Source organism: Brevibacterium metallidurans (assembly GCF_037101285.1).
Lineage (GTDB): Bacteria > Actinomycetota > Actinomycetes > Actinomycetales > Brevibacteriaceae > Brevibacterium > Brevibacterium metallidurans.
In genome coordinates this window covers 280,632-336,182 of sequence record NZ_BAAAAF010000004.1, presented here as the reverse complement: position 1 = coordinate 336,182, position 55,551 = coordinate 280,632, and the positions used below count along the sequence as shown (strand labels likewise).

The following is a 55,551-nucleotide window of genomic DNA, read 5'->3' as shown; positions in this document are numbered from 1 at the left end:
CCGAGCTCGTCGAGACGGCAGAACGTGGTCAGGTCAGGGCGAACGAAGGTAGCGTGATCCATGTCGAGGTCCTCAGGATGGGCAGTGTCAGAACTTCCATCCTCGGAGGGCCTCGACCCCTATCCAGCGACCGACGCGCCCAACCCGACTACACTCTCAGCTGCGAAGAGCCACAAAAGTCACGGGCTTAGGGTGGGGCGCATGAGCACTTTCCCCGGTGCCGCGGACCCCTCACGCGGCGCACGCCAGTTGGCCAGAGGCATCTCTGCCACCTGGTGGTACACGGTCATCGGAGTGATCGTCTACGAGGTCCTCGTCGTCACCGGCTGGGTGATCGTGTCGGCGAAGTCGGGCACCGCCGATTCGACGACGGCGATCCTCGGAACCGCCGGACTCGTGTGGGTGCTCTCGACGGCGTGGCTGCTGGCCTCCCACCGCCGCAGCGAAACCCCCGCCGCCGCCCCCTCCGACCCATCCCTCGCTGCCCCCACCTCGGCGCGCCCCGACCTCGCTCCCACGAGCACCGGAACCCCACCCTCGACACGCACCTGGATCGGCCTCGGGATCGCCCTGGCCTGCGGGGCCGCCCTCGGGATCGCCGCCGGCAGCTGCCTGCTCGGACTGCTGCCCGTCGTCCAGTCCTTCGTCCTCGTCAGCTGGCGGACCGCGGCGAAGCTGCGCCTCGCCGCGATCGCCGTCATCGTGCTCGTGTGCCTCGCGGTCTTCGACGCGGTCCAGGGGGTGAGCATCGCCGGCGACGACCGGTGGGTCCTCCTCCTCACGGTCCTCCTGCCCGTCGCGACCGCGAGCTCTCTGTGGTGGTGGGACGTCGTCGTCGTCCTCGACCGGGCGCGTGCCTCCGAGGCGAAGCTCGCCGCCACACAGGAGCGGCTGCGCGTGGCCGCCGACGTCCACGACCTCCACGGCCACCACCTCCAGATCATCGCCCTCCAGCTCGAACTCGCCGACCGCCTCGGCGACACCGATCCCGAGGCCGCCCGCGAACAGCTCCACGCCGCCCGCCTCAGCGTCGATGAGGCCCGGCAGGGCACCCGTGACCTCGCAGCCCGGTTCCGGTCCGTCCTGCTCAGCGACGAACTCGCCAACGTCCGCGACCTGCTCACCGCAGCCGGGATGACCGTCGATCTGCGCCACGACTCCGACGTCGACCTCGCCCCCGTCGACGAGCTCGGCCCCGTCATCCGCGAGACCGCGACGAACGCCATCCGCCACGGCGGCGGCACCCGGGCCCGGATCGCCCTGACCCGCAGGCCCGAAGGGTGGCGCTACGAGATCGTCAACGACCGCAGGCCGGGCGCCGAGGAGGGCACCGGCTCCGGGATCGAGGGCATCCGGCAGCGCATCGTCGCCGTCGGCGGCACGGTCGAGGTGCTCCGCGGTGAGGACTTCACCGTCGTCGTCACCATTCCCGCCCCGCCTCGGGGAGCTCGCCCGTGATCCGCGTGCTGCTCGCCGACGACGAGGGGATGATCCGCTCCGCGCTCGCCGCCCTGCTCAACCTCGAACCCGACATCGAGATCATCGCCCAGTGCGCCGACGGGCAGCAGGCGCTGACCGAGGCCGTCGCCCTGCGCCCGGATGTGTGCCTGCTCGACTTCGAGATGCCGGGCCTCGACGGCGTCGACGTCGCTGCTCGGCTGCGTCGGACCGTGCCCACCCGGTGCGTCATCGTCACCCGGCACGCCCGGCCCGGGGTGCTCCGGCGGGCGCTGGCGGCGGGCGTCGCCGGATTCCTGCCCAAGACCCGCGGCGCCGAGGAGGTCGCCGAGATCATCCGCCAGGTGGCAGGCGGTGCCCGCTACATCGACCCCGAGGTCGCCGCCGACGCGCTGAGCGTCGACCGGCCGCCGCTGACGAGCCGTGAGCTCGACGTCCTGCGGGCAGGCCGCCGGGGTGAGACGACGGGTCAGATAGCCCGGTCGCTGTCGTTGGCGCCGGGCACCGTGCGCAACCACATCTCCGCGATCCTCGCGAAGCTCTCCGTGTCCACGCGGCAGCAGGCCGTCATCCTCGCCGAGGAGCACGGATGGATCTGAACTTGGTCCGCATTCTCCGTCCGCCGTTGGACCGGTGCGCGTCCGCTCGTGCCCTCGACGATGGGCAGTGTCCCCGTCAACCGGAGAGAAAGGCCCGCTGACCATGCTCGTCGTCCACTCCAGTGAGATCTGGCAGACCCATCCGACTCTCGTCGCCGGCATCCTCTACGCCCACGGCATCGACGCGTCCGCCGAGGTTGGTGACCGCCTCCGACCCCACCGGGAGGCCGCATGCCGGAGGCTCGAATCCCGCTCGGTCAGCGATCTGCCCGAGATCCGCGCCTGGCGCCGCGGCTTCGCCGCGATGGGCCTCAAACCCACCCAGTACCGCTGCGCGTCGGAGGCCCTGCTGCGCCGGCTCGGCAAGGACGGGCACCTGCCGCGGATCCACCCGCTCATCGACCTGTGCAATCACGTCTCCGCCAGGTACGCGATCCCCGTCGGCGTCTTCGACCGCGACTTCGTCGCCGGTGACATGCACATCCGTGAAGCCGTCGGCGACGAGGAGCACGTGACCTTCGGCGGCAGCGTCGAGCATCCTGCTCCCGGCGAGGTGGTCTTCGCCGACGACGCCGGTCGCGTGCACTCGAGGCGGTGGACCAACCGTCAGGGCGCCCACGCGGCGGTGAGGGCGAGCACGCAGCGCGGCCTCATCGTCGTCGAGGCCCTCCACCAGGGCGCCGTCACCGACGTCGGAGCCGTGATGGAGACCCTGAGACAGGAGATCTCCGCGATCTGGGGCACCGAACCCCACTCCCACCTCGTCCTCGGACCCAACCACCCGATCCGTTGGGAGGAGATGGGATGAGACTCCGCACTCCGCGCCCCCGGCCGCCCCCGACTCGGCAGAACTGCCGCGGACGACCCGATGCCGCAGAACTGCGTCACAGGCCCCGATGTCCGGCAACCGACCCCGCAGCTCCGTCCTCGCATCCGTCCCCTCCCATCCCCGCATCCCCAACCCTGCATCCGGAGCCCCCATTCCCGGACCAGGAGCATTTCCGCAGGTCGAAGACGGGGGATAACACCCCTGTGGACCTGCCCGACCGTCTCTAGGATCGAACCATGAGCATCCCCCGTGAAGCCGCTGAATATCCCCCGCATGGGGGAGGCGAAGCACAACCTTCGGGGGACGCGCGAAGCCGTTCGGACTGAAAGACTGATCTGCGGCCGCAGCTCTCGCTGCGGTAGCCGACTACGACCACTGACCCTCGGTCGCGATCCCGTGCGCCCGAAGACCGTCGACGCCCCGTCGACGCTCAGACCCGGAGGAACCCGTGTCCCAGCTGACCAGGATGAGTCTGAAGAACCGCATCATCGTCGGACTCCTCACCCTCGTGATCGCCGTCTTCGGCGTCGTCGCCACCACCTCGCTCAACCAGGAGACGATGCCCTCGGTCGACCTGCCCGGAACCACCGTGCAGGCGACCATCCCCGGCGCCTCGCCCGACGTCGTCGAGGAGACGGTGACGAAGCCGCTCGAGACCGCGCTCGACTCCGTCGGCGACCTCGAATCGGTGCAGACGACCACCTCGGCGGGGATGATGACCGCCTCGGTGACCTGGCCGTTCGGCAAGGACTCCGAGAAGATGACGGACACCGTGCGCACCGCGGTCGACGGGGCGAAGGCGAACCTCCCCGAGGGCGCCGAGGTCGAGGTCCTGTCCCAGCAGATCGACGACTTCCCCGTCGTCATGGTCGCCGTCTCCGGCAGCGACCCCCAGACGCTGGGCGACCGGCTCGAAGCCGACCTCGTACCCAAACTCCAAGCCGTCGAAGGCGTGGCCAGCGTCGACGTCACCGGTCAGACCGAGCAGCGGGTCAACATCGCCTTCCGGGCCAAGGACGTCAACGACAAAGGCGTCGTGACGACCTCGGTGCCCGATGAGCTCAAAGCCGCAGGCACGGTCGTGCCCGCCGGCCAGAGTTCGACCGGCGACACCTCGATGGCCGTCGAGGTCGGCACCCCGGTCGATGCCGTCGAGCAGATCGAGAACACCCCGCTGCGGACCGCCGACGGCACGGTGCTGCTGAAGGACGTCGCCGATGTCTCCCTCGATGCGATCGAGAAGACCTCGATCTCCCGGGCCGGCGGCAAGGACGCTGTCACGGTGTCCGTGGTCAAGGGCCAGGACGACAACGTCGTCGAGGTCTCGAACAAGGTCGGCGAGGTGCTCGCGGCCTCGAAGTCGAGCCTCGGATCCGACGTCGAGTTCACGACGATCTTCGACCAGGCCCCGGAGATCGAGAAGTCGATCAAGGACCTCTCCGTCGAAGGTGGCCTCGGACTCCTCTTCGCCGTCCTCGTCATCCTCGCCTTCCTCGGCTCGTTCCGGTCGACGATCGTCGCCGCGATCTCGATCCCGATGTCGCTGCTCATCGCGATGATCGGGCTCATGGTCGGCGACTACACGCTCAACATCCTCACCCTCGGAGCCCTGACGATCGCCGTCGGCCGCGTCGTCGACGACTCGATCGTCGTCATCGAGAACATCCGCAGACGGCAGGGCACGAGCGAGCTCACGGTCGAGGACATCGTCGCCTCGGTGCGTCAGGTGGCCGGGGCGATCACCGCCTCGACGCTGACGACCGTGGCCGTCTTCCTCCCCATCGCCTTCGTCGACGGCATCGCCGGTCAGCTCTTCCGGCCCTTCTCCGTCACCGTCACCCTCGCCCTGCTCGCCTCACTCGTCGTCGCGCTGACCATCGTGCCCGTCTTCAGCTACTGGGTGCTGCGACGCAGCCCGAAGCCGCTCTCACCCAAACGGCAGCTCGCCGCCGATGAGCGCTACGAAGCGTGGATCGAGCGGCAGGAGGCGAAGTCGGCCAAGCGTGCCGAACGTCGTCAGGCGAAGATCGAGAAGAAGAACGCGAAGCGGGCGGAGAAGGGCAAGGAGCCCCTGCCCGATGCGCAGGTCGTGCCCGCGCCGCGGCCCATGCCCGGCGACGGCGAGGCTTCGGACCGGATCGACCGGCTCCAGCAGCGGGGACTGCCCGCTATCCTCGCGGCCCTGCGCCACCCGTGGCGGACCATCGCGTTCTCCGTGGTCGTCTTCATCGTCACGATGATGCTCGCGAGCTTCCTCAAGACCGACCTGCTCGGTTCGGCCGCACAGAACTCGCTCTACATCTCCCAGACCCTGCCCGCGGGCGCATCGCTGGAGGCCAGTGACAACGCTGCGAAGAAGGTCGAAGAGGTCCTCGGCGCCGACGGGGACGTCGACACGTACTCCTCGACGATCAACGGCCCCGAATCGGGAGCGGAGAACAGCTTCAACGTCACCCTCGCCGAGGACTCCGACGGGGCGGCCGCGATCACCCGGATCCGCAGCCAGCTCGAGGGCCTCGGTGAGGATGCCGGGGAGATCGAAGTCCAGGGCGCCGGCAGCGGCGGCAACGAGGACGTCGAGATCAAACTCTCCGGCTCCGACCTCGGCGCCCTGCGGAAGGCCGCGGATGCGGTGACGGCGAAGATGAGCGAGACGACGGGGGTGACGAACGCCCGCAACGACCTCGCCTCCGACCAGCCGATCATCCAGGTCGACGTCGATCGGAAGAAGGCCGCCGACTACGGCTACAGCCAGGCCGAGCTCGGGCAGGCGATCGGCGCGGCGCTGCGCGGCACCGAGGCGGGCAAGGTCACCCTCGAGGGCAAGGAGCGCGACATCTTCATCGCGCCCACGAACCCCGACGCCACCCCCGATGAGATCCGGGCGCTCGAACTGCCCGTCACCGAGGTGCAGACGAAGAACGCGCAGGAGGACGCGACCGACCGGATCAAGGAGGAGACCGACCGGCGCACCGCACAGGCCAAGCGCAAGGCCGACGACGAGGCCGCCGATGCGCTCAAGTCCGCCCGCGAGGCCCGCGACAATGCCGCCGACCAGCTCGAAGAGGCCAGGCAGGCGCTGCGCGACGTGCAGAACCCGCCTCCGCCGAAGACCCCCGGGCAGATGCGTCAGGATGCGATCGATCAGGCCGAAGAGGGAGTCGCCGCCGCGGAGAAGGGTCTGCGCGAGGCCAACCAGGCCATCGACGACCTCATCGACGGCCAGTCCGAGCAGCGTCGGACGCAGGCCGAGGACGAGCGCCTCGCCGATGAGCAGGAGGCGATCCCCGACCTCAAGGGCGACCCGATCACGGTCGACGAGGTCGCCGAGGTCAAGGAGACGAAGACCCCGGCGACGATCACCCGCGAGGACGGCAAACGTCAGGTCACGGTGTTCGCGACCCCGGCCGAAGGTCAGCTCAACGCCGTCACCGCCGCCGCCTCACAGCTGACGGGGTCGATGGATCTGCCTTCAGGTGTGAGCTTCGACGTCGGCGGTGCCAGTGCCGAACAGGCCGAGTCGTTCTCCCAGCTCGGCTGGGCGATGCTCGTGGCGATCGCGCTCGTCTTCCTCGTCATGATCGCGACGTTCCGCAGCTTCGTGCAGCCGCTCATCCTGCTCGTGTCGATCCCCTTCGCCGCGACCGGTGCGGTCCTGCTCCTGCTGGCCACCGGCATTCCGCTGGGCATCCCCTCGCTCATCGGTCTGCTCATGCTCATCGGCATCGTCGTGACCAACGCGATCGTGCTCATCGACCTCATCAACAAACTCCGCGACCACGGCATGGGACTCGACGACGCGATCGTCCACGGCACCCGCCTGCGCCTGCGTCCGATCCTCATGACGGCCGCGGCGACGGTGTTCGCCCTCGTGCCGATGTCGCTCGGCCTCACCGGCGGAGGAGTGTTCATCTCCCAGCCGCTGGCGGTCGTCGTCATCGGCGGTCTGACCTCCTCGACCGTGCTCACCCTCATCCTCGTGCCCACCCTCTACCTCCTCGTCGAACGGCGCAAGGAGCGGAATGCCGCCCGCCGAGCGGAGAAGAGGGCCAGGAAGCAGGAGGCCGAGGAGGCGAGGATCGAGGAGGAGACCGCCGAGGTGACCGGACGTCACGCAGCCGAGTGAACTCCCAGCCCGGTCGGTGGCTGCCCGGCCGGGCGGTGCCTGCCTGGCGGTGCCTGGCCGGATCGTGCCGGCGAGACAGTCCGCTGTCGGGGCTCCGCCTCGGCGACGGTCTCAGAGGTCGGTGAGGGCAGGCAGTGCCTCGGCGGCGGTGTGGATGTGCTCCTCGGTCAGCTGAGCTGCCCGGGCTCCGTCGCCGGCGGCGATCGCATCCCGGATCGCGTGGTGCTGCTTCTGCAGGGCGGCCATGAGCGCGGCGGGATCGTCGACGTCGCGGAAGGCTGCGAGGATCGGGCGGCGCAGGGAGTTGCGGATCGCTCCCGTGAGGTCGGAGAAGAGCTGATTGCCGGTGGCTTGGGCGATCGCGACGTGGAAGGCCGTGTCGGCGTCGTTGAAGACCTCGAGGCTGATGCCGGGGGTGTCCATGATCGCCAGCGAGGCGTTGAGCTGGGCGAGGGCGTCCTCGGTGACCCGCGCCGAGGCGAGTGCCGCACTCGAGCGCTCGAGCTGGACGCGCGTCTCGATGACCTCGCCGACGCTGAAGTTCGCGAGCGCCACGTGGAGGCGGAGGACGCGGGTGAGGGCTTCGCTGGGCAGGGAGGCGATGAACGTGCCGGCGCCGCGTCCCGATCCGCCGCTCGAGCGGATGACGCCGAGGCTCTCGAGCACCCGCAGGGCCTCCCGTACGCTCGCGCGACTGACGCCGAGCTTCGAGGCGAGCTCCCGTTCGGCCGGCAGGGGATCGCCGACGGTGAGCGTGCCGGACATGATCTGCTCCTCGATCGCGTCGATGACGAGCTCATGCGTGCTCGGGCGGCTCACCGGCGTCCACTCGGGGCGGGCTGTGGCAGCGCCTGCGGCCGTGCTCGAGCGGGCAGCGTGCGCGGCAGTTCCGGTGCTGTCTGCGTTCTCGCTCATGCCTGTCCTCTTCTCGTCCGACCGCGGCGGTGGTCCTCCCGCGGCGTCGTTCCTGCCGCCGCGCGATCATTCCCACGGCACTGCTTCTGCCGCCGCGATCTGCGGCGAAGCCTTGACGCGGTCTCGGTGCGGTCCTATGCTCAGATTAATGGTCTGACCTCATAGATGTCATACAGTACCGAACGATCGGGCTGGATTCGACAGGGGGGGACCGTCAGCCCCACAGCTGTGCACAGCCGCACCGATGAGCAAGGAGTCACATCCATGGTGAGAAGGCAGATCCCGAAGCCCGCGGAGATCTTCGAGCTGATGAAGTTCAAGAAGCTCGAACTCGATCCCAAGAAGCGCCGCCTCGAATCGGCGCTGACGATCGAGGATCTGCGTCGGATCGCGAAGCGGCGGACACCGGCTGCGGCATTCGACTACACCGACGGCGCGGCCGAGGGCGAGATCTCGATGACCCGCTCCGTCCAGGCGTTCGAGGACATCGAATTCCACCCCTCCATCCTCAACGACGTCTCCCATGTCGACACGACGACGCAGATCCTCGGCGGCAGTTCGTCGATGCCCTTCGGCATCGCCCCGACCGGCTTCACCCGGCTCATGCAGACCGAGGGCGAGATCGCCGGAGCTTCCGCGGCCGGTGCCGCGGGCATCCCCTTCACGCTCTCGACGCTGGGGACGACCGCGATCGAGGACGTCAAGGCCGCGAACCCCTACGGCCGGAACTGGTTCCAGCTCTACGTCATGCGTGAGCGGGAGGTCTCCTACGGACTCGTCGAACGTGCGGCGGAAGCCGGCTTCGACTCCCTCTTCTTCACCGTCGACACTCCCGTGGGAGGGGCGCGCCTGCGCGACAGCCGCAACGGCTTCTCGATCCCGCCGCAGCTCAGTGCCAAGACCGTGCTCAACGCGATCCCGCGCCCCTGGTGGTGGTGGGACTTCCTCACCACGGCGAAGCTCGAATTCGCCTCGCTCTCGGAGACCGGGGGCACCGTCGGCGAGCTCATCAACTCCGCGATGGATCCGACGATCGACTTCGACGACCTCGCGACGATCCGGAAGATGTGGCCGGGGAAGTTCGCGGTCAAGGGCGTCCAGACCCTCGACGATGCGAAGAGGCTCGCCGATCTCGGCGTCGACGCGATCGTCCTGTCCAACCACGGCGGGCGCCAGCTCGACCGGGCCCCCGTGCCCTTCGAACTGCTTCCATCGGTGGCCCGGGAGGTCGGCGACGACGTCGAGATCATCCTCGACACCGGCATCCGCAACGGCGCCGACATCGTCGCCTCGCTCGCCCTCGGCGCTGACTTCACGCTCATCGGCCGTGCCTACCTCTACGGCCTCATGGCCGGCGGCCGCGAAGGTGTGGACCGGACGATCGAGATCCTCCGAGATCAGATCGAGCGGACGATGAAGCTGCTCCAGGTCTCGACGATCGCCGAACTCGAACCGGGCCACGTCACCCAGCTCAGCCGCTTCACCCGCGCGGACCGCGCCTCGATCGAGGACCTCGGACGCTGAGCCGCAGCTGAGCCCGGCGCCCGCCGAACCCGGCCTCCCGGCCCACCGGGGGACTCAAACGTGGAGGATCCGCGTCGACATCACGCCGAATGTCGACGCGGATCCTCCACGCTTGGGTCGTTCTGCCCCGATCAGTTCGCCGAGGCGGTCACCCCGTCTGGTAGAGGTGCTCGGGCCGTCCCGTGCTCCCGTACTGCAGGGTGACGGTGACGGCTCGGGATTCGGCGAGCTTCGCGAGGTGCCGCTGCGCGGTCGCGCGGGAGGCACCGACCGCCTCGGCGATCTCCACCGCCGTCATGGGCTGCTTCGCCGCGGACAGGGCGTCGAGGATGCGCGCCGTCGTCGTCGACCCCGACGCCGGTGCCGATCCGGTGCCGGGGGAGGAGACGTCGTGGAGGCTGCGCAGCAGTCGGTCGAGGTCGGCCTGCGCCACCTTCTCCTTCTCCCAGTAGCGCCGGTAGCGGGCGTAGCGGCGGAGGAAGCCGTGGAGGTGCTCGGCGGTGAACGGCTTGACGATGTAGGTCAGCGCCCCCGCGCGGAGCGCCGAACGGACGATGTGCGGATCGGATACGGCGGAGAGCACCGCGGCATCGACGTTCGTCTCGCGGATGAGGTCGACGCCGGTGCCCTCGGGCAGGACGTAGTCGGCGAGCAGCAGGTCGACGTCCTCCTCGGCGAGGATCGTTCGGGCCGTGCGCAGGTCCTGGACCGGATCGAGCGCCCGGAAGCCGGGCACGTCGTTGACGTACTTGCAGTGGATCTGGCCGACGTAGAAATCGTCGTCGAGCACGAGCACATTGACCATCAGTGCTCTCCTTCCTCTCGGGTGGTGCGATCCGGTGCGTTCATCGGGGTCGTGTCGTCGATGACGTCGGGGAGGAGGACGCCGAAGCTCGCTCCGCCGAGCTCGGGGTCGTGACCGCTGTTCAGCCACACCCGGCCCCCGTGTCGGTGGGCGACCCGCCGGCACAGGGCGAGACCGAGGCCGTGACCATGGACGGGGTCCGCGCCGGGACTTGCGCCTGAGTCCGAGTCCGATTCTGTGCCATCGCCTCCGCCCGTGCTCGCTTCGTCGGCGCCTTCACCGTTGGCGGCCGAATTCGCCTGCTCACCGCTGAAGCCCTCGTCGAAGATCCGCTCGGCATCGGCGGCGGCGATGCCGGCGCCGGTGTCGGTGACGAGCGCGTGGAGTTCGGGCCCCGAGCTGAGCAGGGAGACCTCGACGACCTCGGCGGCGTCGACTCCCTCGTGGCCTTCGGGCCCTCCGCGGGTGTCGAGGCGACGACGGACGACGGCGCGCACGGCGTTGTCGATGAGGTTGCCGAGGACGAGGGTGACGTCCTCGGGGTCGCGCACGCTGCCGACGACGAGGGAGTCGGGGGCGATCCTCAGGGTCACTCCCGCCTCGGCGGCGGTCGTTCCCTTCGCCTCGAGCAGGGCCCGCAGGTACGGGTCGGTGATCGCCTCGATGCCTTCGACGGGTGCGGCGAGGGGACCGGTGCCGAGGATCGACTCGAGGTAGGTGCTCGCCTCCTCGGTCGCTCCGGTGCCGACGAGGCCGAGCACGGTGTGGAGGCGGTTGGCGAACTCGTGGCGTTGGGCGCGCAGGGCCTCGGCCATCGTCGTCACCGATTCGAGCTGGCGGGCCATCGTGAGCATCGTCGTCTCGTCGCGCAGTGTGACGACACCGCCGACAGACACCCCGTCGCGGCGCACCCGCACGGCCGTGGCGAGCAGGATCCGGTCACCGACGCTCACCCGGCGGCGCAGGGCCCCACGCTCGGGCGCTTCGGCCATCATCGTGCGGATCGATTCGGGGATGTCGTCGATCGCCGTCTGCCGCCGTGCGGCCGTGGGGTCGGTCGAGTCGGTGCGGGCCGCCTCGGCGAGGAGATCCTTCGCGGCGGCATTGCTCAGGGTCAGCTGCCCGTCGGAGTCGAAGCCGAGGACCCCGTCGTCGAGTCCGCGGAGGACCGCACCCTGATCGCGGGCCATCTCCGCGAGCTCCTCGGGGCCGATGCCCAGGGTCTCGCGGCGCAGCCTGCGGCCGAGCGCGATCGAGGCGAGGATCCCGATGCCGAGGGCGAGGACGGCGACGGACCCGAGGGCGATGAACTCGCGGCGGAGGTCGGCGTTGAGCACGGAGGTGTGGATGCCCACGGACACCTCGCCGACGACGGAGCCGTCGCCGGTGGACGAGTAGACGGGCACCTTCGCCCGCACCGTGCTGCCGAGGGTTCCCACCTCCTGGCTGACCTCCTCACGACCGGAGAGCGCCACATCGGGGGAGGTGGAGACCTTCTTGCCGATGAGCGCGGGATTGGGGTGAGTGAGCCGGATCCCCTGGTCGTCGGTGATGACGACGAACTCGATGCCCGACCGGCGCCTGAGTTCGTCGGCGACGACGCGCAGGGGGTCGGTCACCTCGGCGGGCGGCATCGGTTCGGGGGACTCCGAGGCGATCGTCGAGCCGCGGCGGACCTCCGGTGAGGAGGCGAGGGCACGGGCGGTGGCCAGCGCTTCGGTCTCGCTGACATCGGTCACGGTGCGCGCCGCCATCCACGCGAACACCCCGGTGACCAGGGCCAAGGTCACGATGATGACCGCGAGCTGGCTGAGCAGGACACGGCGGGAGAAGGCTCGAGACGAGCGGAACACGTCTCCACAGTAGCCAGTGATGAGCAGAATGAGCAAAAGTGGCAGAACGGGCAGAACGCGATCAGTGCACACAAACGCGCGCCGACGGCAGTGCGGGGCCTAGCGTGTATCCCGCCTCACATGTGTGTATCGCGCATCACAAACGTCTTCGAAGGAGAAGTCCGTGCTCGTCATCCTCGGCTTCGCGATGATCGTCGTCTTCATGACGCTGATCATGACCAAGCGACTCTCGCCGATCCTCGCGCTCATCATCGTTCCGACCATCTTCGGTCTCTTCGCCGGGGCCGGTCTCGGCATCGGCGACATGGTCATGGAGGCGATCGCCTCGATGTCCTCGACGGCGGCGCTGCTGCTGTTCGCGATCATCTACTTCGGCATCATGATCGACGTCGGACTCTTCGACAAGCTCGTCGAATTCATCCTCCGGGTCGCCGGCAACGACCCGGTCAAGGTCGTCCTCGGCACCGCGCTGCTCACCGGTGCCGTCTCCCTCGACGGCGACGGGTCGACGACGTTCATCGTCGTCACCGCCGCGATGCTGCCGATCTATCAGCGCCTCGAGATGTCCCCGGTGGTGCTCACCTGCGTGGCCGGTCTCATCAACGGCACGCTCAACATCGTCCCGTGGGGCGGGCCGACGGCGAGGGCCTCCTCGGCGCTGCAGATCGATGCGAACGAGATCTTCGCGCCCATGGTTCCCGCGCTCGCCGCGGGCCTGCTCGTGTGCTTCGTCTTCGCGTACTTCCTCGGCCTCTCCGAACGCCGCCGGCTGGCGAAGAACGGGGTCGCATGGGTCGAGGACCGCACGAAGGGCTTCGGGAAGCGGCGCGAACTCGTCGGTGCCGTGGCGCGGACTGCTTCCGGCGCCGGCTCGACGGGCACCGGAATTGGCTCGACCGGCACCGGCACCGGCGCCGGCTCCGGCGGCGCCGGTGCGCAGACCTCCGTCGGCGGACCCGATGACGGTGCCGATGAGGACCCTGCGGCCGCCTCGGCGGGATCCTCCCTGACCGACACCGCACTCGACCCCAACCGCCCGACTCTGCGGCCGAAGCTCTTCTGGTTCAACCTCGCCCTCACCCTTGTCGTCATGGTCATGCTCGTCCTCGACGTGCTGCCACTGCCGTACCTGTTCATGATCGCGATGGTCGTAGCCCTCATGGTCAACTTCCCGAAGATCAAGGATCAGCAGGCGGAGCTGGCCTCCCATGCCTCGGCGATCATCGCTGTCGTCGCCATGGTCATGGCCGCGGGCGTCCTCACGGGCATCATGAGCGGCACGGGCATGGTCGATGCGATGGCCGCGTGGCTCGTCGACGTCATCCCGTCGTCGATGGGGCCGTACATGGCCGTCATCACCGGTCTGCTCTCGATCCCGATGACGTTCTTCATGAGCAACGATGCGTTCTACTTCGGGATCCTGCCGGTGCTCACGGAGACCGCCGCGCACTACGGCATCTCCGCCGCCGACATGGCCCGTGCTTCGATCACCGGCCAGCCCGTGCACATGCAGTCCCCGCTGGTCCCGGCGATCCTCCTGCTCGTCTCCCTCGCCGGCGTCGATCTGGGCGACCACCACAAGAAGGTGCTGTGGCGGGCGCTGCTCGTCTCGCTCGTCATGCTCACCGTCGGCGTCCTCATCGGCGTCATCGCGATCGGATAGGGGGCGTCCGTCATGACCGATCTCTACTCCTCACCGCGTGACCGTCGTCCCGTGCCGTCCCCGCAGGTGGCAGCCTCGGAGAACCTCGCCGAGGCGGAGCGCACCGTCGTCCTTGCCCTGCGCCTCGATGCGCCTCCGGCCGTGCTCGACACCGCGCTGCGCATGGCCCGTTTCGAGGACGCGGCGCTGCGGGTCGTCGTCTTCGCCTCCGACAGTCCCGCGGGTCCGCTCGACCATGACCCGGCCCAGACCGCGGCCATGGTCGGTCAGCTCGCCGAGGCGGGCGTCGAGTTCGAAGTCCTCCGCGCCGAGGCGGACGTCGCCTCCCAGGTCCTCGATCTCGCCGAGGAGTGGGCGGCTGAACTCATCGTCCTCTCGACCAGGCGGCGCTCGGCGGTGATGAAGCTGCTGCTCGGCTCGAGCGTCCAGCGCGTCATCCTCGAAGCGACGTGCCCGGTGCTGGTGGTGAAGTAGGGGACGGCTGCGGGGCGATTCGCGCCTCCGTTGCACCGCAGGCGCGGACTCAGGAGCGGCCGAGTCAACTGCGCGCAGAACTCATAAACAACACCTTCCGATTTTATGAGAAACTTACACAACTCATAACTTTCAAGGGTGGTGTTTATGGACTCCGGGACGACCGCGACAGGCGGCAACGACGTTCCATCATGGCCTGCTCTCGGTTCCGAGTTCCGAGATTGGGTGTCGCGTGCTGGGTTCGGTCCTGCTGCGACGATCGGCGGGGGAATTCGGAGATACGAGGCCTCGGTTCCACCGCTGATCTCGGACCTTATGCCGAAGGTGAATCCTGAGTTGGCGGCAGATGCCGAAGAGGCGACTCGGGAGCTGAGTCGTCTAGACGCCGAACTCGGATCACACTTCGCAGGGTTCGCACCCGTGCTGCTGCGCTCGGAGGCGGCGTCGTCGTCCCAGATCGAGAACCTCACAGCGAGTGCACGCGCAATATTCTCTGCGGAGCTCGGCGCTCGCCCTGGCAGCAATGCCGAACTGATCGTGGCGAACACTCGGGCGCTGGTCTCTGCTCTGCGTGACTCAGGAGAAGTCTCGGCAGAATCGATTCTGAGGATTCACCGCGTGCTGATGGCGCCTCAGGAGCGACATACTCCAGGCGAGTTCAGGACCGAACAGGTGTGGATCGGCAGTCGTTCGGACACTCCGGTGGGTGCGGAGTTCGTGCCGCCGCACTCCGAGCGGGTTGCCGACCTCCTCGAGGATCTGTCGACCTTCTGCGCGCGAGTGGACATTCCACCTATGGTGGTGACAGCGATCGCGCACGCGCAGTTCGAAACCATCCACCCTTTCACGGACGGCAACGGACGAACCGGGCGGGCGATAGTGCAGGCGATGCTGCGGCGAAGAGGGATCACCAGAAACGTCGCTGTTCCAGTGTCCGCAGGGCTTCTGGCGGATGTCGCTCGGTACCATCGAGCATTGACCGAGTATCGCAAAGGCAACGTCGATCCCATCATTCGGATCTTCGTGGACGCGACGTTCAGAGCAGTCGACAACAGCACTCAACTGGTGTCGGACCTGCAGAGGATTCGGCGAGGTTGGGACTCGAAGCTCACGGTCAGGCGAAACTCGAATGCTTGGCGACTTCTCGATGTCCTCGTTGAGCAGCCGGTGCTGAATTCAGCCGCTGCAGCAGAGGCGTTGGGGGTCGCTCAGCCGAATATCTATCCGCCCTTGAAAGCGCTGGCCGATGCCGGGATCGTGACATCGAAGGCAGAGCACAAGCGGGGCCCGTTCTGGCGCAGCGACGAGATCCTTGCAGCCATCGATGCGTTCGCCGAGCGAGCTGGTCGCCGGCAGACTACGTAGGCCGTGTCAGTGGTCGCTGAGACGATCGGTCCATGATCGTCGTCTCCATCATTGCCCTAGCGATTTCGGCCGGTTCCCTGCTTTTCACGGCTTGGGCTGCGAGGACTGCTGCCAAACAGGCGGCATCCGCCGCCGCCCAGACTGCAGTCCAAATGGAGCAAGTCGCGGCTGCTCGGGAACAGACGCAGCTGCAGCGAGAGATTGCTCGCGACGCAGCACAGCCATATGTGTGGGCGGATATTCAGCCTGACATGCAGCAGGGGACTGCGATGCAGCTCGTCGTGGGAAACAGTGGGCCCACGGTCGCACAGAACGTCAGAATCACTGTGGACCCGCAGTTGCCGAGCAGCGAGTCTCATGCCGAGAAGGTGTTGAGGACTCAGGAGGTCCTTTCCGAGGGTTTGAAGTCCCTTGCGCCCGGAAGGACGATTCGGTGGCAGCTCGGCAACGGCCATGAACTGTTGGCCAGTGAGGCTCCGCAGCTCCGTACCCTGAGAGTCGATGCCGACGGCCCGTTCGGTGCATTGCCTGCTATGGAGATCGAGATCGATATCTCTCAGATCAGATTGTCCAGAGATGCACCTGACGGATCGCTTCATCACGTACGAAGCTCGATCAAAGATCTCACGAAGGCCGTCAGAGACATCGACAGCACTTTGAACCGCGTGGCAGACGAGGGCAGGAGTGGGCTTTCGTAGTTGCGGAATTCCACTGGGTCTGCCGATTCGTCCCTGCCACAGAAGTGCGCAGATCCGACAATTGAATCGGTTTCGAACCAGTTGCAGACCAGATTCGGGCACCGACTCTGGGTCGTCTCCTGCCCGTCAGGGACTGAAGAAGCTGGCCGAGGATTTTCTGAAGACGCCGGTCTCGTTGCCGACACAGGGGCAAGCCACCAGATTGATGGCTGAGATTTTAGTGGTTCTTGGAACGATAGTGACTTTCTGTCTGAGACCTGTCGCGCTCGTAAAGTTTTGATATCCGCAGTTGCGTTAGTGGCTGGTGATGCTCAACGACGGTCGAAGAACCTACGAATAGGGCCGCGTGGGGTAGGCGAGAGCTCAATAAACGATCGCGCGCTTAAGCCAAACTCCAGCTCGGAAAGGTGCTTCATGACGTGATGGCCAGCTTGGGCGAGTGTCGCGGGGTCATTGAACAAGTGGCGAGGCAGCCGGCCAATTGACGATGTGTAGGGTTCTCCGGCGAGAGTTTCCAACGATGTCAGAGATTCGACCGCGGAATGGGGGTTGTCGATTAGGAACGGCCAGTATTCGGTGACAACGCCGGAGTAATTTTGGACGAAGTTGGCGGGGTCCGTGTAGGAGGCAACTCCGAAAGTGTGGAGGAGTGTCCGGTAGGCGATGCGTTCGTCGCTGTCTTCGTCAATTCGGCACGGGGATGTGCTGAATGGGCCGCGACGCCACTCAACTTCCGCGGGGACACAAGGGACCTCCAATGCGGCGAGTGCAGCGAGACGGTGGTTGCCGTTGCCGTGGATGCGGAATATGTCACCGAGGGGTGATGTGTATCCGTCGACGTTGATGCGTAAGACTCCATCTTGGGAGATCGAACCGTCCGCACCAATTCCGAGCAGGGTGTGGAGTCCGCGTTCTTCGCCGTGTTCTCTGGCGATGCGCCGAGCAAATTCTGCGATACCGGTGATGCGGTCAGGGGATAGGCCACGTTGGGGTTGATGGGCAAAGTGGGCGCGGTCGCTCGCGTCATGGATGAATGATTGTGTTCCAGGCTCCTTTAGGAGCACTCTGTTGGGGTTGACCCAACACCATTCGACATCCTGTTGAGGCATTCCCGCATGTGGTTGTCCGAATGTTTCATCAGGCAGGTACGGCCGTGGGCGGGAAGCGAATTGTGTGATTCTTTCCGTGAGCTCGTCGATGTCTGGCGTTTCAAGTTGCTGGAGGTGCCGGACGAGGAAGGCGTGAGCGATTGGTGCAAGGTGTGAGGAAGCTGCGATGGCTCCTCCGCTGTGCAGGCTGATACGAACCTGATCAACGTGATTTCTGTCGGGCATCAAGTGATCCTAGTGTTTGTCACTGTGAGTGTAGCTTGTGATCCAGGAGCTTCACGGTCCTGTTCCTGTGTTATACAAGGCTGGGCGGTGGTCGCGGCGAAATTCTGTCGGCGCGGGTGGACTCTGGAAGTGTCATGGTCTCATGGGCTGAACGTCGTTGCCGCGGGGTTTTCGCGAGTTTCCGTCCAGATTTCGTCCGAGAGAAGTTTCCATTCGGTGTTGAGATTGTGGAGCGGGATTTGTGCGGTGAGATGTTCTCTTTCCGTTGGTCTCCCATCAATATGGATAAGCGCCTCGTACGGTTGGGAAGTGTGGCCACTCTCGTTTATTGACGAGTAGGCCCCCGTCGGTGAGCAGAACTGTTGTCCACCCCGTAGTGATCGTGGGTGTGCTGGTTGAGGGCCATCCAGGGATGAGTTCGAAAATCCATGCGACGGGCAATTGCAAGTGAGTCGTCAGTGAAGGGACTGAATTGCCCCGGGTTTCGCAGAGACTCCTTATCTTGGTTTACTCAGCAGTCGCGGGTTCTGCGCGGACTAGTTGCTCTCTTCCGAATGGACGGATCCCCAATTGCAGCCAGCTCTGTCTGGGCAAGCGTCATTTCTGGGTGTACCAGCGGTTCCAATTCGTCGCGCAGTTTTGAGTGGAGGAAGTGTGCTCGTCGGCTGACGGCGATGAACCAGAGGTTGCGCATCAGAACGGGATCTGCGCCTGACCATACTACGTTGCTCCAGCCTTTCGCCCGCATAAGCGGGCGGACCACGAGAACTGCTCCTGTACCCGTTTGTCGGAGAGTCTGGTTGCTGGGTTCGCATCGACGAGTGTGTTGCTGCCGTTGCTGTGTTCGAGTTGTATGTCGAGGACGTGTCTGCGCAGGTGGGCACCGTCTTGTTCTTGGAGGTGGAACGGCTGCGTTGCGATTCGTGTGGTGTTGGGGGCGAAGTCTGCGAGCCAGAGCCAATCGAGTTCGAGGAGGCTCTCGTGCATGGCGGTCCTGTGAGTGGCCGTGAGCTAGAACACACCGGGGAAATTTCTCTGCCTGATAAAACGGAGGACGACGCACAGGTTCTTCGCTGATCACTTCTTGAGGGCAGATCAGTCCGAGGGTGGTCGATACGAGCTCGGTGTCGCATGCTGGTAGGAAGCGCACCACTCGGAACGCATCTTAAAGGACCTTCGAAAAAATTCTTCAGGAGCGGAATAAACCCCCGCTCCACAAAGTTGAGTCTGGTGTACGCAACTTTTATGAGGCGGGGATTGACGATCTCGGCCGCGAAGAGAATACTTGAGTCCATCAGACTCAATGCGGGCGACGGTCCGACGAGACGACTCCGGGAGGCAGCTCCCGGTGGCACCTCTCAGGCCGACCGCGCGCATTCAGCCCGAGCCGACTCTCACAGATAAGGAGAAACGATATGGCACGTGCAGTTGGAATCGACCTCGGAACCACGAACTCCGTCGTCGCAGTCCTCGAAGGCGGCGACCCCAAGGTCATCGCGAACATGGAAGGCGGTCGCACGACCCCGTCCGTCGTCGCAGTCAACAAGAACGGGGACTCCCTGGTCGGCGAGATCGCCAAGCGCCAGGCTGTCACCAACGTGAAGAACACCGTGGCGTCCGTCAAGCGCCACATGGGCACCGACTGGAACACCGAGATCGGCGGCAAGACGCTGACCGCTCCCGAGGTCTCCGCCCGCATCCTCCAGAAGCTCAAGCACGACGCCGAGGAGTACCTGCAGGAGAAGGTCACCGACGCGGTCATCACCGTCCCTGCCTACTTCAACGACGCCGAGCGTCAGGCCACGAAGGACGCCGGTGAGATCGCCGGCCTCAACGTCCTGCGCATCATCAACGAGCCCACCGCTGCGGCCCTGGCCTACGGCCTCGAACGCGGCAAGGAAGACGAGCTCATCCTCGTCTTCGACCTCGGCGGCGGCACCTTCGACGTCTCGCTGCTCGAAGTCGGCAAGGACGACGACGGCTTCTCGACCATTCAGGTCCGTGCGACCTCCGGCGACAACCGCCTCGGCGGCGACGACTGGGATCAGCGGATCGTCGATTGGCTGGTTGAGCAGGTCAAGAACAACTACGGCGTGGACCTGACCAAGGACTCCACGGCGATGCAGCGTCTCAAGGAGGCCGCTGAGCAGGCGAAGAAGGAGCTCTCGTCCGCGACGAGCACCAACATCTCCCTGCAGTACCTGTCGATGAGCGAGAACGGTCCGATCCACCTCGACGAGACCCTCACCCGGGCGAAGTTCGAGGATCTGACCAAGGACCTCCTCGAGCGGACCAAGGCCCCGTTCCACGCTGTGATGAAGGACGCAGGCGTGTCCGTCAAGGACATCGACCACGTCGTCCTCGTCGGCGGTTCGACCCGTATGCCCGGCGTCACCCAGGTCGTCACCGAGCTCACCGGAGGCAAGGAGCCCAACAAGGGCGTCAACCCCGATGAGGTCGTCGCGATCGGCGCCGCCGTGCAGGCCGGTGTGCTCATGGGCGAACGCAAGGACGTCCTCCTCATCGACGTCACCCCGCTCTCGCTCGGACTCGAGACCAAGGGCGGCGTGATGACGAAGCTCATCGAACGCAACACCCCGATCCCGACCAAGCGCTCGGAGACGTTCACCACGGCTGAGGACAATCAGCCCTCGGTGTCGATCCAGGTGTTCCAGGGTGAGCGCGAGTTCACTCGGGACAACAAGAACCTCGGCACCTTCGAGCTGACCGGCATCGCGCCGGCTCCGCGCGGAGTGCCGCAGATCGAGGTCGCCTTCGACATCGACGCCAACGGCATCGTCCACGTCTCGGCCACCGACAAGGGCACAGGCAAGGAGCAGTCGATGACGATCACCGGCGGCTCGGCCCTGCCCAAGGAGGACATCGAGCGCATGGTCCGTGAGGCCGAGGAGCACGCGGAGGAGGACAAGAAGCGCCGTGAGGCAGCCGATGTCCGCAACAACGCGGAGAACCTCGCCTACCAGACCCAGAAGCTGCTCGACGACAACGCCGACAAGCTGCCTGAGGAACTGAAGTCGGAGATGCAGGCCGACGTCGACGCCGTCAAGAAGGCTCTCGAGGGCGAAGACGACGACGCCGTGAAGAAGGCTTTCGACACGCTCACCGAGAAGCAGCAGAAGATCGGCGAGGCGATCTACGCCCAGCAGGACGCCGGCGCCGCCGGTGCCTCTGACCAGGCCGGCGCCTCCGATGCCGGCACCGGTGCCGACGACGATGTCGTCGATGCCGAGGTCGTCGACGATGATGAGGACGGGGAGAAGAAGTAATGACGACCGAGGGCAACGATCCGTCGTCCGAGGAGCCGCGCTTCACCTTCCATGACAAGCGCCGGGTCGACCCCGACACCGGTGAGCTTCGTCCCGAGGCCGACGCCCAGTCGGCCGCGGGGGCCGGTGAAGGCGCCGACACCGAGGAGGTGCTGGCCGACGCCAGCGACCTCGGTGTCGACATCCCGGCCGATGCCTCCACGCTGGACGACACCGAGGCGGCCACCGAGCCGGGTGCGGCCGAGCCCGCGCCCGGGTCGGAGGCGGCCGCCCACCTCGCCGATCTCAAGCGGATCAACGCGGAGTACGCTGCCTACCGCATGCGTGCCGACCGCGAACGCGAGCGGGCAGCCGCGGGCGGAACGATCAAGGCCGTCGAGGCCCTGGTCCCCGTCCTCGACGAGGTGCGTCTGGCGCAGGAGAACGGCGACGTGACCGGGCCCTTCGAGGCCCACGTGAACAAGCTGCTCGACGCCCTGGCCAAGGTCGGCGTCGAACAGTACGGCGCCGTCGGCGACGAGTTCGACCCTCGCCTGCATGAGGCTCTCATGCAGCAGCCGTCGAACGATGTCGAGGTGCCGACGGTCTTCATGGTCATGCAGCCGGGCTACCGCATGGGTGATCGCATCATCCGCGCGGCCCGCGTCGGCGTGCAGCAGCCCGAGGACTGAGCATCCCGACCCCGCCGAGGTGACACCCAGCCCCAGCGTCCGGACACGGACGCTGGGAGCGGGGCGGCCGCCTCGGCGACGGTCCGGAATCTCCGGGAGGACAGCTTTCGGAGGTTGCGGATTGTGAGTGGACAGATGAGCAGAACGATGACAGAGCCGGTGCCGGCAGGCAGCGGCGAGCAGAACAGGACAAGGAAGAAGGGAGGTGCCAGATGAGTACCGGACCTCAGAATGATTGGTTCGAGAAGGACTTCTACAAGACCCTCGGCGTCTCCAAGGACGCCACGGACTCCGAGATCAAGAAGGCCTACCGCAAGCTCGCGCGGAAGTACCATCCGGACGCGAATCCGGGCGACGCCGAGGCGGAGGCCAAGTTCAAGGAGATCGGACAGGCCCACCAGGTGCTGTCGAACAAGGAGTCGCGCGAGCAGTACGACCAGGTGCGCGCGATGGGCAGCGGTGCCCGGTTCAGCGCGGGCGCCGGCGGCGCCGGTGGCGGAGGCGGCTTCGACGACGTGTTCTCCGACCTCTTCGGAGGCGGCGGGCGCACCCGGACCCGGACGACGTACTCCGGCGGCGGTTTCGGCGGATCCGGCGGCTACGGAGACGTGCCGCCCGACCTCGCCGATCTGCTGGGCGGATTCGGCGGCGGTGCCTCCTACGGCGGCTACGGCGACAGTGGCTTCGGCGGCTATTCGCCTCCGGTCAAGGGCGGGGACATCAAGTCCTCGACGAACCTCAGCTTCACCGAGGCGGCCAACGGCGCCTCGGTCAAACTGAAGATGCCCAACGGCAAGCCGCTGACGGTGCGCACCCCGATCGGGGTCAAGGACGGGCAGAAGATCCGTCTGGCCGGCAAGGGCAAGGCCAGCCCGAACGGCGGCGAGCCCGGAGACGTCATCCTCACCGTCAACGTCAAACCGCACCCGGTGTTCACCCGGGACGGCGACAACCTGCGCATCGACCTGCCGGTGAGCTTCGACGAGGCGGCACTCGGCGCCGAGGTCAAGGTGCCCACGCTCGGCGGTCAGCCCGTCAAGGTCAAGATCCCCGCGGGCACGCCCTCGGGCAGGACCCTGCGGGTGCGCGGCAAGGGCGTGCAGACGAAGAAGGGCACGGGCGATCTGCTCGTGACCGTGGAGATCGTCGCACCGAAGAACCTGTCGAAGGAAGCCAAGGAAGCGGTCGAGGCGTACAAGGCGGCGACCGAGGACGAGGATCCGCGGGCCGGCCTGCTCGATCGGGCCAAGACGAGCTGAGGCGGCGCATTCGTATGCAGTTCTCTCAGAGCGCGGCCCTCTACGTCATCTCGGTGGCGGCGGAGCTTGCGGGCATGCACCCGCAGACCCTGCGCCAGTACGACAGGATGGGCCTTGTCATCCCGCAGCGCACGGCCGGCAAAGGCCGACGCTATTCGGGTCGCGACATCGCGAAGCTGCGCCTGATCCAGCATCTCTCCCAGGACGAGGGGGTCAACCTCGTGGGGATCAAGAAGATCATGGAGATGCAGAACCAGATCGACGCACTGAGGAACCGGAACCAGGAGCTCGAGGAGGAAGTCCTCGCGCAGGCGGAGGAACGCGAACGCGATGCGCGCGTGTTCGCCGCCGGCTCCGGAGGCGATGTCGTCTCGATCGCCCGGGGCCGGCGCCCCAAGGTCAAAGCCGAATCCCCGACCGGCGCCGTCGTGCTCTACGACGACTTCCGCGCCCGGAGGGTGTGAGCGGGTCGGCAGTTGGCGGGCGGCCGGTTGCCTGATAGTGGTCGCCCGGCTGTTGGCGGCCGGTTGCCTACTGGCGGTCGACTCTCGGTTGAGCTCACTTGAGTCTGTGGGGCACAGTTCACGAACTGTGCCCCACAGACTCAAGTGGGCTCGACTTGTTTTCGGCGGCGGCACACACGCACTCGGCTCGACGCGAGGGCTGCGGCGTTCCACCTCGGCGGGCGGCAGTGTTTGCAAGGTGAGATACAGGTCTCGAAACATGGACGAAACTCGCCCGTCACGGACCGAAACAATCGGCTGTCAGGATGGGCGATGTTGAGTCCGGACGACGACCGAGGAGCCCACCATGACAGTGACCGCAGACGGGTCGGCCACGCCGCCGGCCGGCAGCAATGAGGCGAAGGCCGCGGCGAAGGAGAGTCTCGAGGACTACACGCTGCGGTTCGCACCGCGGTCCTACCGCACGTGGGCGCCGGCCGTGGTCGCGACGAGCGCACTCGGCGGCATCGCCTACCTCGCCGACTTCTCGATCGGTGCGAGCATCGGGCTCGCGCACGGCACGGCGAACGGCATCCTCGGCATCCTCACCGCCGCGATCATCATCTTCCTCACCGGCTGGCCGCTCGCGTTCTACGCCGCGCGCTACAACCTCGACCTCGATCTCATCACCCGCGGGGCCGGATTCGGCTACTACGGTTCGGTGATCACGAACATCATCTTCGCAACGTTCACCTTCATCTTCTTCGCCCTCGAGGGCTCGATCATGGCCCAAGGGCTCTACCTCGGTCTCGGACTCCCACGCCCCATCGGCTATCTCGTGTCCACGGTGCTCATCTTCCCGCTCGTCATCTTCGGCATGAAGGCGCTCGCCCGGCTGCAGGTCTCGACGACACCCCTGTGGCTCGTCCTCATGGTCGTCCCCGTCGGCTACCTCATCGCCTTCCAGCCCGACTCCGTCAACTCCTTCTTCGCCTACCAGGGGGAGAACGGGGAGAGCGCGAACTTCGCCTCGGCGATGCTCGCAGCCGGCGTCTGCCTCTCGCTCATCGCCCAGATCGCCGAGCAGATCGACTACCTGCGCTTCATGCCCCCGCGCACCCCGGCCAACCGTCGCAGCTGGTGGGCCGCCGTCATCCTCGCCGGACCCGGCTGGGTGATCTTCGGGGCGACGAAGCAGATCATCGGCATGTTCCTCGCCGTCTACCTCATCGCCAACGTCCCCGGGGCGACGAGCTTCGCGACCGAACCGGTCCAGCAGCTGCTCGCCACCTACGAGCAGATGATGCCCCAGTGGCTCGCCCTCCTGCTCGCCGTCGTTCTCGTCGTCATCTCGCAGGTGAAGATCAACGTCACCAACGCCTACTCGGGTTCGCTGGCCTGGACGAACGCGTACACGCGCATCACCAAGCGCTATCCGGGACGGATCACCTTCCTCGTCGTCAACCTGCTCTTCGCGCTCGCGCTCATGGAGCTGAACATGTTCGACTTCCTCAACGCGATCCTCAGCTTCTACGCGAACCTCGCGATGTCGTGGATCTGCGTCGTCGCCGCGGACATTGCGATCAACAAGTACGTTCTCGGTCTCTCGCCGAAGACACCGGAGTTCCGTCGGGGCATGCTCTACGACTGGAATCCCGTCGGAGTCGTGTCCCTCCTGCTCTCGGGAGGGGTGTCCATCGCCATCTACTTCGGGGCGTTCGGTGCCGCCGTGCAGCCGTTCTCGCCGCTCTTCGCCGTGGGTATCGCGATCGTCGCGACCCCGCTCATGGCGATCCTCACCCGGGGCCGGTACTACCTGCGCCGCCGGGACGACGGCATCGATGTGCCGATGTTCGACGAGCACGGCAATCCCACCGATGTCACTCTGTGGTGCCACGTGACGGAGATGGAGTTCGAGCGTCCGGACATGATCGCCTCGGCGAAGACCGGTCCGGACGGGCAGCCGCTCTATCTCAGCTCGCTCGCGCTCTCAACCGACCGCCTCGGCGAACATGTCCTGCCTGCCGACCCCGGTGGGGCACGGCCGAGTGTCACGCGGGGGCGGGCCGAGGTCGGGCGCGAGTCCGCCGACCCCGGCCGGGAGCGCTGATGCACTTCACCCCCGGTGACACCGAGAAGCTGCTGCTCTCGGTGGCCGGCATGATCGCCCGCGACCGGCTGTCACGCGGAGTGCCGCTCAACCACCCGGAAGCCGTGGCGCTGCTGAGCACGTGGGTGATCGAGCGGGCACGGGAAGGCGCGAAAGTCGAGGAGCTCATGGTCGAAGGCAGGGAGGTGCTCAGCCGGGACGACGTCCTCGACGATGTCGCCGCCATGCTCCACGACGTTCAGGTCGAGGCGACCTTCCCCGACGGGCGCAAGCTCGTCACCATCCACAACCCCATCGACTGAGCAGGGACGGCTGACCGCGGCCAGCCGGCCGCGATGGATCGACCGAGACAGACACGACTGAAACCAACCGACCGAGAGGACGCCCATGGCAGGAACGAGAGACCACGGGCCCGGTGCGGTGCGCGTGCGCGAGGGAACCCGAGTGCTCAATCGCCGCGACTCGGCGGGGGAGACCGGGACCGTGACGATCGAGAACACCGGCGACCGCCCGGTGCAGATCGGTTCGCACATCCACCTTCCCGACGTCAACGCCGCCCTCGCCTTCGATCGGCGGCAGACCGACGGCTTCCGTCTCGACGTCCCCGCGGGGACGTCGGTCCGCTTCGAACCCGGAGTCTCCCGCACCGTGCCGATCGTCAGCCTCGGCGGGCGGAGGGTCGTCCCGGGACTGCAGATCCGCGGCGATGCCGGCGGCAATGCCGATGACCTCACCGAGGTTGCCGCCCCGACCGTCGCAGCCGACCGCACCAGCGTTGCCGGCCCAACCAGCGTCGCTGACCCCACCGCCAACGATCCCATCGCTGAGGCGGGTGACTGTTGATGGCGGAGATCTCGGCCCAGCGCTACGCCGCGCTCTACGGTCCGACCACGGGTGACCAGGTCCGCCTCGGCGACACCGATCTGTGGATCGAGATCGAGGAGGATCGGACCTTCGGCGGGGACGAAGCGGTCTTCGGCGGCGGAAAGTCGATCCGGGAGTCGATGCTCCAGGGGACGACGACCCGCGCCGAGGGTGCACCGGACACCGTCATCACCAACGTCATCGTCCTCGACTGGTGGGGCGTCGTCCGCGCCGATGTCGGCATTCGGGACGGCAGGATCACCGCCCTGGGACGGGCCGGCAACGACGACATCGCCGACGGCGTCGATCCGGCGCTGCGGATCGGACCGTCGACCGACGTCATCTCCGGCGAAGGACGGATCCTCACCGCAGGCGGCATCGACTCCCACGTCCACTTCCTCTCGCCCTCCCAGATCCATGAGGCGCTCGCCACCGGCATTACCACTGTCATCGGCGGTGGCACCGGTCCCTCGGAGGGCAGCAAGGCGACGACGGTGACCCCGGGCGCCTGGAATCTGGGCACGATGCTCGCCGCCCTCGACGATGTGCCGGTCAACGTGCTCCTGCTCGGGAAGGGCAACACGGTCTCCGCGGACGGCCTCGCCGAACAGGCCCTCGGTGGTGCCGCCGGCTACAAGATCCACGAGGATTGGGGCGCGACTCCCGCCGCGATCGACGCCGCCCTGCGCGCCGCCGACGAGCACGGCCTCCAGGTCGCCCTCCACTCGGACTCGCTCAACGAGTCCGGTTTTGTCGAATCGACGATCGCCGCGATCGACGGACGCAGCATCCACGCGTTTCACGTCGAAGGCGCCGGCGGCGGCCACGCCCCGGACATCCTCTCGATCGCGGCTCTGGAGAACATCATCCCCGGATCGACGAACCCCACCCTGCCGCACACGGTCAACACCGTCGCCGAACACCTCGACATGCTCATGGTGTGCCACCACCTCAACCCGAGCGTGCCCGAGGACCTCGCCTTCGCCGAATCCCGGATCCGGGCGACGACCATCGCTGCCGAGGACATCCTCCACGACCTCGGCGCGCTGTCGATCACGTCCTCGGACGCACAGGCGATGGGCCGCATCGGCGAGGTCATCACCCGCACCTGGCAGGTCGCCCACACGATGAAGCACCGCCGCGGCCGCCTCGGCGAGAACCTGCCTGCGGACAACGAACGGGCACGCCGCTACGTGGCGAAGTACACGATCAATCCCGCGATCGCGCATGGCATCGACGAGCACGTGGGGTCCGTCGAGGCCGGGAAGATGGCCGACCTGACGCTGTGGGATCCGCGCTTCTTCGGGGTGCGACCGGACCTCGTCATCAAGGGCGGGACGATCGCGTGGGCGGGCCTCGGCGACCCGAACGCCTCGATCCCGACACCGCAGCCGGTGCTCATGCGACCCGCGTTCGGCGAGGCGATCGGCGCGCAGCGATCGGTCTCGTTCGTCTCCCCAGCCGCAGTCGAGGACGGGCTGCGGGATCGGCTCGGCCTGCGACGGGAGCTGCTGGCCGTGCGTCCGACGCGGTCGGTGGGCAAGGCGGACATGCGCAACAACGACGCCCGGCCGGCCATCGACATCGAGCCCGACACGTTCGCGATCGCCATCGACGGCGAGCCCGTCACCGCCGCCCCCGCCACCGTCCTCCCGCTCGCCCAGCTCTACCAGATGTTCTGATGGGGAGCCGACCGATGAGCGCGGGAACGACAGGCCGGGGAACGATGGGTGCGCTGGTGCCCGGGGCCGCCTCGGGAACGGTCTCCCCGGGAACGGTCGATGCCACCGTGCCGGGGGCCGCCTCGGCGACCCTGATGCTGCTCCTCGCCGATGCCCGCCTGCCGGCCGGGGCGCACGTGTCGTCGAACAGCGTCGAAGCCGGCCTGCGCAATGGACTGACCCCCGCCGAGGTGGCCGCCTACATGCGTGCCCGAATGCGCACCGTCGTCCGCGTCGAAGCCGGTGCCGCCGTCGTCACCCGGCATGTTCTGGTGGCTGAGGATGCCGCCGGCGCCGAGGAAGCCTGCGCCGATCCCGCCGCTGTGCTCACGACGGTGACCGCCGAATGGGCGGCGCGCACCCCCAGCCCGGCACTGCGGGAGATCGCCGAGGTGCTCGGGGCGGGCCTGCGCCGCGTGGCCGTGGCACTGTGGCCCGGCCTGGCCGGCGTGCTTCCGAGGCGGGGGACTCCACGACCTGTCGTGCTCGGCGCGATCGCCGCGGCCGCCGGGATTCCCGCCGTCGACCTCGTCCGGATCGTCGCCTACGACGATGCGCAGACCGTGGCCGCCGCGGTCCTCAAACTCGAACCGATGGACCCGATCACGGCCACCGGTTGGGTGCTCGAGGCATGCACTGCCTTCGAGGACTCCGTCGCCGACCTGGCGACGCTCACCGCCCCCGCAGCGATCCCCGCTGCCGGGGCACCGCTCATCGAGGTCTGGGCGCAGGCCCAGTCCGCACTGCCGAGGAGGCTGTTCCGTGCCTGAGTTCCCCACCCCACACCGTTCCCTGCGCCTGGGCGTCGCTGGTCCCGTCGGCACCGGCAAGAGTTCGCTCATCGCGATGATCTGCCGGGCCATGGCCGCCGAGATCCGCATCGGTGTCATCACCAACGACATCTACACCGACGAGGATGCCCGCCTGCTCCGTGCCGCCGGGGTCCTCGAACCCGAGCGGATCCGCGCGATCGAGACCGGGGCGTGCCCGCACACGGCAATCCGCGATGATGTCACCGCCAACCTCGCCGGGGTCGAGGACCTCGAGGCGGACTTCGATCCGCTCGACCTCGTCCTCGTCGAGTCCGGTGGTGACAACCTCACTGCGACGTTCTCCCCGGCGCTCATCGACGCGCAGATCTTCGTCCTCGACGTCGCCGGCGGCGGTGACGTGGCGCGCAAGGGTGGGCCCGGCATCGGGCGTGCCGATCTCCTCGTTGTCAACAAGACCGACCTCGCCCCCTATGTGGGCGTCGATGTCGAGCAGATGATCTCCGACGCCGAGGCGGCCCGTGACGGTGGTCCCGTGCTCGGTCTCTCGCGCACGGACGAGGCATCCGTGGCCCGTCTGCGGGCGTGGCTGCTCGGCCTGCTCGAAGCGCATCGAGCCGGTGCGCACGAACCGCAGGATCCCGGTCCGATGGCCCCGCACTTCCACGCCGACGAGGACGGCGGCTACGTGCATTCTCACGACGAAAAGCACGGGGACGGTGGGCATTCCCACAGCGGGCACGCGCACAGCGATGCGCACACGACGGGCGATCATTCGTACGGCGAGCACGGGCACGCCGAGGCGGTCGGCGACAAGGCCGTCGGTGGTGCGACCGTCGGTGCCTCCGCGCCGGTCCCAGACCTGCCTGCCACCGCAGACACCTTGACCGCATCCGGCCGGAGATGACGCACATCGCCGTCGACCAGGTCGCGGGGAGGGATCTTCCGAAGGTCCGTCTCTCTCCCGGTCTGCTGCAGCCGCGACTCGTGTCCCGCGGGGCAGGAGGTCACGCCCATGTGGCTCTCGTTGCCGGGGGAGCGGTCCTCCTCAGCGGGGACGCGGTCAGCATCGAGATCAGGGTCGGCGCGGGATGCACGCTGGTCGTCGAAGACGTCGGCGGCACCGTTGCCTACCCGGCCGCGCCGGCTGCCTCGGACGTCCTGCATTCCCCGGACGCCTCGACAGTCCAGGACGCGCAGACGGCCCTGGCCGCCTCGACTGCCCGTGACGCCGCGAGTGCCCCGGCTGCACCGGCCCGTGCAGCGCCGACAGGTGAGGGAGTCTCGACGTGGGACGTCGACATCGAGGTCGCCGACGGTGGCCGTCTCATCTGGGAGACCTTTCCCTTCGTCGTCGCCACGGGGGCGCGCGTTAGTCGATCGACCCGGGTGCGTTTCGGCACCGAATCCGCGGTCTGCCTGCGGGAGACGATCGTGCTCGGGCGAACCGGGGAGACCGGTGGCGCGATGACGAGCAGCACCGATGTCCGTGACTGCACAGGCGGCCCGGTCTTCGTCGAAGACCTCGCCATCGATGGCAATGAACCGCTGCCGGGCGTGCTCGGGGAAGCCTCGGTGCTCGACACCGCGATGCTCTTCGGCAGGAGGAGCCGCACCGAAGACTCAGATCATCAGATCCTCGACCTCGCCAGTCCTGGAGCCATCGCGCGAGCGGTCGGTAAGGCCGCGCATGCATCTCATGTCGACGTCGTGTGGGACGACTGGACGCAGTTGGTGCTGGAACCTTGCGGAAACCAGGACGATCACACGCGCGTCGGCACCCGCCCCGACAGTGACAAGAAAGCACGCTCCGACTGTGACGTCGGCGCCCTCACCGGCAGCGACCCCCGCACCGATGTCGACACCAGCCTCGGCGCCGACGCTCACGCAGTTATGCGACCCGAGGAGGTCTCCCAACCACTCGTGCCCACCGGCCAGCTGCGCCCACAAGCCATCGACCCCGACGCGGTCGATCTGCGCCCCCAAGTCGACAGACATCCCCGGCCGACCTCACCGACCGGCAACGAGAAACCGCCCCCATCCGGCGAACGACTGACAACACTCGAGGAGGCGCGCCCATGAGCGTGACAGCAGACCATCAGACCATCACGCGCACGAAGTCGGGCACACCGTGGACGACCAAACTTCCGATCGTGGTGATCACGACGCTCGCGGTCGTGGGCGTCGGCCTAGTGTTCGCGTCGACGAGCGAGATCGGTCCCGTCGCAGCGTGGGGCCTGGCGGCAACAGCGGTGCTGCTCGGTGCCCGTCACGCCCTCGATGCCGACCACATCGCCGTCATCGACAACGTCACCCGCCGACTGGCGACCGCCGAGCAGTCGCGACCCACGACCAACGACCAGTCTCCGCCCGCGACTTCCGGCCCACGCCGCGCGAACTCCGGCTTCGTCCCCGCGGACCCTAGCTCTCACCCCGCGAACTCCGGCCGTGCTCCCTTCACGAACTCCCACCGCACTCGCCTCGAGGGCGGAGCCGTCGGGTTCTGGTTCGCCCTCGGTCACTCGAGCGTCGTCATCGTCACCGCCGCGTTCGTCACGGCCGGAGCCGGAGTGGCGCGCAGCCTCGTCATCAGCGACGACTCGGACCTGCGGGAGGTGCTCGGCATGTGGGGCCTGCTGTTCGCGACCTCCGTCGTCGCCGTCTTCGGCATCGTCAACCTCTTCGCGTTCATCCGTCTGCTGCGCCGTGACGTCGGGGACGACGGGACCGGCGGCACCGCCTCGGCGGCCCGGGGGCCTCTGGTCACGGTCTTCTCCCGACTCATCGGAACGGTCGATCGACCGGCGCGCATGTACCCGATCGGTCTGCTCTTCGGGCTCGGGTTCGACACGGCCGCGACGATCGGGCTGATGATCGCCGCCGGCACAACGGCCGCGAGCACCTCGCCCCTGCTCGCGCTCTCCCTGCCGTTGCTCTTCGCCGCCGGCATGGCCGCGTGCGACACGGGCGACAGCGTGATGATGGCCAGGCTCTACCGGTGGGCGGCCGGTGACGGAGGACGTTTCCGCAGGTACAACCTCGTCGTCACGGGGCTTTCGGTTCTCGTCGCTGCCCTTGTCGTAATCGCCGGATTCGCCGAGGCGGGTGCCGAGACCCACCTGTTCCGCCTGCCGTCCGTCGACACCGAGTACGTCGGCTTCGCCGCGACCGGTCTCTTCATCCTCATCGCCGTGCTTGCCGTGGTCGCTGCACGAAAGCGGGCGCGGACGCCCGTCGCGCCGCGGTGAGTTGGTGGGGCCGGAAGCAGCCGGTCGCGTCACGTTGAGTCGGTGGGGCCGGGTTAAGCCGGTCGTGCCGCACCCCGACGCTGACGGTACGTGATCCGGTCAGTCCCCCTCCGGGCTGACGTCGGTCAGAGCTCACTCCAGTCTGTACAGCCCAGTTCGCGAACTGAGCTGTACAGACTGGAGTGAGCTGGAACTGCCGTCGCTGGCTGCGCTTGCTCCTGCGCAGCGGTGATCCAGCCCATCGGGGGCCAAGCGCAGCCAAGACTCCCCGCATTGCGGTGACTGCGCGCCCTTCGGCGACTATGGGCCTTGACGATCCGGTGCAACGGCGACCGGACCCGGCGACGGCCCCGTACAACGACGACCCCGTGCCACCGTGACCGCGCGCAGCGACGATCTGGCGCAACACGGACCCGTCTCCGGTGCGCCGGACCAGTTGCCCAAGCGGCGGACACGCCTCGTGCGCACAGATCAGGGGGACCAACTTCGAGCGGGCATGACACGAGGCGCCCTGTCCGACACCCATGTGGGAATCGGACGGAACGCCTCGTGTCTGTCAGTTGCCCAGCCTCTCGATCGTCGCACCCGCCTGGCTAAGGGTGGCCGGCCCGATGACGATCAGCTGAGTTGACGAACTCCGGTCGGATCAGATGTCCGACGGGGAGACTGCTGCACTCCGGCGGCGCTTCGTCATGACGACTGCCGCACCACCGACGAGGAGGAGGGCCGCGCCGGCTGCGAGGCCGCCGAGCTCCATACCGGTGCGGGGGAGGTCGCCGCCGCCACCGGCGTTACCGCCGTCGTCATTGCCGCCTCCGCCACCACCGGCGTTGGCCTCGTCCTCGACCGAGAACTCGCCGGAGAGCTTGTCGTCACCGCAGGTGACGGTCACCGAGTAGTCGCCGATGTAGGCGCTCGGGTTCGACGCCGAGGTGCCGTAGACATTGACGAACGCCGTGCCCTTGTCGTCGGCCTTGACGGTGCGGTCGAAGGCCGTGACGTTGATGTCGCTCTTGGGGTTGACGAGGAAGCGGACGTCTTCGCCGGGCTCGCAGTTCTCGATGGTGACCTTGACGCCCTTCTTCTGGTTGACGAAGTCCTTCGGGCTGACAGTCTCAGGGGAGATGATCAGCTTGGCGTCGGCAGCCGGGGTGGTCGGCTCTTCGGTCGCGTCCTCGGTGACGGTGAACACCACCGCTTCGGTCTTCTCGCCGGTCTTGTCGTCGACGAACGCGACGACGTACTTGCCGACCTTGGCTGCGCCCTCGGGTGCGATGAGCGTACCGGAGATCTTGCCGTCCTCATCGGCAGTGATGACGTCGGCCTGCTTGCCGGCCTGGGCGGCCTGCACGCCTGCCTTGTCGCCCGACTGCGGGGTGGAGATGCCCTCGATCGAGACGGTGCCGCCGGGGGTGAAGCCCTCACCGGAGAACTTCAGTCCCTTGCTCTCGATCTCCGAGACGCTGATCTTCTCCGAGGCGAACTTCGCCTTCGGGTCGACAGCGGGAGCGGTCGGCTCTTCGGTCTCATCCGGGGTGACGGTGAAGGACGCGTCATAGGTCGCGGACTCGGTGCCACGGTCCACGGTGACGGTGAAGTTCACCGGTCCGCTCGGAACAGCCTTGGGATCGCCGGAGTCGTTGACGATCGTGAAGGTAACCGTGGCGCCTTCGGCGACGGTCTCCTCACCGGTCAGGCTGTCGGTGACGACGTCGCCGGCCTCAAGGCCGGTGACAGTGACGTCGACGCCCTTGTCGGCGAGGTCGGTCTGCGAGATCTCCGTGGGAGACACCGACACGGACGCTTCGATCTTCTGCGCGTCCGCTTCGGCCGTCTTGGACTCGCCGCCCGTGGCAGAGGTCTGGACTCCGGTACGGGAGAAGGCATCGCCGGAGTTCGGCGCGGCGATGACGGGGGATGCTGCGAGGCCGGTGATGGCGAGGGCCACCACGGGAGCGAGCACGAGCTTCTTCATTCTGATCCTTCGGGTGCGAGGGGAGGAAAGGTTTCCGAAGGTAACAGTAATGAAACATTCACAACGCACATAGTTTAGAACGTTTTGGTCACCGTCTTCGGGCAGATTTTCCTGCCGGCAGCTCGGAATCGCGTCGAGTTGCGGGGTGACGGCAGGGTCGACGTAAGGTCGGGATCGCGTCAGGCGCCGAGGTTCTGGCCGGTCGCGTGCTGGCCGATCGTGAGTCCGCCGAGACTTGCCCGCAACCTTGCTCCCGCAGGCCGTAACCCGCCTGCAACTTTTCTCGCCGCGACCGGCACCCTCTTCCCATGACCCGGCAATCTCAGACCCGCCTGCAACCTTCCTCGCACCAACCTGCAACCCCCGACAGCAACCCCTGCTGCCCGCAATCTGACCGCGCCCTCTTCCTCCGCCGCCACCAGGACCGCCTGTCGCCACCAGGAACGTCCACCCCCCCACCAGGAAAACCTGCCACCACCAGGAAAACCTGCCACCACCAGGAACGCCCACAACCCGCCCCGCACCCGTCCGCGACCCGCCTGGTGAGACAAGAACCCTTGACAGCAGGGATGACGGTGCAACACTGAAACCTATGACTGGAGACGTGCTGTGACTGGAGATTCGACGATCAAGCGGGCCGCGAGCAAGGCCGACGATGCGGCGGTCAGCGCCGCGGACAGCAAGTGGTTCGAGCGGGTGGCTCGGGTCGGCTTCATCGCCAACGGCCTCGTCCACATCATCCTCGGTGCGACCGCTGCCGGTCTGGCGCTGGGCAAGAGCGGCGAAGCGGAACAGTCCGGTGCGATGCAGCAGATGGCCTCACAGCCCTTCGGCATGGTGCTGCTGTGGCTGTGCATGCTCGGCTGCGCGCTGCTGGCGCTGTGGAACCTCGCCAATGCCTTCTTCGGCACGGCCACCCTGCGCGGACACGGGTCGAACGATCCTCGCGACGAGCACGGGCGCGAACGCTGGAAGGACTTCGTACTCGCGATCGCCCAGGGCATCACCTATGCGGCCGTCGCGGTGCTCTTCGGCAAGTTCGTCTTCGGACAGGGCTCCGATTCGGGCCAGTCCTCGCAGCAGGCATCATCGACGCTGGCGCAGGCCCCGGGCGGAATCCTCCTCCTCGTCGTCATCGGCGTGGTCGTCACGATCATCGGCATCGTGTTCTGCGTCAACGGCATCCGCCGGAACTGGAAGGACGATGTGCGCACGCCGCGTTCGAGCGCGGTGGCGAAGCTGCTGACGATCACCGGCGTCCTCGGCCACCTCGGCAAGGGGGCGACCCTCATCGCCGTCGGCATCCTCGTCATCGTCTCCGGGGTCACGGGAGATCCCGAGAAGTCGACCGGCGTCGACGGCGCGCTCAAAGCCATGCGCGAGCAGCCCTTCGGCACGTACCTCCTCCTCGGCGTGGGCGTCGGACTCGTCCTCTACGGAGTCTTCCTCTTCCTGCGCGCCCGATACGACAAGATGGATTGATCCGACGGAGTCCCGGGAAACTCCGCCGTGCATCGAGAGGACTGCGTTAGTGTGTGGTCTGAAGCCGCCGGGCCGCGGCCGATGATCGACCAGCATCACAGCCAGCAGAACGTCTGCGAAAGGACCTGACATGAGTGCCAAGCGCATCGGAATCGTGTGGAATCCCGCGAAGACCGAGAAGGAGGATCTCGAGGCGGCGCTGCCCGAGGGCACCGACCTCACCGTCTCCTGGTACGAGACCGAAGAGGACGACCCGGGGGAGTCGGCGGCCAAGGCGGCCATCGCCGACGGCGCCGAGGTGGTCATCGCCGCCGGAGGCGACGGCACCGTCCGGGCAGTCGCCGGGCACCTCGCCGAGACCGGAGCCGATGTCGACCTCGGCATCGTCCCGCTCGGCACCGGAAATCTCCTCGCCCGCAACCTCGAGGTCCCCTTGAACGACCTGGCTGCCGCGATGACGCGGGCGATCGACGGCACGCCGCAGCGGATCGATATGGGCTGGGTCGAGATCGCTCTCCCCGAAGGCAACGAGCACCAGCCGTTCGTCGTCATGGCCGGGTTCGGCATCGACGCCCACATGATCACCGAGACCAACGACGACCTCAAGGACAAGGCCGGCTGGCTCGCCTACGTCGAATCCCTGGGTCGGGCGGTCTCGGCCAGCGACGTCATGGAGATCAAGCTATCCCGCGAGGGCGAGGACCTCGACGACGAATTCGCGCACACCCTCATCGTCGGCAACTGCGGCACCCTCCAGGGCGGCATCACGCTGCTCCCGGACGCCGACCCTGCTGACGGCGAACTCGACGTTCTCATCCTCAAGGCCGACGGTGTCACCGGCTGGCTCGACACGATGAAGAACATGGTCTGGGACAACGGCATCCGCCGCATCGTGTCCAAGGACGATTCCGCGCAGAGCAGCGACACCGCGATCCACCAGAGGGTGTCCTCGCTGACGATCGAACTCGAGAAGCCGCGGGTGGTCGAGGTCGACGGCGACGAGCTCGGTGAGACGGAGCGCATCGACGTGAGCATCTCCCCGTCGGCCCTGAGCGTCCGCTGACTCGCAGGAATCCCTTCGCCGAGGCAGTCGCCGAGATCGCATGATCCGTGCCCGATCCCGGGCGGTCGTTCGACGAGGCGGGTCGCAGCTCATCGCTCGAACGACGACGGTCTCCTGCCGAGCATTTTCCTGATGCGACGACGGTCCTGCCGAGCGATCGCATCGAACGACGACGGTCCTGCCGAGCGATCGCATCGAACGACGAGGAACCTGCCGAACGATCGTATGACGCACAGATGCCTGTGGCCCCGACCGAAGTCGGGGCCACAGGCATCGGCGCTGGCGCTCAGTCCGGCGGTCCGGGCGGAGGCCTCAACAGCATCAGCAGCTCGGCGCGGATCGCCCCGTCAGTGACAGAGCACGCATCAGTGATCGATCAGAGCGACTGACGAGCCTTCGCGCGGCGCATCGTCAGCGCCACGGCGGCTCCGCCGATGAGCAGCAGTGCGGCTCCGCCAGCGAGCGGGCTGAGCTCGGCACCGGTGCGCGGCAGGTTGCCGCTCTTGCCGGTGGTCCCGCCGGCGTTCGCGCCGGAGGTCACGGAGAACCCGCCCTTGAGCTCGTCGTCACCGCAGCTCGCGGTCACCGTGTAGGCGCCGACGTACGCCGAGGCGTTGTCGGAGGTGCCGTAGACGGTCACCGAGGCGGTGCCGTTCGCGTTCGCCTTCACGGTGCGGTCGTAGGCAGTGACGTTCGACTTGCCCTTCGGGTTGACGACGAAGCGGATGTCGGTTCCCGGAGCGCAGTTCGCGACCGTGAGCTTCACACCCTTGTCCGTGTTGACGAAGTCAGCGGCGTCGATGGTCTTCGGGGACACCGACAGCGAAGCTTCCTTCGAGTCCGCGGTCAGCGTGAACTCGGCCATCGAGAACTGCTCTTCGCCGGAGGCATAGGCGAAGTAGGTGCCCGGCTTGACGTTCTTGGTCTCGTTGGGTCGGATGACTCCGGAGACCACACCCTTGTCAGAGGCCTTGAGGTTCTGATCAAGGTAGAGCAGTCCGCTGTAGTCGAACTCGTCCTCGTTGAACTTCGCGGCTGCCGCGATTGTGATCTCGCCTGGTGCGAATCCGTTGCCCGTGAAGGCGATGCCCTTCTTCTTGAACTCGGAGACGCTCATCGAGTTCGTCGACAGCGACAGCTCACCGGGCTCGAAGTCCTCGTAGTCTTCTTCGGTGATCGTGAATCGTCCGGGGAAGTCCTGCGCATCCTGGTCCCCACGCTTGACCGTGACCGTGAAGTCGACGACCTGCGCCTCGTAGATCTCAGCGTCGTCGTCGTAGTACTCGAACTCGACGGTGCTGCCCTTGGCGGTCTTCTTCTCACCGGTGAGCGAGTTCGTCACGACGTCGCCCTTCTCGAGTCCGGCGACGGTGATGACGACGCCCTCCTCCCAGAAGTCGTAGAGGTCGATTGTGCTCGGGTCGACGGTGACGGTGGCCTCGATCGGCGCCGCGGCTTCCTCGGTGGGAGTGGGCTCTTCGTCCGTGGTGTCTTCGGGTGCAGGGCTCTCGGTCCCTGCCGGGGCGTCCGGGGTCTCCGTCGTCGAGGCGCCGGTGTCCGAGTCCTCCGAAGGAGCCGGTTCCGTGGGTTCGGTCTCCTCGGTGGTCGCGGAGTCGTCGGTCGGCTCAGTGCTCTCCGGTGCGGATTCTGCGGCGGCGGGCGCGGAGTAGGCGCTGTCGACGTCGGTGGGAGCAGCGAGCGCGGGGGATGCGCCGAGTCCGGCCAGGGCAAGTGCGAGCGCAGGGATGAGCGCCAGTTTCTTGGGCATGGAAGGAGAGGGTCCTCTCAGGGGATTGTCAGATAACTACAGAAGCATATCGGGGCGGATCCCCCATTTCTGTCACGGACTGATCACGTTTACCCCGATGGTGACGACGGACACGGAAGGGGGGGGGGGTCGATCGAACTCCCGGCCCTTGCGCCGTTGCGCTGGTGGTGCCCGGCTCTCAGCGGGCGGTCACCGCGTCACCCTCAGATGTACGAGGGCGAGAAGTCGCCCTTGCGGCGACGCATCGTGATCGTCACGGCCGCTCCGCCGACGAGCAGGAGCAGGGCACCTGCTGCGAGGCCGTTGAGTTCGGCACCCGTGCGGGGCAGTTCGCTGCCGTTGCCGGCGGAACCGTTGTCGTGGCCTTCGTCGCCGCTGCCGTCGCCGCCCCCGGCGTTCGGGCTGCCGGTGACCTTGAACGAATCCTTCATCGTGGTGTCACCGCAGGTCACGGTGACCGAGTAGGAGCCGACGTACGCCGAGGCGTTGTCCGAGGTGCCGAAGACGGTGACCGTGGCCTTGCCGTCCTTGTTCGCCTTGATCGTCCGGTCGTAGGCGGTGATGTTCGAGCGGTCCTTCGCCTTGACCATGAAGCGGACGTCCTCGCCCGGCTGGCAGTCCTTGACGGAGAGCTTGACGCCCTTCTTCTCGTTGATGAAGTCACCGGATTCGATCGACTTCGGCGAGACCGTCAGCGTCGCCTCGGCGGGGGCTTCGGGCTCGTCGTTGACGACGGTGAACTGTCCCTTGAGGGTGGCCGAATCGGTTCCCTCGCGGTCGATCGTCACGGTGAAGTCGACCGGACCCTCTTCGATGTTCTCGGGGTTGCCGTCGTAGTAGAGGGTGAAGGTGAAGTCGCCGTCCTCGGTCGCCGTCTTCTCAATGCCGGTGAGGGAGTCGGTGACGACGTCGCCGGCCTTGACGCCGGAGACGGTGACCTTGACGCCCTTCTTCTCGTTCGCGAGATCGGCTGCGGTCACCTCCTTGGGCACGACCTTGAGCGAAGCTTCGATCGGGGCGACCGCGTCGTCTTCGACGATGGTGACTTCGCCGTCGAGGAGGGCCGACGTGGTGCCCTCACGGTCGACGGTGACGATGAACTCCACTTTGCCGGGCTTGATGTCCTCGGGCTTGTCCTTGGAGAAGACAGTGAAGGTGTAGTCGCCGTCCGCTGTGACTTCCTGCTTCTCGCCGGTGAGGTTGTCGGTGACGAAGTCGCCGGCCTTGACACCGGAAACCGTGACCTTGACGCCCTTGTCCTTGTTCGCGAGATCCTCAGCGGTGATCTCCTTGGGGTCAACCGTGAGCGAAGCGTCGATCGGAGCGACGGCATCGTCGGCGGCCTTGACGTTGACCGAGCCGCTCAGCTCCTTGATCCCGGCCGCACCCACGTAGTCGATGGCGAATTTGTGAGGCCCGTCCGGGAGGGTTGAGGCATCGCCCTCGTAGTAGAGCTTCATCGTCGCCGAGGTGCCGGTGGCGGTCACGGAATCACCTGCGAGACCATTGAGCGGAGTGAGTTTGTCGCCGGCCTCGAGTCCGTTGACCGTAACGGTCACGCCCTTGGCGGGATCGCCGAGGTCCTCGGCGGCAACCTCACCTTGAGGGACGACCAGCACGGGATCGGCCTTCTGGGCCTCGTCCGTGGCCTCGTCCGACGGTGTCGAAGTGGGCGAAGGCGAAGATGTCTGCGACGGAGAAGCCGAAGGAGTCGATTCCTTCTTCGCCGGCTGAGGGGCCGCCTTCTTCGCAGCCGCCTTCTTCTTCGCGGCTTCCTCGTCGGCCTTCTTCTTCGCCGCGGCCTTCTCGTCGGCCTTCTTCTTGGCTGCCGCCTTCTCTTCGGCTTCCTTCTTCTCAGCGGCCTCCTTGGCCGCTGCTTCCTTCTCGGCCTTCTCCTTCTCAGCCTTCTCCTTCTCGGCGGCCTTCGCCTCGGCGGACTGAGTGGTGGGGGCCTCCGCCGCGGCGACAGGGGCGGCGACGAGTCCGGTGAACGCAAGGGCGACAGCCGGTGCGAGGATGAGCTTCTTCATTGGAGTGCCTTCTATCTGTGTGAGGGGGTGCACATCTGGAAGTCATCCTAGGTACAGGAAATTATCAGAACTATTTTTGTACGTTTTGGTCGGGTGAATTGCTGTAACGCTTTGGTGAACGGCGTCACAGTTCCGCGACCTGTTCGTGACCTACCTGCCGGTAGCGTCGAACGGGGGTGCGGCCAGGGGTAAACGTGGGTGCGAGCAAGGGCGAACGCGGCCGGGAACACGGGCAAACGTGCCAGCGGTCAGCGTCGCGCGCGGCCCACACACCAGCCAGGCCAGACTCACACGCGCGCCCCACTCACACAGGCCAGGCTTCGGCCCTGATCTCCCGGCGCTGCTCGGTCGTCGGCACCTTGACGTTGATGGCCCCGGGCAGGATCGCCATCGCCAGATACCGGGTCGTGCCCGCCGGATCCCCGTCGAGCTGGACCTCGAGCGCCTCACGCGATTCGATGACGACCGTCCTGCACTTCCGGATGTCCGTGTGCAGGCCCTTCGTCGTCTTCCGCCCGATGATCGAGGCGGCGACCCCGACCCACTGGCCCAGGTTCTTCGGACTGACGACGAGGACGTCGAGGAGACCGTCGTCGATGACCGCCTCGGGCAGCAGCTGGATCCCGCCCTGCAGCTTCCCGCAGTTGCCGCCGATGACCGAGCGCACCCTGGCCGAGACCCGGTAGTCCTCGTCGTAGGTGATCTTCACGTGGCTGGGCCGGCCGACGAGCGTCCGGGACCCCGCCTCGAGGTACGCGAGCCAGCCGAGCTTGCTCTTCGCGTTCGCTGTCGTCTTGGCCATCACCTCGGCGTCGAAGCCGAGCCCGGTCATGACCATGAAGACGTTCCGGTCGCCGTCCCTGCTCAGCCGGGCGGTGCCGACGTCGACGGCGCGGTTGTGGCCCCACAGGGCGATCCGCAGCGCCCATTCCGGCTTGTCGAGGACGATGTCGAGATTGCGCGCCAGCACGTTGCCGGTGCCGATGGGGACGATGCCCATCGGCGTCGACGTGCCCGTCAGCACCGAGGCGACCGCGCGGATCGTGCCGTCGCCGCCGGCGACGATGACGACGTCGACTTCGGCGTCGAGGGCCTGCTCGGCCACGCCCTCACCCGAATCGGTCGGCGAGGTCTCGAAGATCAGCGGCGGGTCCCAGCCTTCGAACCGGCAGACCGCCCGTGCCGTGGAGATGATGTTCTCGGCATTCGCCTTCGTCCGGTTGACGATGAGCGCCGCGCGGTAGCGGGCGGTGGGGTCCACCTCGGCGTCGGCAGGGGCATGGGTGCGGGAGTACCGGTGGAGACGGTCGAGGGCCCGGCGGGAACCGAACCGGGCGCCGACGAGGAAGGCGGCGATGACGACGATGATGACTCCGGCGATGACGAACCACGTCATGGCGGGATCAAGATCGAAGGTCATGGGACAAATTTACTCTGGTCAGACTGAGTGCGGACTCAGGGGGCGAATGTCGAAAACACCGGCGGCCCGTTAAGCTGAGACGGTGATCGATCTAGTGCAGCTGAGAGAAGACCCGGACCTGTTCAAGGCCTCGCAGAAGGCTCGCGGGGCCTCCGTCGAGCTCGTCGACGAGGTCCTCGCCGCGGACTCGGCGAGGCGTGCGGCCATCACGGCGTTCGAAGACGCCCGCGCCGACCAGAAGTCCTTCTCCTCCCAGATCGCCAAGGCGCCCAAGGACGACAAGCCCGCCCTCATCGCCGAAGGCAAGGAGAAGTCGGCCAAGGTCAAGGCCCTGCAGGCCGAGTCGGAGGAAGCGTCGTTCGCCTTCGAGTCCCTCGCCGCGAAGCTGCCCAACCTCATCATCGACGGCATCCCCGCGGGAGATGAGGATAACTTCGTCACCCTCAAGACTGTCGGTGAGCCCCGTGACTTCGCCGCCGAGGGTTTCGAGCCCCTCGACCACCTCGCGATCGGTGAGGCCCTCAAGGCCATCGACACGACCCGGGGCACGAAGGTCTCCGGGGCCCGCTTCCACTACCTCACCGGGTTCGGTGCGAAGCTCGAGATGGCGCTGCTCAACCTCGCCCGCGATGTCGCCGAGGAGGCCGGGTTCAGTCCGACGATCACCCCGACGCTGGTCAAGCCCGAGGTCATGCGCGGCACAGGGTTCCTCGGCGAGCACGCCGACGAGGTCTACCGACTCGAAGCCGACGACCTCTTCCTCGTCGGCACCTCCGAGGTGCCCCTGGCCGGCTACCACATGGACGAGATCATCGACCTGGGGGACGGTCCGTTGCGCTACGCGGGCATCTCCTCGTGCTACCGCCGGGAGGCCGGCTCGTACGGCAAGGACACCCGCGGGATCATCCGCGTCCACCAGTTCCAGAAGGTCGAGATGTTCTCCTACGTCGAGGTCGAGGACGCCGAGGCCGAGCACGAGCGCATGCTCTCCCTGCAGGAGAAGATGCTCCAACTGTGCGAACTGCCCTACCGGGTCATCGACGTCGCCGCCGGCGACCTCGGCGATTCGGCTGCCCGGAAGTTCGACTGCGAGGCCTGGGTGCCGACGCAGGAGACCTACCGTGAGCTGACCTCGACGTCGAACTGCACGACCTTCCAGGCCCGCCGCCTGCAGATCCGCGAACGCCACGACGGGGCCACCCGCCCGGTCGCGACCCTCAACGGGACCATGGCGAACACGCGCTGGCTCGTCGCGATCCTCGAGAACCATCAGCAGGCCGACGGATCGGTCACGGTCCCTGCCGCCCTGCGCCCCTACCTCGGCGGAATGACTGCTCAGGGACCGGAGGGACCCCGATTCTGAGCAGCCCAGCCACCGCCGGCCAAGGAGAAGCTTTGCCCGCACACCTCATCGCGCTCGACGTCGACGGCACGATCATCGACTACGACGGAACCCTGTCCGAGGCGGTGCGGCAGGTCCTCCTCGAGCTCGCCGAGGCGGGCCACCACCTCGTCATCTCCACCGGCCGTGCCCTGCCGGGAGCGCTTGAGATCGTCCACGCCCTCGGTCTGACCGAAGGCTACGTCGTGTGCTCGAACGGTTCGGTCGTCGTCAAGCTCGACCCCTCGCTGCCCTTGGGCTGGGAGATGCACCACGTCGTCTCGTTCGACCCGCGCAGCGCGCTCGAGCGGATGCGGGAGGTGCTGCCGAGCGCCCTGTTCCTCGTCGAGGATCCCGACCTCCACCGCTGGGCCTCCGGGGCGTTCCCGCCCGGAGAGCTCGCCGAATCCGACACCCTCGACATCGTCCCCTTCGACGAGCTGTTGGACAAGCAGGCGACCCGCATCGTCATGCGCGACGTCAACGGCACCGCGGAGGACTTCGCCGAGGCGGTCGACCGTCTCGGTCTCCACGAGGTCAGCTACTCGGTGGGGTGGAGCAACTGGCTCGACATCGCACCTGACGGGGTGTCGAAGGCGAGCGGTCTCGCCCTCGTCGAATCCGAGCTCGGCATCGACCACGCGCTGACGGTTGCGGCCGGCGACGGCCTCAACGACCTCGAGATGATCGAGTGGGCCGATCATGCGATCGTCATGGGCCAGGCGAAGGACGAGCTCAAGGTGCTCGGCAGCGTCGTCACCGACCCGGTCGAGGACGACGGGCTGGCCGTGGCGCTCGTCGACCACTTCGACCTCGACCCGGCCGTGCTCGACACCGAGGGCTCCACCCAGACCCGCCCATAAGCCCCTGCCCAGCAACCCTCCACGCGCTCGGCAACCCTGCGGGAGGATCGGCCGTGTCCAGCAACCTTCCGGGCGCTCGGCAACCCTGCGCCGAGTTGCTCAGCGCCCAGAGGGTTGCTGAGATTTTACGCCGACGGCCACGAGGTTGCTGAGCGCTCGGAGGGTTGCTGAGAAGAGGTCACCGGGCGGGCAGGGCGTCGAGCGCCGCGTTGAGATAGTGGGCGACGCCGTCGTCGGCGACCGAGTCGGTCACCGCATCCGCGGACTCCTTGACGATGTCGAGCGCGTTGCCCATGGCCACCCCGTGCCCGGCCCACGAAAGCATCTCGATGTCGTTGGGCATGTCCCCGAACGCCATCACCCGCTCCCTGCCCACGCCGAGGTGGTCGCACACCGATTCGAGCGTCTTCGCCTTCGTGATCCCGCGCGGGGCGAGTTCGACGAGTCCGTTGACCGGATCGGAGAACGTCGCATGGCACGAGCGGGTGACGAGCGGTCCGAGGAGATCGTGCAGTGCCGCGGAGTCGTCGGTGCCGAGGCTGACGAGGATCTTCACGACCTCCCGGTCGGCGATCTCGTCGAGGTCGGCGATGACCGTGGCGTCCTGCGGGGAGCGGGTGGCGAACCCGTCGTCGATGAACAACCCGGTGAGCGTCTCGAACGCGAAGTGCGCTTCGGGGTGCGCAGCGGAGATCGCGGTGACGATCTCCCGCACCCCCGCATGGCTGAGGGTGTGGGCGTCGACGATCGTGCCGGTGGCGATGTCGTAGACGACAGCCCCATTGAGGCAGACGACGCGGCCGAGGTCGGGGATCTGCTCGGCGATCGCCGCGAGCCAGCGGATCGGGCGGCCGGTGACGAGGACGAACGGGATCCCCATCTGCTGACACCGGTGGATCGCGTCGATCGTCGTCTCGGAGATCGGCTGCCAGTCGAGCAGCAGCGTCCCGTCGATGTCGCTGGCCACGAGCCCGAGGTCGAAGTCCGCTGGGGGAGTGCCGGTTCCCGTCATGAGCGCTCCGCCTCGGCGATGATCTCGCGTGCGCGGTCGAGGAGGTCGGCGGCGTCGGTGATGAAGCGCTCGGTCGCTGCTGCCGCCGAGGTCAGCGCGGTGCCTTCGGCGGTGCCTGCGCGGACCATCGAGGCGGCAAGGACCGCTTCGGCGACCTTCGCCGAGGCCCGCGTGAGCAGTTCCGGGGAGTCCCCGACCGCAGCTCGGACATGCCCGGGCACGACCTGGTCGTCGATGGGCCAGCGGGCGTGGAGGCGCGCGGTCAGGTCGTCGACGTCGGAGGCGAGATCGTTGAGCCGGTGTGTGCCGGCCATGATCGTCTCCCTCGCCGAGGCGGCCGCCGACTCGGGTGCCCCAGTGCCCTGTCCGGGGGCGGTCGGTGCGGAGGCGTCAGGTGCAGTGGCCTCGGAGTCGGAGACAGGGTCGGTTCCGGCCGCGTCGTGGATTGCGAGAGCCGTCGCGTAGTAGCGGTCGACAGCGCGGAGGAATCGGTCGCGGTTGTGACGCCACAGGCCGGTGCCGAACTGTTTGTCAGGTCGACGGGAGTTGAAGGAGAAGAGCTTCTTCACAGATAGTTGCCGGTCCTGCGCTTGTCGTCCTCGGCCCCCGGAGCCCCCGGGCCGGGCCCGCCGCCAGGGGTGACGGCGGGGAGCTGTCCGCGCCCGGCTCCGTCCTGACTCGCCATCGCCTGCTGGGCCATGATCGCGGTCTGGATGCCATGGAAGAGTCCTTCGAGCCAGCCGACGAGCTGAGCCTGGGCGATCCGCAGCTCGGAGGCCGAGGGCGGGCCATCGGCCGAGTCGAAGGGGAGGTCGAAGCGGTCGAGCTCGGCGACGAGTTCCGAGGACAGGCCGTCCTCGAGCTCCTCGATCGACCGGCGGTGGATCTGTGCGAGGCGTTCGCGGCCCTTCTCATCGAGCTCGGTCCCGCGGGCCTCCTCGAGGAGCTGCTTGACCATCGTGCCGATGCGCATCACCTTCGCCGGGGAGGAGATGTCGGGCTCCTCGGATTCCCCGTCCTCAGCCGCGGTTCCCGCTTCGGTCGCGGCCTCGCCGTTCGTGCTCGGCTGGTTCCCCGGAGTGGTGGTGTCGCCAGGCCCGGATGCGCCTGCGGCCTCGCCCGTGCCGGCCGCGGAACTCGCGTCGCCCAGCTCGGCAGCAGCAGCGTCCGCCGAGGCAGTGGCCCCAGACGTCGCCTCGCCCTGCGCGGTGTCCTCGGTCTGATCGCTCTCGGTCGACGTCGGATTCTCGGTCATCGTCGCGCTCCTTCTTCCCCGGCCGACTGTGTCTCGCCTGCAGAATGTGCCTCGCCTGCCGACTGCGTCACCCTGGTCGGCTGTGTCGCCCCGGCTGCCTGCGTCTCCCCGGCCGACTGTTTCTCCTCAGCGGACCGTCCAGCCTGGCCGCGTGACTCCGCGTGCCCGGCCCCGCCCTCACCGCCGCCGCTGCCCTCATCCCCGACTGTGAGGAGGACCTTGCCGATGTTGTCCCCGTCCTCGAGGATCTGATGGGCACGGGCCGCCTCGGCGAGGGGAACGGTGTCGTGGATGATCGGACGGATGTCGCCGGAGATCACGGCCGGCCACAGCTGGGCGGCCACCTCGGCGATGATCTCCGCCTTCTGCTCCGCCGGTCGGGCGCGCAGGGTCGTCGCGGTGATCGTCTTCCGCGCCTGGAGGAGGGTGCTGAGGTCGAGTTCGGCGGTCGTGCCGCCCTGGAGGCCGATGATGACGAGGCGGCCGTCGGTGCCGAGGGCGGCGATGTTGCGTTCGAGGTACTTCGCGCCGATGATGTCGAGGATGACGTCGGCGCCGGTCGTTCCGTCGGGGCGGACGCAGATCTCGTGGACGCGTTCGACGAAGTCCTCGTCGCGGTAGTTGATGACGGCGTCGGCGCCGAGTTCGCGGCAGAACCGGGCCTTCTCCTCGGAGCCGACGGTGACGACGATCTTCACGCCGAGGAGGTTCGCGACCTGGATCGCGGCCGTGCCGATCCCGGAGCCGCCGCCGTGGACGAGCAGCCATTCGCCGATCCGGATGCGTCCGCGGCCGACGACGTTGGAGTACACGGTCGAGAGCACCTCGGGCAGCGCGGCTGCCGCAGTGAGGTCGTACGTGTCGGGCACGGCGAGGAGCTGACCTGCGGGGACAGCGACCTCCTCGGCATACCCGCCACCCGAGAGGAGGGCCGCGACGCGGTCGCCGACGCTCCACCCGGTCACCTCGGCGCCGAGGGCGACGATCGTGCCTGAGATCTCGAGTCCGGGAATGTCGGTGGCGCCGGGAGGCGGGTTGTAGAACCCGCGTCGCTGGAGGAGATCGGCGCGGTTCACCCCGGCCGCGTGGACCCGCACGAGCACCTCGTCGGGCCCGATCTCGGGAGTGGGCACCTCGGTCAGCTGCAGAGCCTCGGGATCACCCGGGGCGGGAATCGTGATGGCGCGCATGAGACCACTGTAGTCCGTGGACGTGTCCGCACCATGGGCCGGATCGGTGAATCCCGTGAGCGGTCCGTGACCGTGGAACCCACCCCGCCGAGGCGGTCGCCGGGACAGGGCCCGACCCCGCCGAGGTGGTCGCGTGGATCCAGCCGAGCCACCTCGACGACACGGTCGGCGCGACCCAGCCCAGCCCCCACCTCGGCGAGGTGACGGCACCACTGACCGGCACGACCGAGCGGACGGCACCCCAGACGGCGAGCGGACGAGGCCCTACGCGAAGAGACGGAACATCGGCGAGTTCTGGTGGACGCGTTCGATCTCGATCTGGGAGGACTCCATGCGCTCGAGCAGATTGGGCAGGTCCTCCGCCGCGCCGAGCTGGATGCCGACGAAGGCCGGCCCCGTCTCCCGGTCGGAGCGTTTGACGTACTCGAACATCGCGATGTCGTCGTCGGGGCCGAGGATCTCGTTGAGGAAGCGGCGCAGCGCTCCCGGCTCCTGCGGGAAGTCGACGATGAAGTAGTGCTTGAGGCCCTCGTGGACGAGGGAGCGTTCGAGGATCTCCGGGTAGCGGGAGATGTCGTTGTTCCCGCCCGAGACGAGGCAGACGACGGTCGAGCCCGGTTCGACGACGACGGGTTTGCCGGTGCCGGGTGCGCCGACGGCCGCCGAGGCCAGCGCCCCGGAGGGTTCGGCGATGATGCCGTCGACCTGGTACATCGCGAGCATCTCCGTGGCCACCGCGCCTTCGGCGACGGGGCGGACGTCGACGCCGAGGTCGGAGACGATGTCGTACGTGATGGTGCCGGCCCGTTTGACGGCGGTGCCGTCGGCGAAGCGGTCGATGTTCTCCAAGGTCACGGGGTGGCCGGCCTTGAGGGCGGCGATCATCGAGGCGGCTCCGGTCGGTTCGGCGCCGATGATCTTCGTCTCCGGCATGTGCTCTGCCGCGTAGGCGGCGATGCCGGCGATGACTCCGCCCCCGCCGACGGGCACGATGATCGCATCGGGGTGCGTGTCGAGCTGCTGCGCGATCTCGACGGCCACGGTGCCCTGACCGGCGATCGTGCGCCGGTCGTCGAACGCGGAGACGAGCAGGGCCTCGTTGCGGTCGGCGAAGCGGTGGGCGAGTGCCGAGGCGTCATCGTAGGTCGATCCGGAGATCTCGATCGTCACCCGGTCGCGGCCGAAGTGGCGGATGCGGTCGATCTTCTGCCTCGGCGTGGTCTTGGGGACGAAGATCGTGCCCTGGATTCCCAGCTGACGGCACGCGAGCGCGAAGCCCTGGGCGTGATTGCCCGCCGAGGCGCATACGACGCCGCGGGCACGCTCTTCCTCGTCGAGCTGGAGCATGAAGTTGAAGGCGCCGCGGATCTTGTACGAACGCACCGGTTGGAGGTCCTCCCGCTTGAGGTAGACGGTGGCACGGCAGGCGGCGGAGAGCCGCTCCGAAATCTGGAGCGGAGACGTGATCACGGAGTCGGCGATTCGCGCAGCGGCCGCTTCGACCTCGTGCGCGAGTGTCTGCTGCTGGGGTGATTCGTCTGTTCTCAACACCCCTCCATTGTGCGCCCTCCGTCTTGCCATTCGGCAACTCGTCCCGCATCGCAGACCGCGCGACCACCGTGCGACCCCTCCGCCGAGGTGGTCGCACCCTTCACGCCGGGACGCTCGGAGCCGTCACGCTGAGACGCTCGCACCCCAGCCGACCCCTGTGCCCCGCCCGCTGAGCGCATGGTGACTTGGTCGGTTTCTGGTGCGCCATCAGGCCCGAGAGGGCAATCCCGTGATTTGATGGAAGATGCCCGTAATCCCTTCAAGGAGGCGACATGGCCATCAGCAGTGAGCTCGAACAGCTCCTAGCCCGCTGGATCCCCCGGCAGTCGTGGTTCCCGAAGCTGGCTGCTGACTTCGGAATGGACCCCGACATCACCCCGATGTCCGTGGCCCGCGCCTTCACCTTCACCGCCGAGGAGCTCGGCGGCTTCTCCGGGCTCGTCACGGTCATCTCCGTCGGCGACGGCCCGACCCTGCGCCGCCTCAACATCCCCCTGTCCCTGCGCGGCACCGAGGACATCCACCTGCGCCACGCGCTCATCGGCACCGTCGACGATCTCGCGCTCGGTCGGGTCTTCGTCTACGACGGCGCGGCCGACCCCATCTTCGTCAACCTCCTCGCCGATGCCATCACCAAACGCAAGGTCTTCGACGGCGGCCAGCTGAGCACCGAATCCCTGCGTCACAGCCGCGACCGCTCGACCTTGGCGTCCACGGGACGAACCCGGGAGACGGTCCCAGCGTCCACCTCGGCGACGGTGTCGTCCTCCGCTGATGACGGCGATCCCAGCGCCGAGGCGGTCCCGCCCAAGCCCGCCACCGCACCCCCGTCATCCGAGGTCAAGGACGAGATCGACGTGCCGATCCGGCCGATCGAGGTCGCCGATTCGGGGGCGCACAAGTCCACCGTCATCATCCACGACGAGTACGAGCCGGTGGAGCTGAGCTTCTTCCGGGTGCTCGAGAACGGCATGCCGTCGTCGCTGACGATCCCCGTCCTGCTCACCGAGGCGGGCTCGCGCAGCGTGCCCGAGGTCATCGGCTGGAGTTCGGGACGCTGGTACGACATGTTCGAGGTCACGGAGATGGAGGCACCGATGGCGCTGCTGTCTCAGGCCGACGTCGAGGCGGAACCGGCGTGGCGGGAAGCCGTCGACATCGTCTGCGCGGTCGACTCCGGGTCGATCGGCGGATACAACGCGCATGCCGCGGAGATGGGGCGCCGGATCGGGGAACTGCACTCCGACATGGCCGCGGAGTTCGGCATCGTCGAAGGTGCGGGCGCTCCGACGAAGCAGTTCGTCGACAAGTGGGCCGAACGCGTCGACTGGGCGCTCGGGCGGGCGCCACTCGCGCTCGACTCGCTGGTGCCCGAACTCAAACAGCATCGGAACAAACTGCGGTCGCTCGATTCGATCGGGACGCTGCAGAAGATCCACGGGGAGCTCACGCTCGACCATGTCGTGAGCTCACCGAGCGAGGGCTACCAGGTCGTGAAGTTCACCGACTCGTCGAACTCCGATCCCAAGCCGGTTGCCATCGACCTCGTCGCCCTGCTGCGCAGCGTCGACTACGCGGCCGGGTTCGCGCGGCTCCAGCGCACCGAGGCGCTCGAGAACGAGGACGGCGGGCTCGTCGTCAACGGCTTCGGCAACGATCCTGCCGCACTGCGGACGATCTACGATTCGCCCGAGTACCTGTGGGCGTCCCAGGTGCAGAACTCCCTGCTCAGCGGGTATTCGCGGGCACGGGGTGAGAGCATCGGCCTGGGCGATCCCGTGCTGCGCGCCGCCCTCATCGACAGGCTCCTCGTCGAGGTCGTCACCGAGCTGCGCAACCGCCCGAACTGGCTGTCCGTGCCGCTCGCGACGCTCACCCTCATCCTCAAGGGCAAGCCCGCGCGGGGCAGCGATGACCCCACCGAGGCGGAGCTCAGTGTTCCCGCGACCGACGCTGGTGCTGGTGGTGTTGGGGCCGGTGGCGACAGTGATCGCGGAGACGGCATCGCCGACGGTTCCGACGTCGGTGCCGGTGCCAACGCCGGTGCTGGCCGAACGGCTGGAGACGGCGATCGGGTTGGCGCAGTGGACGCGGACTCAGGGTCGTCGGAAACAGGGTCTGACGCTGCGGACGCGGACTCTGGAGGTTCGGATACGAAGTCTGATGCGTCGGACCCGGACTCCGAGGCTTCTGGTTCCGATGATAAGTCCGGCGCAGAGGCTGATGGCGGCGCGGTGAAGGTCGACGGCGCTGGCGATGATGCAGTCGCGACATCTGGTGACTCGTCACGTGGTGCCGCTTTCGTCGCCGGTGCGGCTGGGGTCGTCGGCGCCGCCGGCGTCGCCGGAGCTGTCGCTGCGAACGATGGTGACGATGCTTCTGCCGATACCGAACCTGCGGGCGATGCCGACGGCAAGGATGCTGATTCGGGTGACAGGGCCGACTTCGAAGACGACGCCGACTCGATTGATAGCGCCCACTCTGGCGACCACGTCGCTGAGCGGGCCGATGTCGTTGGCGACAAGGCAGACACGTCGTCCGCCTCCGTCGCTGATGCCGACGTCGAAGCGGCCGATGCCGAGTCGGATGCCGAAAGCACCGGCACCGAGAACGGGGACGGCGCGGAGTCCGACGCCGGTGATGCCGCGGACGGCGACGGCACGACAACTCGCGGCAACGATTCGTCGGTGACGCGGGACGGCGATTCCCAGGATGTGCTCGTCGACGCGGTGTCGGCGGAGTCGGTCGAACCGCGGTCGGACGAGATCGCGGAGATGGATCCGGAAGCCGACGCCGCAGGCTTCGTCGAGCCCAGTGTCGAGGCTCCGAGCGAGGTGACGGAGACCGAGTCGAAGTCGCCGAAGACCCGCGGAGTGTCCGTCAACGGTTCGGACAAGAACACTCGTGAAGGTGTGACCACCTCGGCGCGCGGCACCACGGTGACCCGGACGCTCTTCGTCAGCGAGACGACGAGCACGGGCGGTGAGGGCACGACGACCTCGGCGAGCTCAGCGGTTGCGGGTGACGTTCGGATCACGGGAGGCGCAGTCGTCGAGGACACCTACGTCGACGCGGTGACGACGGAGACGGTTGAGCGCGTCGATGACGGTGTCCCCGAGGTCGACTTGGGCGTCCATGATCTCGCTGAGGTCGACGTCGAGGCGCTCGACGAGTCGAAGGGCGACAGCGACAAAGACTCGAGCGATGACATCGCCGACGTCGACGCCCCTGGCGAGCACTCAGAGGCCGGCGCAGACACCCAGACCACCGACGCCGACCCAGCCGACGAGACCACCGATACCGACGCACCCGGCGAGACCATCGACGTCGAGGGCAGTGCGGCGGTCACTGGGGGAGACGCTCCGCCGATCGTCGAGGATGAGCGTGCTCCGAAGTCGGCGCGGATGCCGGATGCTCCGCCGATGCCGTCCGAACCGCCGGAGGTCGCCTCGGCGCCTCTGCCGGATGCGCCCGCTGTTGCTGAGCAGGGCGCGTCTGAACGAGCAACCGGGGAGAACAGGACTTCGGCTCTCAACGGGCCGGATGCCCCGGCCATGACGAAGACACCGGCCGATGAGGACGAGTTGGCGGACGAAGAGGAAGCGGAGTTCGTTCCGTCCCGGGTACCGGCGACGTTCGCGGCACGGGGAGCCACCTCGGCGGATGCGGATTCGACGGGCCGCAGTCCGCACGAGCAGCACAAGCACGACGGCGGCCCGGCACGCGAGATTCCCGGCGCGAAGAAGAACAAGAAGGGCAAGAACAAGCACTGAGGTCAGCCCGTCCGAGCGATTGGCAGTTGCTCACGGGACTGTGAGAAACTGTTCTGGCTCAGCTCGCGCTGGGCAGGCCGGGTTCGGCATCGTCCGAACCTATGGAAGCGTGTCCGAGCGGCCGAAGGAGACGGTCTTGAAAACCGTTGTGCGGTAACCCCGTACCGTGGGTTCGAATCCCACCGCTTCCGCCAAGGAAATGTGCTGTGACGTCGACGGATGTCGCAGCACATTTCTCTCTTTTGACGAGGGTCGGTCACGAGTCTTCGTTCCGGTTTCGTCTTCGGCTGGTAGCCGGTGGCCGGATCGAGGGCCTGCTGAAGTCCGGTTGACCGCGAGCAGTAGGCGAGTCACGAGCAGGTGAGGATCGCGATACTGACCTGGATCAAGAGGATGTAGCGCCGGCGTCGAAGGCAAGTCAGGTTAGGTCGATTAACCCCGATCGAGTGCGAAGTAATCATAGAGTCGGCTGCACACGCAGCGTGACACTCAAACTATCACCAAGCCTTGCATGAGTCCCTACATGCTTGAATGGTGTTTGGCGGGGAGAGCGGAAGTAGACGCTAACGTTGGCCGAGTGATGGGCATGGACGACCGCGCAGTACTCGCTCCAGCTTCTCAGTTCTGTCGACAGGCAGTAGTGAGCCAAGAGAATCGAGAATAGTCAATGGGCATAGCAGCGGCGGCGCGTGTAACGTGGCTTGAGTCCGTGTCGGATGAGACTATTTCGATATGAACCAAACATGGCGCGAAGAGTTCAGCTCTTCCTACGGTGTAGAACGTCCCGGTATCGCAGACGGGGATGCAGATAGATTTGGTGTAGGTGTCGGGCAGGTGTGCATGAAGGAAGGCAGCTCCTTCATCCCGAGTCGGACTGGTGTCACCGTTATCGTTGGTGGCAACAATTCTGGAAAGTCGACTTTGCTCCGAGAAATTCGGCAAGAGCTGACCGGGATTGGGTATGCCAGTCCTGGGAATTTAACTCAATCAATTCAGTCGCTCGAGAAAATAGTCGACGGTACCCCGGAGGACATGCTCGCATGGATTGTGGATCGTACTCAAGTCGTTCACGGAAGTTACGGCCCAGAAATTCAATTGCGCGAAGGCGCCGAAATCAAACCGATTGATTTGATGAGGCTATTTCCGTCTGAGATCTTTTTGGCGGAAACGATTGAGTCAAAGATAGTTCATGCTTCTAATGGCGAAGACAGGTTTCGTGCAGTTTATGAGACGATGCAATTTGATCCATATATGTCCCGACCGAACGAGCCTATTCAATATCTCCAGGATAATGACGAACTTCTGAACGAAATTTCCCAACTTTTTCAGAAAGTGTTCGGACGTCCTCTTGAACTTGATTTGCTCAACTATCAGTTAAACCTACGTGTCGGAAAAACCGACATGGAAACACCTCGCCTGAACGATATTCCGCCTGAGTATCGAGAAGCTATGGCTGCGCTCCCTCCCGTTTCCACCCAGGGGGACGGCGTGAAGAGCTTTATGGCGCAAGTGCTTTCCGTCATAACTGGCGCATATCCTGTCGTGTTGCTCGATGAGCCTGAGGCCTTCCTACATCCACCGCAAGCTCGGGTGCTCGGTGAATATTTGGGCAATTTTGCCAGTGCCCAAGGTGCTCAAGTTATCGCGGCAACGCACGATAAGAATTTCTTAGTTGGCTTGCTGGAGTCGAGCGCTGACGTCACGGTGGTACGTCTAACTCGCGACAATGGATGCCCGAGTGCATCGCAATTGAATTCAATGGAGCTTCGAGCGGTTTGGAATAATCCAATACTAAAATACTCGAATTTATTAGAAGGGCTATTTCATCAGGTGGTAATTTTGGCTGAATCGGAAACTGATTGCGGATTCTTCCGCGCGGTGCTGGACGAAATGAATATCGATAATGACTTTATTCCAAAAGGCGATATTCTATTCGTGCCAACGAATGGTAAGTCTTCAATGTTCAAACTTGCGATGACATTGCGCGCGGTGTCAGTTCCTGTCGTAGCTGTTACGGATATCGATATATTGAATGATCAGAGAGTTCTATCAAACCTTGTCGAGTCCGTCGGCTCCGTATGGACTGATAAGATGAAGAGTGATTTAAATATCGTTAGTTCCGCGGTTAAAGATAAGTCGAAGAACAATATATCAGTTGACGAAATATTGAATACTTTGAATAGCATTTTCGGTGACAGGCGAGCGGAAGAGTTCGATTCTGATATGAAGCGGGAATTCAATGCGCACCTTCGATCTAAAGACTCGTATTGGAAGACTGTGAAAGCAAACGGGATCGGCGCGTTTCGCGGTGAGCAGCTCTCGGCGATTTCAAGGTTAGTAAAGTCTCTGGCCGAAGCCGGGGTGGTTGTGGTTCAAGAGGGGGAACTGGAACGGCTAGCGCCTGCGGTAGTAGAGAGAAAAAGCCCGGGGTGGTTGCTTGCTGCACTGGAGCAAGGTGCTCACAGGGGAGAGACTGCCCAGCGGCATGTCGCGCGTATCTTGTGCGCAGCGCAGCGTGCATTGGACCGTGTAGCTGCACCGGGGGTTACGCCGGCTGAGGAGTCTTGACCTTGCTTGATGGGCGACTTGACCTCCCGCAAATGTGTCGCTGGTTCGGTGTGAGCGCGGCGGTTGAACAGACGGGGGTGTTACAGCCTATCTACTGAGGTGCGACAGCCGGAATCCGACAACTTTTTCTCACGAATCTGCGTTCCAGCGTTCCTCCAGTGTCCCCGCTGATGTGTCGCGACATCGTTCCTACGATGTCGCGGC

The 55,551-nt window shown here is 66.7% G+C and carries 39 protein-coding genes, 1 tRNA gene and 1 pseudogene; 28 read left to right on the top strand and 13 right to left on the bottom strand.

The features are described from left to right. Positions 1 to 201: 201 nt before the first annotated feature. From AACX88_RS07925 to AACX88_RS07910, 4 genes are all read left to right on the top strand, one after another. Positions 202 to 1,458: a sensor histidine kinase gene (locus AACX88_RS07925; protein WP_339392494.1), complete on the top strand. Its 1,257-nt coding sequence runs from the start codon at positions 202 to 204 to the stop codon at positions 1,456 to 1,458. Next, positions 1,455 to 2,057 carry a response regulator gene (locus AACX88_RS07920; protein WP_339392493.1) on the top strand — a complete coding sequence of 201 codons (603 nt, stop codon included), beginning with the start codon at positions 1,455 to 1,457 and terminating at the stop codon, positions 2,055 to 2,057. Before AACX88_RS07925 ends, AACX88_RS07920 begins: the two co-directional genes overlap by 4 nt. 67 nt (positions 2,058 to 2,124) lie before the next feature. After that, on the top strand, positions 2,125 to 2,865 hold the full coding sequence (locus AACX88_RS07915) for a B3/B4 domain-containing protein (protein ID WP_339392492.1): 741 nt from the start codon (positions 2,125 to 2,127) through the stop codon (positions 2,863 to 2,865). A 487-nt stretch (positions 2,866 to 3,352) separates the two neighbouring features. Then, positions 3,353 to 7,012, top strand: a complete 3,660-nt coding sequence (locus AACX88_RS07910) for an efflux RND transporter permease subunit (protein WP_422614420.1) — start codon at positions 3,353 to 3,355, stop codon at positions 7,010 to 7,012. 111 nt (positions 7,013 to 7,123) lie between these two features. On the opposite strand, the gene AACX88_RS07905 is transcribed toward AACX88_RS07910, so the two are convergent. Next, positions 7,124 to 7,927 (bottom strand): FadR/GntR family transcriptional regulator, encoded by an 804-nt coding sequence (locus AACX88_RS07905; RefSeq protein WP_339392490.1) that lies wholly within the window; start codon positions 7,925 to 7,927, stop codon positions 7,124 to 7,126. A gap of 264 nt (positions 7,928 to 8,191) precedes the next feature. Between AACX88_RS07905 and AACX88_RS07900 the strand changes: the two genes are divergently transcribed. After that, positions 8,192 to 9,451 carry an alpha-hydroxy acid oxidase gene (locus AACX88_RS07900; protein ID WP_339392489.1) on the top strand — a complete coding sequence of 420 codons (1,260 nt, stop codon included), beginning with the start codon at positions 8,192 to 8,194 and terminating at the stop codon, positions 9,449 to 9,451. 148 nt (positions 9,452 to 9,599) lie between these two features. Here AACX88_RS07900 and AACX88_RS07895 read toward each other — a convergent pair whose 3' ends face one another. Both AACX88_RS07895 and AACX88_RS07890 read right to left on the bottom strand, forming a co-directional pair. Continuing rightward, the gene (locus tag AACX88_RS07895) at positions 9,600 to 10,256 is read right to left on the bottom strand and encodes a response regulator transcription factor (protein ID WP_339392488.1); all 657 of its coding nucleotides are present in this window, start codon (positions 10,254 to 10,256) and stop codon (positions 9,600 to 9,602) included. Then, entirely contained in the window at positions 10,256 to 12,109 is a 1,854-nt protein-coding gene (locus AACX88_RS07890; protein ID WP_339392487.1) for an ATP-binding protein, read from the bottom strand. The genes AACX88_RS07895 and AACX88_RS07890 overlap by 1 nt, the downstream gene beginning before the upstream one ends. Before the next feature lie 163 nt (positions 12,110 to 12,272). Between AACX88_RS07890 and AACX88_RS07885 the strand changes: the two genes are divergently transcribed. From AACX88_RS07885 to AACX88_RS07870, 4 genes are all read left to right on the top strand, one after another. Then, a complete protein-coding gene (locus AACX88_RS07885; protein WP_339392486.1) occupies positions 12,273 to 13,772 on the top strand; it encodes a CitMHS family transporter in 1,500 nt (499 codons plus the stop codon). A 12-nt stretch (positions 13,773 to 13,784) separates the two neighbouring features. Continuing rightward, complete coding sequence (locus tag AACX88_RS07880) at positions 13,785 to 14,246, top strand: universal stress protein (protein ID WP_339392485.1); 462 nt, start codon at positions 13,785 to 13,787, stop codon at positions 14,244 to 14,246. 315 nt (positions 14,247 to 14,561) lie between these two features. Next, positions 14,562 to 15,611, top strand: a complete 1,050-nt coding sequence (locus AACX88_RS07875; RefSeq protein WP_339392484.1) for a Fic family protein — start codon at positions 14,562 to 14,564, stop codon at positions 15,609 to 15,611. Positions 15,612 to 15,643: 32 nt separating this feature from the next. Then, on the top strand, positions 15,644 to 16,309 hold the full coding sequence (locus AACX88_RS07870) for a hypothetical protein (RefSeq protein WP_339392483.1): 666 nt from the start codon (positions 15,644 to 15,646) through the stop codon (positions 16,307 to 16,309). Between the two features lie 311 nt (positions 16,310 to 16,620). On the opposite strand, the gene AACX88_RS07865 is transcribed toward AACX88_RS07870, so the two are convergent. Then, a complete protein-coding gene (locus AACX88_RS07865) occupies positions 16,621 to 17,643 on the bottom strand; it encodes a hypothetical protein (protein WP_339392482.1) in 1,023 nt (340 codons plus the stop codon). A gap of 1,415 nt (positions 17,644 to 19,058) precedes the next feature. Here AACX88_RS07865 and dnaK point away from each other — a divergent pair. The 12 genes and pseudogenes from dnaK (at position 19,059) to AACX88_RS07805 (ending at position 32,016) form a co-directional block, all read left to right on the top strand. Beyond that, complete coding sequence (gene dnaK, locus AACX88_RS07860) at positions 19,059 to 20,930, top strand: molecular chaperone DnaK (protein ID WP_339392481.1); 1,872 nt, start codon at positions 19,059 to 19,061, stop codon at positions 20,928 to 20,930. Then, positions 20,930 to 21,601 (top strand): nucleotide exchange factor GrpE, encoded by a 672-nt coding sequence (locus AACX88_RS07855; RefSeq protein WP_339392480.1) that lies wholly within the window; start codon positions 20,930 to 20,932, stop codon positions 21,599 to 21,601. The genes dnaK and AACX88_RS07855 overlap by 1 nt, the downstream gene beginning before the upstream one ends. A 212-nt stretch (positions 21,602 to 21,813) precedes the next feature. Continuing rightward, positions 21,814 to 22,860, top strand: a complete 1,047-nt coding sequence (locus AACX88_RS07850) for a DnaJ C-terminal domain-containing protein (protein WP_339392479.1) — start codon at positions 21,814 to 21,816, stop codon at positions 22,858 to 22,860. 14 nt (positions 22,861 to 22,874) lie between these two features. Beyond that, positions 22,875 to 23,324 (top strand): heat shock protein transcriptional repressor HspR, encoded by a 450-nt coding sequence (locus AACX88_RS07845; RefSeq protein ID WP_339392478.1) that lies wholly within the window; start codon positions 22,875 to 22,877, stop codon positions 23,322 to 23,324. Between the two features lie 346 nt (positions 23,325 to 23,670). Next, positions 23,671 to 25,413, top strand: a complete 1,743-nt coding sequence (locus AACX88_RS07840; protein ID WP_339392477.1) for a purine-cytosine permease family protein — start codon at positions 23,671 to 23,673, stop codon at positions 25,411 to 25,413. After that, entirely contained in the window at positions 25,413 to 25,715 is a 303-nt protein-coding gene (locus tag AACX88_RS07835; protein WP_339392476.1) for an urease subunit gamma, read from the top strand. Before AACX88_RS07840 ends, AACX88_RS07835 begins: the two co-directional genes overlap by 1 nt. Before the next feature lie 85 nt (positions 25,716 to 25,800). Then, entirely contained in the window at positions 25,801 to 26,256 is a 456-nt protein-coding gene (gene ureB, locus AACX88_RS07830) for an urease subunit beta (RefSeq protein ID WP_339392475.1), read from the top strand. After that, positions 26,256 to 27,959, top strand: coding sequence for an urease subunit alpha (locus tag AACX88_RS07825; RefSeq protein ID WP_339392474.1), 1,704 nt, complete (start codon positions 26,256 to 26,258; stop codon positions 27,957 to 27,959). Before ureB ends, AACX88_RS07825 begins: the two co-directional genes overlap by 1 nt. A gap of 14 nt (positions 27,960 to 27,973) precedes the next feature. Next, entirely contained in the window at positions 27,974 to 28,768 is a 795-nt protein-coding gene (locus tag AACX88_RS07820; RefSeq protein WP_339392473.1) for an urease accessory UreF family protein, read from the top strand. After that, a pseudogene (gene ureG / locus AACX88_RS07815) lies at positions 28,761 to 29,504 on the top strand (urease accessory protein UreG); the annotation flags it as partial. The gene AACX88_RS07820 and the pseudogene ureG, both read left to right, overlap by 8 nt. 167 nt (positions 29,505 to 29,671) lie before the next feature. Then, positions 29,672 to 30,850 carry an urease accessory protein UreD gene (locus AACX88_RS07810; RefSeq protein ID WP_339392472.1) on the top strand — a complete coding sequence of 393 codons (1,179 nt, stop codon included), beginning with the start codon at positions 29,672 to 29,674 and terminating at the stop codon, positions 30,848 to 30,850. Next, positions 30,847 to 32,016, top strand: coding sequence for a HoxN/HupN/NixA family nickel/cobalt transporter (locus AACX88_RS07805; RefSeq protein WP_339392471.1), 1,170 nt, complete (start codon positions 30,847 to 30,849; stop codon positions 32,014 to 32,016). The genes AACX88_RS07810 and AACX88_RS07805 overlap by 4 nt, the downstream gene beginning before the upstream one ends. Before the next feature lie 646 nt (positions 32,017 to 32,662). On the opposite strand, the gene AACX88_RS07800 is transcribed toward AACX88_RS07805, so the two are convergent. Next, positions 32,663 to 33,991: an LPXTG cell wall anchor domain-containing protein gene (locus tag AACX88_RS07800; protein ID WP_339392470.1), complete on the bottom strand. Its 1,329-nt coding sequence runs from the start codon at positions 33,989 to 33,991 to the stop codon at positions 32,663 to 32,665. 609 nt (positions 33,992 to 34,600) lie between these two features. On the opposite strand from AACX88_RS07800, the gene AACX88_RS07795 reads away from it, so the two are divergent. Both AACX88_RS07795 and AACX88_RS07790 read left to right on the top strand, forming a co-directional pair. After that, positions 34,601 to 35,473, top strand: a complete 873-nt coding sequence (locus AACX88_RS07795) for a DUF1206 domain-containing protein (RefSeq protein ID WP_339392469.1) — start codon at positions 34,601 to 34,603, stop codon at positions 35,471 to 35,473. Between the two features lie 130 nt (positions 35,474 to 35,603). After that, the gene (locus AACX88_RS07790) at positions 35,604 to 36,536 is read left to right on the top strand and encodes a diacylglycerol/lipid kinase family protein (protein ID WP_339392468.1); all 933 of its coding nucleotides are present in this window, start codon (positions 35,604 to 35,606) and stop codon (positions 36,534 to 36,536) included. Positions 36,537 to 36,912: 376 nt separating this feature from the next. Here the strand turns inward: AACX88_RS07790 and AACX88_RS07785 are convergent, their stop codons facing one another. The 3 genes from AACX88_RS07785 to AACX88_RS07775 form a co-directional block, all read right to left on the bottom strand. Then, positions 36,913 to 38,304 (bottom strand): Ig-like domain-containing protein, encoded by a 1,392-nt coding sequence (locus AACX88_RS07785; protein WP_339392467.1) that lies wholly within the window; start codon positions 38,302 to 38,304, stop codon positions 36,913 to 36,915. 203 nt (positions 38,305 to 38,507) lie between these two features. Beyond that, positions 38,508 to 40,334: an LPXTG cell wall anchor domain-containing protein gene (locus AACX88_RS07780; protein WP_339392466.1), complete on the bottom strand. Its 1,827-nt coding sequence runs from the start codon at positions 40,332 to 40,334 to the stop codon at positions 38,508 to 38,510. Between the two features lie 304 nt (positions 40,335 to 40,638). Then, complete coding sequence (locus AACX88_RS07775) at positions 40,639 to 41,754, bottom strand: diacylglycerol/lipid kinase family protein (RefSeq protein WP_339392465.1); 1,116 nt, start codon at positions 41,752 to 41,754, stop codon at positions 40,639 to 40,641. Positions 41,755 to 41,836: 82 nt separating this feature from the next. Here AACX88_RS07775 and serS point away from each other — a divergent pair, with 82 nt between their 5' ends. Together serS and AACX88_RS07765 are read left to right on the top strand one after the other, a co-directional pair. After that, positions 41,837 to 43,117 carry a serine--tRNA ligase gene (gene serS / locus AACX88_RS07770; protein ID WP_339392464.1) on the top strand — a complete coding sequence of 427 codons (1,281 nt, stop codon included), beginning with the start codon at positions 41,837 to 41,839 and terminating at the stop codon, positions 43,115 to 43,117. Between the two features lie 32 nt (positions 43,118 to 43,149). Then, the gene (locus AACX88_RS07765) at positions 43,150 to 43,998 is read left to right on the top strand and encodes an HAD family hydrolase (RefSeq protein ID WP_339392463.1); all 849 of its coding nucleotides are present in this window, start codon (positions 43,150 to 43,152) and stop codon (positions 43,996 to 43,998) included. A 178-nt stretch (positions 43,999 to 44,176) separates the two neighbouring features. Here the strand turns inward: AACX88_RS07765 and AACX88_RS07760 are convergent, their stop codons facing one another. The 5 genes from AACX88_RS07760 to ilvA all read right to left on the bottom strand — a co-directional run bounded on the left by AACX88_RS07760 (position 44,177) and on the right by ilvA (position 49,006). Continuing rightward, positions 44,177 to 45,010 (bottom strand): Cof-type HAD-IIB family hydrolase, encoded by an 834-nt coding sequence (locus AACX88_RS07760; RefSeq protein WP_339392462.1) that lies wholly within the window; start codon positions 45,008 to 45,010, stop codon positions 44,177 to 44,179. Next, positions 45,007 to 45,579, bottom strand: a complete 573-nt coding sequence (locus AACX88_RS07755) for a hypothetical protein (protein ID WP_339392461.1) — start codon at positions 45,577 to 45,579, stop codon at positions 45,007 to 45,009. The genes AACX88_RS07760 and AACX88_RS07755 overlap by 4 nt, the downstream gene beginning before the upstream one ends. Further along, positions 45,576 to 46,265: a proteasome activator gene (locus AACX88_RS07750; protein WP_339392460.1), complete on the bottom strand. Its 690-nt coding sequence runs from the start codon at positions 46,263 to 46,265 to the stop codon at positions 45,576 to 45,578. Before AACX88_RS07750 ends, AACX88_RS07755 begins: the two co-directional genes overlap by 4 nt. Beyond that, on the bottom strand, positions 46,262 to 47,455 hold the full coding sequence (locus AACX88_RS07745; RefSeq protein WP_339392459.1) for an NAD(P)H-quinone oxidoreductase: 1,194 nt from the start codon (positions 47,453 to 47,455) through the stop codon (positions 46,262 to 46,264). The genes AACX88_RS07750 and AACX88_RS07745 overlap by 4 nt, the downstream gene beginning before the upstream one ends. Before the next feature lie 264 nt (positions 47,456 to 47,719). Further along, positions 47,720 to 49,006 carry a threonine ammonia-lyase IlvA gene (gene ilvA, locus AACX88_RS07740; protein WP_422614416.1) on the bottom strand — a complete coding sequence of 429 codons (1,287 nt, stop codon included), beginning with the start codon at positions 49,004 to 49,006 and terminating at the stop codon, positions 47,720 to 47,722. 272 nt (positions 49,007 to 49,278) lie between these two features. Here ilvA and AACX88_RS07735 point away from each other — a divergent pair, with 272 nt between their 5' ends. The 3 genes from AACX88_RS07735 (at position 49,279) to AACX88_RS07725 (ending at position 55,347) form a co-directional block, all read left to right on the top strand. Continuing rightward, complete coding sequence (locus AACX88_RS07735) at positions 49,279 to 52,779, top strand: maltokinase N-terminal cap-like domain-containing protein (RefSeq protein ID WP_339392457.1); 3,501 nt, start codon at positions 49,279 to 49,281, stop codon at positions 52,777 to 52,779. A gap of 103 nt (positions 52,780 to 52,882) precedes the next feature. Beyond that, positions 52,883 to 52,973 (top strand) — tRNA-Ser (locus AACX88_RS07730). A 538-nt stretch (positions 52,974 to 53,511) separates the two neighbouring features. Next, positions 53,512 to 55,347, top strand: coding sequence for an ATP-dependent nuclease (locus AACX88_RS07725; RefSeq protein ID WP_339392456.1), 1,836 nt, complete (start codon positions 53,512 to 53,514; stop codon positions 55,345 to 55,347). The last annotated feature ends 204 nt before the right edge of the window (positions 55,348 to 55,551 follow it).

What these genes read in the sequence shown, in the direction of transcription:
- AACX88_RS07925 (WP_339392494.1), top strand. Translation starts at nt 202, where the DNA reads ATGAGCACTTTCCCCGGTGCCGCGGACCCCTCACGCGGCGCACGCCAG.
- AACX88_RS07910 (WP_422614420.1), top strand. Translation starts at nt 3,353, where the DNA reads ATGAGTCTGAAGAACCGCATCATCGTCGGACTCCTCACCCTCGTGATC.
- AACX88_RS07905 (WP_339392490.1), bottom strand. Translation starts at nt 7,927, where the DNA reads ATGAGCGAGAACGCAGACAGCACCGGAACTGCCGCGCACGCTGCCCGC.
- AACX88_RS07900 (WP_339392489.1), top strand. Translation starts at nt 8,192, where the DNA reads ATGGTGAGAAGGCAGATCCCGAAGCCCGCGGAGATCTTCGAGCTGATG.
- AACX88_RS07895 (WP_339392488.1), bottom strand. Translation starts at nt 10,256, where the DNA reads ATGGTCAATGTGCTCGTGCTCGACGACGATTTCTACGTCGGCCAGATC.
- AACX88_RS07880 (WP_339392485.1), top strand. Translation starts at nt 13,785, where the DNA reads ATGACCGATCTCTACTCCTCACCGCGTGACCGTCGTCCCGTGCCGTCC.
- AACX88_RS07875 (WP_339392484.1), top strand. Translation starts at nt 14,562, where the DNA reads ATGCCGAAGGTGAATCCTGAGTTGGCGGCAGATGCCGAAGAGGCGACT.
- AACX88_RS07870 (WP_339392483.1), top strand. Translation starts at nt 15,644, where the DNA reads ATGATCGTCGTCTCCATCATTGCCCTAGCGATTTCGGCCGGTTCCCTG.
- AACX88_RS07865 (WP_339392482.1), bottom strand. Translation starts at nt 17,643, where the DNA reads ATGCCCGACAGAAATCACGTTGATCAGGTTCGTATCAGCCTGCACAGC.
- dnaK (WP_339392481.1), top strand. Translation starts at nt 19,059, where the DNA reads ATGGCACGTGCAGTTGGAATCGACCTCGGAACCACGAACTCCGTCGTC.
- AACX88_RS07855 (WP_339392480.1), top strand. Translation starts at nt 20,930, where the DNA reads ATGACGACCGAGGGCAACGATCCGTCGTCCGAGGAGCCGCGCTTCACC.
- AACX88_RS07850 (WP_339392479.1), top strand. Translation starts at nt 21,814, where the DNA reads ATGAGTACCGGACCTCAGAATGATTGGTTCGAGAAGGACTTCTACAAG.
- AACX88_RS07845 (WP_339392478.1), top strand. Translation starts at nt 22,875, where the DNA reads ATGCAGTTCTCTCAGAGCGCGGCCCTCTACGTCATCTCGGTGGCGGCG.
- AACX88_RS07840 (WP_339392477.1), top strand. Translation starts at nt 23,671, where the DNA reads ATGACAGTGACCGCAGACGGGTCGGCCACGCCGCCGGCCGGCAGCAAT.
- AACX88_RS07835 (WP_339392476.1), top strand. Translation starts at nt 25,413, where the DNA reads ATGCACTTCACCCCCGGTGACACCGAGAAGCTGCTGCTCTCGGTGGCC.
- ureB (WP_339392475.1), top strand. Translation starts at nt 25,801, where the DNA reads ATGGCAGGAACGAGAGACCACGGGCCCGGTGCGGTGCGCGTGCGCGAG.
- AACX88_RS07825 (WP_339392474.1), top strand. Translation starts at nt 26,256, where the DNA reads ATGGCGGAGATCTCGGCCCAGCGCTACGCCGCGCTCTACGGTCCGACC.
- AACX88_RS07820 (WP_339392473.1), top strand. Translation starts at nt 27,974, where the DNA reads ATGAGCGCGGGAACGACAGGCCGGGGAACGATGGGTGCGCTGGTGCCC.
- AACX88_RS07810 (WP_339392472.1), top strand. Translation starts at nt 29,672, where the DNA reads ATGACGCACATCGCCGTCGACCAGGTCGCGGGGAGGGATCTTCCGAAG.
- AACX88_RS07805 (WP_339392471.1), top strand. Translation starts at nt 30,847, where the DNA reads ATGAGCGTGACAGCAGACCATCAGACCATCACGCGCACGAAGTCGGGC.
- AACX88_RS07800 (WP_339392470.1), bottom strand. Translation starts at nt 33,991, where the DNA reads ATGAAGAAGCTCGTGCTCGCTCCCGTGGTGGCCCTCGCCATCACCGGC.
- AACX88_RS07790 (WP_339392468.1), top strand. Translation starts at nt 35,604, where the DNA reads ATGAGTGCCAAGCGCATCGGAATCGTGTGGAATCCCGCGAAGACCGAG.
- AACX88_RS07785 (WP_339392467.1), bottom strand. Translation starts at nt 38,304, where the DNA reads ATGCCCAAGAAACTGGCGCTCATCCCTGCGCTCGCACTTGCCCTGGCC.
- AACX88_RS07780 (WP_339392466.1), bottom strand. Translation starts at nt 40,334, where the DNA reads ATGAAGAAGCTCATCCTCGCACCGGCTGTCGCCCTTGCGTTCACCGGA.
- AACX88_RS07775 (WP_339392465.1), bottom strand. Translation starts at nt 41,754, where the DNA reads ATGACCTTCGATCTTGATCCCGCCATGACGTGGTTCGTCATCGCCGGA.
- AACX88_RS07760 (WP_339392462.1), bottom strand. Translation starts at nt 45,010, where the DNA reads ATGACGGGAACCGGCACTCCCCCAGCGGACTTCGACCTCGGGCTCGTG.
- AACX88_RS07750 (WP_339392460.1), bottom strand. Translation starts at nt 46,265, where the DNA reads ATGACCGAGAATCCGACGTCGACCGAGAGCGATCAGACCGAGGACACC.
- AACX88_RS07745 (WP_339392459.1), bottom strand. Translation starts at nt 47,455, where the DNA reads ATGCGCGCCATCACGATTCCCGCCCCGGGTGATCCCGAGGCTCTGCAG.
- AACX88_RS07735 (WP_339392457.1), top strand. Translation starts at nt 49,279, where the DNA reads ATGGCCATCAGCAGTGAGCTCGAACAGCTCCTAGCCCGCTGGATCCCC.
- AACX88_RS07725 (WP_339392456.1), top strand. Translation starts at nt 53,512, where the DNA reads ATGAACCAAACATGGCGCGAAGAGTTCAGCTCTTCCTACGGTGTAGAA.